At 61.1% G+C, this 51,161-nt stretch carries 59 protein-coding genes and 3 pseudogenes; 25 read left to right on the top strand and 37 right to left on the bottom strand.

Annotated elements, in window-relative coordinates:
* Positions 1-167: 167 nt before the first annotated feature.
* Positions 168-395 (bottom strand): hypothetical protein, encoded by a 228-nt coding sequence (locus AC5ZGW_RS34100; protein WP_080664150.1) that lies wholly within the window; start codon positions 393-395, stop codon positions 168-170.
* A 509-nt stretch (positions 396-904) separates the two neighbouring features.
* On the opposite strand from AC5ZGW_RS34100, the gene AC5ZGW_RS34095 reads away from it, so the two are divergent.
* The 4 genes and pseudogenes from AC5ZGW_RS34095 (at position 905) to AC5ZGW_RS34080 (ending at position 3,145) form a co-directional block, all read left to right on the top strand.
* Entirely contained in the window at positions 905-1,318 is a 414-nt protein-coding gene (locus AC5ZGW_RS34095) for a hypothetical protein (RefSeq protein WP_130226157.1), read from the top strand.
* A 328-nt stretch (positions 1,319-1,646) separates the two neighbouring features.
* A pseudogene (locus AC5ZGW_RS34090) lies at positions 1,647-2,307 on the top strand (SOS response-associated peptidase).
* A complete protein-coding gene (locus AC5ZGW_RS34085) occupies positions 2,304-2,564 on the top strand; it encodes a DUF768 domain-containing protein (RefSeq protein WP_028168930.1) in 261 nt (86 codons plus the stop codon). The pseudogene AC5ZGW_RS34090 and the gene AC5ZGW_RS34085 overlap by 4 nt, the downstream one beginning before the upstream one ends.
* Positions 2,565-2,764: 200 nt before the next feature.
* On the top strand, positions 2,765-3,145 hold the full coding sequence (locus tag AC5ZGW_RS34080; protein ID WP_130226156.1) for an NUDIX hydrolase: 381 nt from the start codon (positions 2,765-2,767) through the stop codon (positions 3,143-3,145).
* A 322-nt stretch (positions 3,146-3,467) separates the two neighbouring features.
* On the opposite strand, the gene AC5ZGW_RS34075 is transcribed toward AC5ZGW_RS34080, so the two are convergent.
* The 4 genes from AC5ZGW_RS34075 to AC5ZGW_RS34060 form a co-directional block, all read right to left on the bottom strand.
* Complete coding sequence (locus AC5ZGW_RS34075) at positions 3,468-3,692, bottom strand: hypothetical protein (RefSeq protein WP_130226155.1); 225 nt, start codon at positions 3,690-3,692, stop codon at positions 3,468-3,470.
* 533 nt (positions 3,693-4,225) lie between these two features.
* Positions 4,226-4,405, bottom strand: coding sequence for a hypothetical protein (locus AC5ZGW_RS34070; protein WP_130226154.1), 180 nt, complete (start codon positions 4,403-4,405; stop codon positions 4,226-4,228).
* A 99-nt stretch (positions 4,406-4,504) separates the two neighbouring features.
* A complete protein-coding gene (locus AC5ZGW_RS34065) occupies positions 4,505-4,828 on the bottom strand; it encodes a DUF2934 domain-containing protein (protein WP_245474735.1) in 324 nt (107 codons plus the stop codon).
* Between the two features lie 711 nt (positions 4,829-5,539).
* Positions 5,540-5,842, bottom strand: coding sequence for a hypothetical protein (locus tag AC5ZGW_RS34060; protein WP_130226151.1), 303 nt, complete (start codon positions 5,840-5,842; stop codon positions 5,540-5,542).
* A gap of 398 nt (positions 5,843-6,240) precedes the next feature.
* Between AC5ZGW_RS34060 and AC5ZGW_RS34055 the strand changes: the two genes are divergently transcribed.
* The 3 genes from AC5ZGW_RS34055 to AC5ZGW_RS34045 all read left to right on the top strand — a co-directional run bounded on the left by AC5ZGW_RS34055 (position 6,241) and on the right by AC5ZGW_RS34045 (position 7,637).
* Complete coding sequence (locus tag AC5ZGW_RS34055) at positions 6,241-6,453, top strand: DUF6894 family protein (protein WP_130226150.1); 213 nt, start codon at positions 6,241-6,243, stop codon at positions 6,451-6,453.
* Between the two features lie 531 nt (positions 6,454-6,984).
* Positions 6,985-7,311 (top strand): hypothetical protein, encoded by a 327-nt coding sequence (locus AC5ZGW_RS34050; protein ID WP_130226149.1) that lies wholly within the window; start codon positions 6,985-6,987, stop codon positions 7,309-7,311.
* Between the two features lie 101 nt (positions 7,312-7,412).
* The gene (locus AC5ZGW_RS34045) at positions 7,413-7,637 is read left to right on the top strand and encodes a hypothetical protein (RefSeq protein ID WP_165435237.1); all 225 of its coding nucleotides are present in this window, start codon (positions 7,413-7,415) and stop codon (positions 7,635-7,637) included.
* Positions 7,638-8,046: 409 nt separating this feature from the next.
* On the opposite strand, the gene AC5ZGW_RS34040 is transcribed toward AC5ZGW_RS34045, so the two are convergent.
* Entirely contained in the window at positions 8,047-8,238 is a 192-nt protein-coding gene (locus tag AC5ZGW_RS34040) for a DUF3606 domain-containing protein (protein WP_028168922.1), read from the bottom strand.
* A gap of 124 nt (positions 8,239-8,362) precedes the next feature.
* On the opposite strand from AC5ZGW_RS34040, the gene ligD reads away from it, so the two are divergent.
* The 3 genes from ligD (at position 8,363) to AC5ZGW_RS34025 (ending at position 10,198) form a co-directional block, all read left to right on the top strand.
* On the top strand, positions 8,363-9,283 hold the full coding sequence (gene ligD, locus AC5ZGW_RS34035; protein ID WP_130226148.1) for a non-homologous end-joining DNA ligase: 921 nt from the start codon (positions 8,363-8,365) through the stop codon (positions 9,281-9,283).
* Between the two features lie 199 nt (positions 9,284-9,482).
* Positions 9,483-9,698, top strand: coding sequence for a hypothetical protein (locus AC5ZGW_RS34030; protein WP_130226147.1), 216 nt, complete (start codon positions 9,483-9,485; stop codon positions 9,696-9,698).
* 314 nt (positions 9,699-10,012) lie between these two features.
* The gene (locus AC5ZGW_RS34025) at positions 10,013-10,198 is read left to right on the top strand and encodes a hypothetical protein (RefSeq protein ID WP_028168919.1); all 186 of its coding nucleotides are present in this window, start codon (positions 10,013-10,015) and stop codon (positions 10,196-10,198) included.
* Positions 10,199-10,529: 331 nt separating this feature from the next.
* Here AC5ZGW_RS34025 and AC5ZGW_RS34020 read toward each other — a convergent pair whose 3' ends face one another.
* Positions 10,530-11,345 carry a hypothetical protein gene (locus AC5ZGW_RS34020; protein WP_165435236.1) on the bottom strand — a complete coding sequence of 272 codons (816 nt, stop codon included), beginning with the start codon at positions 11,343-11,345 and terminating at the stop codon, positions 10,530-10,532.
* A 473-nt stretch (positions 11,346-11,818) separates the two neighbouring features.
* Here AC5ZGW_RS34020 and AC5ZGW_RS34015 point away from each other — a divergent pair, with 473 nt between their 5' ends.
* The 3 genes and pseudogenes from AC5ZGW_RS34015 to AC5ZGW_RS34005 all read left to right on the top strand — a co-directional run.
* Positions 11,819-12,139 (top strand): PepSY domain-containing protein, encoded by a 321-nt coding sequence (locus AC5ZGW_RS34015; protein WP_028168917.1) that lies wholly within the window; start codon positions 11,819-11,821, stop codon positions 12,137-12,139.
* A gap of 14 nt (positions 12,140-12,153) precedes the next feature.
* Complete coding sequence (locus AC5ZGW_RS34010; RefSeq protein WP_028168916.1) at positions 12,154-12,774, top strand: general stress protein; 621 nt, start codon at positions 12,154-12,156, stop codon at positions 12,772-12,774.
* 835 nt (positions 12,775-13,609) lie between these two features.
* Positions 13,610-13,933 (top strand): annotated as a pseudogene (locus AC5ZGW_RS34005) (integrase core domain-containing protein); the annotation flags it as partial.
* A 363-nt stretch (positions 13,934-14,296) separates the two neighbouring features.
* Here the strand turns inward: AC5ZGW_RS34005 and AC5ZGW_RS34000 are convergent.
* The 10 genes from AC5ZGW_RS34000 to AC5ZGW_RS33955 form a co-directional block, all read right to left on the bottom strand.
* On the bottom strand, positions 14,297-15,001 hold the full coding sequence (locus AC5ZGW_RS34000; protein ID WP_028167117.1) for an ABC transporter ATP-binding protein: 705 nt from the start codon (positions 14,999-15,001) through the stop codon (positions 14,297-14,299).
* Positions 14,994-15,767, bottom strand: a complete 774-nt coding sequence (locus AC5ZGW_RS33995; RefSeq protein WP_130226144.1) for an ABC transporter ATP-binding protein — start codon at positions 15,765-15,767, stop codon at positions 14,994-14,996. Before AC5ZGW_RS33995 ends, AC5ZGW_RS34000 begins: the two co-directional genes overlap by 8 nt.
* Positions 15,764-16,660: a branched-chain amino acid ABC transporter permease gene (locus tag AC5ZGW_RS33990; protein WP_130226143.1), complete on the bottom strand. Its 897-nt coding sequence runs from the start codon at positions 16,658-16,660 to the stop codon at positions 15,764-15,766. The genes AC5ZGW_RS33995 and AC5ZGW_RS33990 overlap by 4 nt, the downstream gene beginning before the upstream one ends.
* Positions 16,657-17,541, bottom strand: coding sequence for a branched-chain amino acid ABC transporter permease (locus AC5ZGW_RS33985; RefSeq protein WP_130226142.1), 885 nt, complete (start codon positions 17,539-17,541; stop codon positions 16,657-16,659). The genes AC5ZGW_RS33990 and AC5ZGW_RS33985 overlap by 4 nt, the downstream gene beginning before the upstream one ends.
* A 16-nt stretch (positions 17,542-17,557) precedes the next feature.
* Positions 17,558-18,691, bottom strand: coding sequence for an ABC transporter substrate-binding protein (locus AC5ZGW_RS33980; RefSeq protein ID WP_130226141.1), 1,134 nt, complete (start codon positions 18,689-18,691; stop codon positions 17,558-17,560).
* A 148-nt stretch (positions 18,692-18,839) separates the two neighbouring features.
* The gene (locus AC5ZGW_RS33975) at positions 18,840-19,538 is read right to left on the bottom strand and encodes a pyrimidine 5'-nucleotidase (protein ID WP_165435235.1); all 699 of its coding nucleotides are present in this window, start codon (positions 19,536-19,538) and stop codon (positions 18,840-18,842) included.
* 91 nt (positions 19,539-19,629) lie between these two features.
* On the bottom strand, positions 19,630-20,520 hold the full coding sequence (gene nadC, locus AC5ZGW_RS33970) for a carboxylating nicotinate-nucleotide diphosphorylase (protein ID WP_130226139.1): 891 nt from the start codon (positions 20,518-20,520) through the stop codon (positions 19,630-19,632).
* Positions 20,521-20,536: 16 nt separating this feature from the next.
* A complete protein-coding gene (locus AC5ZGW_RS33965) occupies positions 20,537-21,793 on the bottom strand; it encodes a metal-dependent hydrolase family protein (protein WP_130226138.1) in 1,257 nt (418 codons plus the stop codon).
* A gap of 116 nt (positions 21,794-21,909) precedes the next feature.
* Positions 21,910-23,370 carry an aldehyde dehydrogenase family protein gene (locus tag AC5ZGW_RS33960; RefSeq protein WP_130226137.1) on the bottom strand — a complete coding sequence of 487 codons (1,461 nt, stop codon included), beginning with the start codon at positions 23,368-23,370 and terminating at the stop codon, positions 21,910-21,912.
* 2 nt (positions 23,371-23,372) lie between these two features.
* Complete coding sequence (locus AC5ZGW_RS33955) at positions 23,373-24,104, bottom strand: orotidine 5'-phosphate decarboxylase / HUMPS family protein (protein WP_130226136.1); 732 nt, start codon at positions 24,102-24,104, stop codon at positions 23,373-23,375.
* 183 nt (positions 24,105-24,287) lie between these two features.
* On the opposite strand from AC5ZGW_RS33955, the gene AC5ZGW_RS33950 reads away from it, so the two are divergent.
* Entirely contained in the window at positions 24,288-25,214 is a 927-nt protein-coding gene (locus tag AC5ZGW_RS33950; protein ID WP_130226135.1) for a ribose-phosphate pyrophosphokinase, read from the top strand.
* On the opposite strand, the gene AC5ZGW_RS33945 is transcribed toward AC5ZGW_RS33950, so the two are convergent.
* Positions 25,177-26,175: a CobW family GTP-binding protein gene (locus tag AC5ZGW_RS33945; protein ID WP_130226134.1), complete on the bottom strand. Its 999-nt coding sequence runs from the start codon at positions 26,173-26,175 to the stop codon at positions 25,177-25,179. The genes AC5ZGW_RS33950 and AC5ZGW_RS33945 overlap by 38 nt on opposite strands.
* Complete coding sequence (locus AC5ZGW_RS33940; RefSeq protein ID WP_474418823.1) at positions 26,172-26,792, bottom strand: CinA family protein; 621 nt, start codon at positions 26,790-26,792, stop codon at positions 26,172-26,174. The genes AC5ZGW_RS33945 and AC5ZGW_RS33940 overlap by 4 nt, the downstream gene beginning before the upstream one ends.
* Positions 26,793-26,869: 77 nt before the next feature.
* On the opposite strand from AC5ZGW_RS33940, the gene pdxR reads away from it, so the two are divergent.
* Entirely contained in the window at positions 26,870-28,384 is a 1,515-nt protein-coding gene (gene pdxR / locus AC5ZGW_RS33935) for a MocR-like pyridoxine biosynthesis transcription factor PdxR (protein ID WP_130226133.1), read from the top strand.
* Positions 28,385-29,071: 687 nt separating this feature from the next.
* A complete protein-coding gene (locus AC5ZGW_RS33930) occupies positions 29,072-29,218 on the top strand; it encodes a hypothetical protein (protein ID WP_165435234.1) in 147 nt (48 codons plus the stop codon).
* Positions 29,219-29,282: 64 nt separating this feature from the next.
* Here AC5ZGW_RS33930 and AC5ZGW_RS33925 read toward each other — a convergent pair whose 3' ends face one another.
* Entirely contained in the window at positions 29,283-30,923 is a 1,641-nt protein-coding gene (locus AC5ZGW_RS33925) for an acetolactate synthase large subunit (protein WP_028167106.1), read from the bottom strand.
* Positions 30,920-31,465 (bottom strand): peptide-methionine (S)-S-oxide reductase MsrA, encoded by a 546-nt coding sequence (gene msrA / locus AC5ZGW_RS33920; RefSeq protein ID WP_130226132.1) that lies wholly within the window; start codon positions 31,463-31,465, stop codon positions 30,920-30,922. The genes AC5ZGW_RS33925 and msrA overlap by 4 nt, the downstream gene beginning before the upstream one ends.
* A gap of 1,311 nt (positions 31,466-32,776) precedes the next feature.
* On the opposite strand from msrA, the gene AC5ZGW_RS33915 reads away from it, so the two are divergent.
* The 3 genes from AC5ZGW_RS33915 (at position 32,777) to AC5ZGW_RS33905 (ending at position 35,584) form a co-directional block, all read left to right on the top strand.
* A complete protein-coding gene (locus AC5ZGW_RS33915) occupies positions 32,777-33,055 on the top strand; it encodes a hypothetical protein (RefSeq protein WP_130226131.1) in 279 nt (92 codons plus the stop codon).
* A 120-nt stretch (positions 33,056-33,175) separates the two neighbouring features.
* Positions 33,176-33,766: a QcrA and Rieske domain-containing protein gene (locus tag AC5ZGW_RS33910; RefSeq protein WP_130226159.1), complete on the top strand. Its 591-nt coding sequence runs from the start codon at positions 33,176-33,178 to the stop codon at positions 33,764-33,766.
* Between the two features lie 90 nt (positions 33,767-33,856).
* Complete coding sequence (locus tag AC5ZGW_RS33905; protein ID WP_130226130.1) at positions 33,857-35,584, top strand: methanol/ethanol family PQQ-dependent dehydrogenase; 1,728 nt, start codon at positions 33,857-33,859, stop codon at positions 35,582-35,584.
* Positions 35,585-35,771: 187 nt separating this feature from the next.
* Here AC5ZGW_RS33905 and AC5ZGW_RS33900 read toward each other — a convergent pair whose 3' ends face one another.
* From AC5ZGW_RS33900 to AC5ZGW_RS33890, 3 genes are read right to left on the bottom strand one after another with little or no spacing between them, the layout of a single operon-like run.
* The gene (locus AC5ZGW_RS33900; protein ID WP_130226129.1) at positions 35,772-36,032 is read right to left on the bottom strand and encodes a hypothetical protein; all 261 of its coding nucleotides are present in this window, start codon (positions 36,030-36,032) and stop codon (positions 35,772-35,774) included.
* Between the two features lie 55 nt (positions 36,033-36,087).
* Entirely contained in the window at positions 36,088-38,406 is a 2,319-nt protein-coding gene (locus tag AC5ZGW_RS33895; RefSeq protein WP_130226128.1) for a xanthine dehydrogenase family protein molybdopterin-binding subunit, read from the bottom strand.
* 1 nt (position 38,407) lies between these two features.
* Complete coding sequence (locus tag AC5ZGW_RS33890; RefSeq protein ID WP_130226127.1) at positions 38,408-38,860, bottom strand: (2Fe-2S)-binding protein; 453 nt, start codon at positions 38,858-38,860, stop codon at positions 38,408-38,410.
* 472 nt (positions 38,861-39,332) lie between these two features.
* On the opposite strand from AC5ZGW_RS33890, the gene AC5ZGW_RS33885 reads away from it, so the two are divergent.
* The gene (locus tag AC5ZGW_RS33885) at positions 39,333-39,689 is read left to right on the top strand and encodes an Mth938-like domain-containing protein (RefSeq protein WP_130226126.1); all 357 of its coding nucleotides are present in this window, start codon (positions 39,333-39,335) and stop codon (positions 39,687-39,689) included.
* A gap of 21 nt (positions 39,690-39,710) precedes the next feature.
* The gene (locus AC5ZGW_RS33880) at positions 39,711-40,454 is read left to right on the top strand and encodes a C13 family peptidase (RefSeq protein WP_245474734.1); all 744 of its coding nucleotides are present in this window, start codon (positions 39,711-39,713) and stop codon (positions 40,452-40,454) included.
* A 156-nt stretch (positions 40,455-40,610) separates the two neighbouring features.
* Here AC5ZGW_RS33880 and AC5ZGW_RS33875 read toward each other — a convergent pair whose 3' ends face one another.
* The 3 genes from AC5ZGW_RS33875 to AC5ZGW_RS33865 form a co-directional block, all read right to left on the bottom strand.
* Positions 40,611-40,913, bottom strand: a complete 303-nt coding sequence (locus AC5ZGW_RS33875; RefSeq protein ID WP_130226125.1) for a hypothetical protein — start codon at positions 40,911-40,913, stop codon at positions 40,611-40,613.
* Between the two features lie 148 nt (positions 40,914-41,061).
* On the bottom strand, positions 41,062-41,238 hold the full coding sequence (locus AC5ZGW_RS33870; RefSeq protein WP_165435233.1) for a hypothetical protein: 177 nt from the start codon (positions 41,236-41,238) through the stop codon (positions 41,062-41,064).
* A 121-nt stretch (positions 41,239-41,359) separates the two neighbouring features.
* Positions 41,360-42,181 (bottom strand): YihY/virulence factor BrkB family protein, encoded by an 822-nt coding sequence (locus AC5ZGW_RS33865; RefSeq protein ID WP_245287502.1) that lies wholly within the window; start codon positions 42,179-42,181, stop codon positions 41,360-41,362.
* A 638-nt stretch (positions 42,182-42,819) separates the two neighbouring features.
* Between AC5ZGW_RS33865 and AC5ZGW_RS33860 the strand changes: the two genes are divergently transcribed.
* Both AC5ZGW_RS33860 and AC5ZGW_RS33855 read left to right on the top strand, forming a co-directional pair.
* Entirely contained in the window at positions 42,820-43,077 is a 258-nt protein-coding gene (locus AC5ZGW_RS33860; protein ID WP_035691600.1) for a hypothetical protein, read from the top strand.
* A gap of 80 nt (positions 43,078-43,157) precedes the next feature.
* Positions 43,158-44,450: an NAD(P)/FAD-dependent oxidoreductase gene (locus AC5ZGW_RS33855; protein WP_207231033.1), complete on the top strand. Its 1,293-nt coding sequence runs from the start codon at positions 43,158-43,160 to the stop codon at positions 44,448-44,450.
* Positions 44,451-44,568: 118 nt separating this feature from the next.
* Here AC5ZGW_RS33855 and AC5ZGW_RS33850 read toward each other — a convergent pair whose 3' ends face one another.
* The 10 genes and pseudogenes from AC5ZGW_RS33850 to AC5ZGW_RS33805 all read right to left on the bottom strand — a co-directional run bounded on the left by AC5ZGW_RS33850 (position 44,569) and on the right by AC5ZGW_RS33805 (position 49,234).
* A complete protein-coding gene (locus AC5ZGW_RS33850; protein WP_130226124.1) occupies positions 44,569-44,955 on the bottom strand; it encodes a response regulator in 387 nt (128 codons plus the stop codon).
* Positions 44,956-45,033: 78 nt separating this feature from the next.
* The gene (locus tag AC5ZGW_RS33845) at positions 45,034-45,396 is read right to left on the bottom strand and encodes a PRC-barrel domain-containing protein (protein WP_028167097.1); all 363 of its coding nucleotides are present in this window, start codon (positions 45,394-45,396) and stop codon (positions 45,034-45,036) included.
* Positions 45,397-45,811: 415 nt separating this feature from the next.
* The gene (locus AC5ZGW_RS33840; RefSeq protein WP_028167096.1) at positions 45,812-45,991 is read right to left on the bottom strand and encodes a hypothetical protein; all 180 of its coding nucleotides are present in this window, start codon (positions 45,989-45,991) and stop codon (positions 45,812-45,814) included.
* An 86-nt stretch (positions 45,992-46,077) separates the two neighbouring features.
* Positions 46,078-46,401 (bottom strand): hypothetical protein, encoded by a 324-nt coding sequence (locus tag AC5ZGW_RS33835; protein ID WP_028167095.1) that lies wholly within the window; start codon positions 46,399-46,401, stop codon positions 46,078-46,080.
* An 83-nt stretch (positions 46,402-46,484) separates the two neighbouring features.
* Positions 46,485-46,936, bottom strand: a pseudogene (locus tag AC5ZGW_RS33830) (Hsp20 family protein).
* A gap of 188 nt (positions 46,937-47,124) precedes the next feature.
* Positions 47,125-47,256, bottom strand: a complete 132-nt coding sequence (locus tag AC5ZGW_RS33825; RefSeq protein ID WP_283813262.1) for a hypothetical protein — start codon at positions 47,254-47,256, stop codon at positions 47,125-47,127.
* Positions 47,253-47,603: a hypothetical protein gene (locus AC5ZGW_RS33820; RefSeq protein ID WP_130226123.1), complete on the bottom strand. Its 351-nt coding sequence runs from the start codon at positions 47,601-47,603 to the stop codon at positions 47,253-47,255. Before AC5ZGW_RS33820 ends, AC5ZGW_RS33825 begins: the two co-directional genes overlap by 4 nt.
* Positions 47,604-47,664: 61 nt before the next feature.
* Positions 47,665-48,018 (bottom strand): hypothetical protein, encoded by a 354-nt coding sequence (locus tag AC5ZGW_RS33815; RefSeq protein WP_130226122.1) that lies wholly within the window; start codon positions 48,016-48,018, stop codon positions 47,665-47,667.
* Positions 48,019-48,219: 201 nt separating this feature from the next.
* On the bottom strand, positions 48,220-48,504 hold the full coding sequence (locus AC5ZGW_RS33810) for an integrase core domain-containing protein (protein WP_130226121.1): 285 nt from the start codon (positions 48,502-48,504) through the stop codon (positions 48,220-48,222).
* Entirely contained in the window at positions 48,419-49,234 is an 816-nt protein-coding gene (locus tag AC5ZGW_RS33805) for a hypothetical protein (RefSeq protein ID WP_207231032.1), read from the bottom strand. The genes AC5ZGW_RS33810 and AC5ZGW_RS33805 overlap by 86 nt, the downstream gene beginning before the upstream one ends.
* A gap of 100 nt (positions 49,235-49,334) precedes the next feature.
* Between AC5ZGW_RS33805 and AC5ZGW_RS33800 the strand changes: the two genes are divergently transcribed.
* Positions 49,335-49,904, top strand: a complete 570-nt coding sequence (locus AC5ZGW_RS33800) for a hypothetical protein (RefSeq protein WP_130226120.1) — start codon at positions 49,335-49,337, stop codon at positions 49,902-49,904.
* 368 nt (positions 49,905-50,272) lie between these two features.
* A complete protein-coding gene (locus tag AC5ZGW_RS33795) occupies positions 50,273-50,524 on the top strand; it encodes a hypothetical protein (RefSeq protein ID WP_165435232.1) in 252 nt (83 codons plus the stop codon).
* Positions 50,525-51,161: the final 637 nt, after the last annotated feature.

The following is a 51,161-nucleotide window of genomic DNA, read 5'->3' as shown; positions in this document are numbered from 1 at the left end:
TTCCTCCTAAAAGAAAGCCTTGAATCACGTTCCGTCTGATTTGAGAATCCCAAGAGTCCACACAGCCTAAGGCTCGACGCGTCGATGGCATCTCCAGAGTCGGCGCCCGGTCGTTCTTCGCGACGCAGCGAGCTGCATCATCGCGCGACCAGCCGAGCAAGAAGATATCACATCCCGTGGCTGGCAAATACCTTTTGGCAGCTTTTGCTCAGCCTGGTCCTGTTCTGCTGCAAGCATTGTTGTACCGCAAAATCATTGTCCAATTGCTTTCTGCAAAAGCGCTGCGCATCTCGCCGGCAGGCCTGTTGTTCTTGTGGGGTGCCCATGTGGCCCTGTGCAAAAGATAGTGCAGTCTCGGCCAGCAAAATGGCCAGAACCAGGACAGCCGAACGCATAACGTTCTCCCTATGTTGATGGGGACGAAACGTAGCTCGGCGTCCGCGGTTCCTGGACGGACATGCCGATACTCAGCGCAATCTGCCGAGAGGCTGACGCCCGACGAGGCGATGAGGCAGAGGATCAGCACCTGTCCGGGAAGAACCCTGGGAAGTTTAGGCTCGGCCGGGCCTTGAAGCGCTTGCACTCCACCTCATTGCGGGGCGCTCATTGCCCGCTCTAGCGCCAAATCCGTCGCGCCTAGAGTCTTCTTGTTAAACTCCTCGCTGATCATCGCTTCTTCCCAAATCGACGCTAGCGCCAAACCTAGTAGCGACTTGTCGTCGCGATCTGCTGGTACAATCACACATGTTAAGGGTGCCAAGCTTTGTTGCGTCACTTGTCTGGGTGGCCTCTACCCCCGGGGGCCGAGCTGCTTCTTTGGGAGTTCGGGCCCGTAGCCCATTTCCGCGTCAATCCACAGGCCCTAGCGGCTTGCTCTGGCGCCGCGCGGGCGCAATGCTGAGGCATGGGTACGAAGTCCCGAGAGAGCATCTACGGCGCCTCTGTACGCGCCTCAGCGGAGCGCGCGGCAGAAGCCCGCAGGCAGGCCGACAAGCTCGCCTGTGAGGCCTGGAATAAGCGCATGCTCGCCTTCCAGGGCCCTGCCCAGCCCTCCCCGACGCTCGGGGACGCGATCAATGCCGGCTACCTGTACCTCGAGGTCAAATGCCTGGGCTGCAACACGCACCAGACGGTGGCGCTGGATATCGTCCGGCGGCGAAAGACCACTCCCATCCACGAACTCGAACGCTACATGCGCTGCAAGCTGTGCTCGGAGGAGCGCGGCTATCCCTACAAGCGAAGCCACCTGGTCGCGTTGCGGCCGAGGAAGATATCTGCAAGTGATCCGCCCTCGACGTGGTGGCCGGGCGAACGCTGAAGGTTTTGGTTTCTAGCTGCGGGGCGGAGCAAGCGCGTGACGAAGGAAATGTTCCGGACCATTGGTCTGTTGATATTTTGCGCGGCTCTTATCTGTGTAGGAGGCTACGAACTGTATGGCTGGCATCAGACGGGCCAACTCGCGATGCATGCGGGCTTACATCGTCCATTGTCTTACACTGCTGAACCGGGGCGATTTGTATGGGAATTTGGGACGTATCTCGGGATGCTTTTCCTTGGCCTGCTTGGGATAGTGGGATGCTTCTATTTTCGGGTATGGCGCTGATGGCATTACCGCCTATCACCATGATCAGCGCAGCAAGTTCGTAATGTGCAACCTCTACAGCATCACCACCAACCAGGAAGCGATCCGCGCGCTTTTTCGCGTGATCAACCGCTACGTCGGCAACCTGCCGCCGATGCCGGGCGTGTTTCCTGATTATCCGGCCCCCGTGGTGCGCAACGCCGGCGACGGCCGCGAGCTGGTGCTGATGCGCTGGGGCATGCCGCCGCCACCGCAAAAACCCGGAGGACCAGTAACGAACATCCGCAATACCCCTTCGAAATACTGGCGCGCCTGGCTCAATCCGGAAAACCGTTGCCTGGTCCCTTTCAACAGCTTCGCCGAATACGCACCAGAGCCGAACCCGGCCACGAAGAAAAAGGACGTGGTCTGGTTCGCGCTCGGTGATGACCGGCCGCTCACGGCCTTTGCCGGGATCTGGACGGAGTTCAAGGGCGACCGCGGCACCAAGTCGAAGCCGATCCCCGGACCTCACCTGGTCTACGGCTTCCTGACCACCGAAGCGAACGCGGTCGTAGAACCGATCCATGACAAGGCGATGCCGGTGATCCTGACGACGGACGAGGAGCGCGACGTGTGGCTGCGCGCGCCGTGGGATGAAGCCAAGGCGCTCCAGCGGCCGCTCCGACGACGCCCTGAAGATCGTGCTGCGCGGCCCCGATAAAGAGGATAGACAAGCCGCATGACTAAGGCGCGGGAGTTTATCGAATTCTGGATCGAGAACAGCGTTCACGCCGGCGATGGTGCGCACGGCGCTTCGCAAGACGTCACGGAACTCACGCGGCGCTGTCTCGAGATGGCAGAAGACCAGGGCATCTCGGAACAGGACATCAATGCCGAGATCGGCAACCTGGCGGAGTTTATCGGTCGCAAGCTTGAAGCCGCCAACAAGGTCGAAGCCGAATGGCAGCAGCGCGAGAAAGGCCCCAGCTCAAGCGGATAGTGCTGGGGCCCCTGCGGCGCTCTCGCAGTGCCGGGCCCCGGGAACAGGCCCGACGAGCGAAGATGGCCTATGATGCGACGCTGCGCACCATTTTTGTTGAGCGACAGAATGTCCGACCAGCGCCCTCATTGTCGCTATAGCGGCCAAACGGTATTCTTGCGCGATTCTAGCGCTTACTTCATGCGCGGAGATTTTTCTACTTGTCGAAATCTGCCAAGCTCGTTGCCGCTAGGCGCGGCAAAGTACTCTTGGTGCGTCGCCGGCGCGATGGCTTATGGATGTTTCCTGGCGGACGTAAGCGGCCGCGAGAAACGGAAACGGAATGCCTTCGGCGGGAGATCGAGGAAGAACTTCCCCGGCTCAGGTTGGGCAGGGTGCGACTCTGGAAGGAGATCAAAGCAAAGAACAAGCGCTCGGGCCGTAAGGTGAGCGGCGCCATCTTCATCGCGGAGAAAGCGAAGGGTCCCTTGGTCATCGGAGACAAGAATGAAATCGACCGCGCCGTCTGGCGCAAGCCCCGGGGCATTCGGTTGACGCCCACCTCCCGCTACATTCGAGACAAGCTCTTCCCCGGAAAGTAACGCGCATGAAATACGCCGCTCGCCGGCTACTGGAACTCGCTCGCGCCGTCGAACCCCTTGCAGGACGGCCGCATCCACATCGACAAGATCAACTACCCATTCATGGATCACGAGAAGGCCAAGCCGTCCGAATATGGCGCCAGCTCAAGCTCGCAATCGGGCGCGGCTGGCTCAAGGCGTTTCGCTTTGAGCGCGGTACGGCGCCCCTTGAACGAACCCGGACCAGGAAAGCTATGCAATTAATGCCCCAATCAGGCGAGCTACGCCGCGCCTAGGGCAGCTTCTCCGGAGAGGTGCCGGGCGTTTTCTTTTCCATCAAACTCTACGCTGCCTCGCGTCTCGAACGCTCAACGAGCTTGCTGACGGCTTCGAAGCTCTTTTCATAGTTGCTCGCCGCCTGATCAACATTCTCGGCAAACAGCCGCATCATCGACGCTTGGAACTCAACGAGTGGCTTTACAGCGTTGAAGCCGAGGGAGGCACTGGCAGCCGCGCGACTCTCTTGTTCTTTGACTATGCCGCGGACGTCTAAGTTCTGATCGGCCATTTGATTTCCTCCTCTTGTTATTGCCCCAGCCACCTGACCCCAAACGCTAAAGCGAGATACGAGTTTCAAAGGACGGAATTAATGCGCTGACTAGGTCAGACAGTCAGGCTGACAACTTGTCTTCTTCGCGCCGACCAAGGATAATCTGAAATAGAGAACATCGCGGTCCATGTTTGAGCCTGGGGCGATCTGGTCGCCGACCATTGATCTAGCTCAAGTGTCCCGCCGGAACATGTTCACGGCCGGAGAACTGCGGGCTACGCTATTTCTGACTTGAGCATTTAATCTCGCTAGCTCCAGCGTCCGTTTCCGCAGCCGCTGGCGCATCTGTTCATATTCGAAGCGGCGTCGCTGAAGCTCCAATCGCAGAAGTCGCGATTCGACGATGGTGACATTTGCTCGCTCAAATAGCGTGTACCATCCAGATTCCATACGCGATGCCGACGGCATTCGCATGTAACTAGGACACTGCCAAATTCAACTTAGGACACCAAGTGGTTAAATACGGACACCACCCCCATGTCCATCGACGATCAGGCCCACTTATCTTCTTCGCGGCGGGCTTCGTCCTCATTGAGGCGCTCCGCCACGTCATCGGCGATCGGTAAATCTTCAGTGGTCGCGATCGGCGTGCCGTCCTGTTTCTTGATCTTTTTGCCTTCGGCATGCACTGGAAAATCATCGGGTTTTAGCGGTTTCTTTGAAGCTGACATCGCGACTCCCTCCTGTGAGGCGCCATGATAGCACGCTCTAAGTACCGGGGCCGCCCCGAACTCTCGCTTGGCTGGGTGCGTCCCCTTCGGGACGCGTGCTCACTCGTTTTCATCCTCGCTAAGTTCCCGCTCTGCCAGGAACCAGAACTCGAGGTCTCGGCCCGTAGGCCGCCCGTGCTGTTCCCAGAGTTCGTGGGCGCGAGCCCTGATTGCTTGCTTGGACCGCCGCGCGGCTAGGCGCCGTTGCAGGCTCTCCCTCAGATCCTCGACGAACGCCTTGAGCTGCTGATAGGTCGTTTGGTCGGTTATCTCAGAAGCCAGCCGCTTCGCCTGTTCGAGTTGGCGCTCTAACTCTTGGCGATCGATGCTATGGCTCATGGTCACCTCCGCCAGAAATAAATCGGCGGGGGCAAAATTGTTCATCTTCGGCTTGTTCGTCCGGGAAGCCGGGCCACGAGGCGCGCCCCGCTCCAAAGCTCGATGCCATGGCCCTCGACCAGCCGCCGAGCCCTTTCGATCGCTTCTTCGTCATCAGCGCAGATCATGGGTTCTGAGCTGATGATATGGCCGTCCAGCCCGACGGTATAGGCTCGGTACTCCGGCATGGTCTATTGCGGTGCCCGCAGGCCGGGCGAACTAAGCCACTCATCGATGTGGGAGGCTGTCTCACTTTGCCGCGCCCTTCGCAGTAGGTTTTCGCGCTCTTTGCCGGGCGGCAGTTTGTTGGCTTGCTGGCGGGCCAGCTTAGCGTGCTCGATCAAGCGATCACGGAGGGACAAAACTTGTTTGAAACGGCGTCTCTTCATGACGCGCTCCATCCTTAATGCAGGCGGGAGCACAACACTCTCAGTCACCGCTAAATAGCCTTGGGACGGTACGGCGATGAAGCCAGCCTACGCCCAATCAGTGCTGGCTTCGGTCTAAAAGTGCACACAGCCTCGGTACGCAGTTTCTGAAGCAGAAGGATCTATGAGGTCGGCCAAGAGTCGAATCCCCGCCTCCGGCATTAAAAGCCCGAGCCAGGCACCCCTCCGGCAACCTCCGGCCGGTTGCGCGAAAGGGGGAGAAAGTGACCTACATCCCCGAACGGAAGGTGCCCACCGCGGCCTAGACGAAGCAAAGCTCTTTGGCGTGTCAGCAATCCGGCATTCCCGCCGAACGTGCTGACGCATTTCCAGCGGAGCCGGTTGAGCCAGAAGCGCCAGAACCGGTTGCGCCCGGCGCGGTTGAGCCCACAGTCGTTTCAGGTGCCTTTTCCGACGATGCAGCGGAGGTCGGGTTCTTTTCGCGAATGATGTTATTGCTGACGTCCCAGCATTGCTTGGGCGTGACGCCCTGATCGCGGTTTGCACTAACGCCCGTTCCTTGTGCATTTGCGAAGCTGGTGACTGCCAAAAGGATGGCGCCACAAACCGAAGCGAAATAGATCGTCTTCATGGTTCTTTCCTTCTCACTCATCTGACTGCGGGCGCTCAGTGAACCGGTGGATGCCTGAGAGCGGGGCCGATAGCCTGACTGCCGTCGGCAGCCCACTCGTCCCCGAATGAGGGTCGCTGTGCGAGCCTCAGCCATTCTTCGGAAAGCCGCAGCAGTTGCTGCTTGTCTATCGAAGAGGCGGCCTTCGCGGCTTGTTGCCGGCAGTGCTCGGCTCGCGTGCGGCAAATATCTCCGTGCTCAGCCATGACCGGTACACTGGTCCGCGCTCGCTTCCCGGGCGCCGATTGGCCCCGCATCAACTTCAATTCACCCGACCGGTTTAACGTTCCTAGCCCAGCCGTCTAGGAACGGTTTGCGGAAGGTCGCGTTTGCGAACGGAAAGTCGTGATTTGCCGTCAATGCCCCGTTACTCCTTTCACATCAGCGGAAAGTTCCCATTTCGGGACGAAGTCGGAACGGAGCTTCGAGACGATCGCGCCGCCTGGAAGGAAGCTCTGTTGCTGACCCGCGACATCGAAACATCCTTTCAGCCGGGGCAGAGTTGGAGCCTCGATGTCAAGGCTGGTGATCGTTTGCTTTACCGAATCGGCATCACTAGCGAAGAAGGATGAACAGCGCGCCCGCTACGGAGCCACGATAAAGCCAGCCCGTTGACGAGCACCAAGTGCTCTCCGAGTTAGGACACCTGCCCCAAAAATTTGCCTGCTCTTAGCAAAGCGCGTCTGTTGGGACGCCGGGAAATAGCGGGAGTGGACCTCGCTCCGTCTCCACGAAGCGGGGTCGCTTCCGTTCTTTAAACTGGAGCCCTCCGAAACGGCCCCTCGGCCCCCTACTAGAGCCGTCTCGTTTTCGGCACCTGCAAATACGGGCATTTGGCCGACGGCGAACAGAACGTAAACCGGTCGCGGGCGCAGACTTTAAGCTCGCGACCGGTGACCCCTGGCGAAATAAAACGTGGCCAGTTTGTGTGACGTCACCACTGACTTGACGAGTCGTGGAAGGCCAGCCCACGTCAGACGTGTGACGCGATCCCCTCTCTCTCCTTAGCAGATGCTCTCAATCTTCTGCTTCGCGCTCCCCTTCCGTTTGCAACGATCTTTCGAAGCGAAATGAGATCCGACATTTTTTCTCTGAGCATGAACATGAAAGCGCGTTCGTGCGCGCATTGTGATGACGTTGGAAAACTTGATTGCATTGCGCGATCTATTGAACAGTTCGATACGGCAAACGCCCGCTCCTTCCGCCAGCAGCAGGGCCATCAAGGCCCATTAGCGGCGCGCTCGGTATGCTACCATGCGAAGCGGCGACGATTTCAGCGTCAGCAACGAATTTTCGAAGCGAAAGCAAATCCGACATCTTTTGTGCGAGCACATCGGTATCTGACGCGAGTTGCTCGCAAAGTTCTTTGGCACTGCGTGCTGAAGCGCGCATACCAGCCGCCCTCCTTCTTTGGAAAGGAAGTAACCTGATATGATCGGGAAAGTTCGGTAATTAATTTATTGCAGCTTTAACTTTTTAATATGTCAGTTAATTTCACATTAAATGTCGGTCGGCAACAAAGGAGAAGGCAATGAAGGTCGGTTTTGGCATAGCCGCCGCGATTTTGGCCCTCGCTCTGACGACGATGCCCCCGCCTGCGCAAGCCTGCAATGACAGGGGAAATTGCGAGAACGCGCCCGGTCAGAACAAAAACGTCAGCGCAGCCCCCGGGCCGATCGCTGGTGCAAGTCTTCCGATCCTTGCCGTTGGCTACGGCGTCTATTGGCTGATCAGGCGCCGCAGGAAGCAGAGCTGACATTTTCCCTTGATACCAAGGCGTGCTCAAATAGGAGGGAACGCCGGTCTCTCCGCACGCAAAATCACTGCAGCAGCAGGCACGTCGGCGTTTCTTGACGATCGATAATGCGTAAACGCTTGGCTAGTCGCCATCAACACCGCAGCAAAGACAACAACCAAGACAAGTTGAAGCAAATCTTCCATCGCCATCGCACCGGAATCGCCCGACTGTAGAACGAAATCAGCAACGCCTCCGTTCCGCAGGTTGGGAAAAAGATGCAATCGGGTTGGACCTTGGGGCGCTCGTGCCTCATGTAAGAAGGGCTTCGGCAAAGTGGATGCTGAGGTCCCGAGGTCGGCGGCTGGCTGGGCCGCTCGCGTTGGCACGGCTTGGCCGCGCTAGTAATGCACTCTGGGCCGAGCCGTTTCTATCTCTTGCGCGCGAGCCGCTTCTCCACCCGCTTGCGGCTATTGCCAACCTTCTTCACTGCCTTCTTCACGGCGGATGCCGATCGGCCTGTCTTTTTCGACTCGTAGCTGACCTCGTGCCGCTGTCCGCCGGCGACCCGCGCTCGGTCCTGCTTGCGGCCTCGCGTCGTCTGCTTCTTCGCTTTTGCCATTCTGGCCTCCCTTGTCGTCATGACGCAACGCAGGATAGGGTTTCGCGGTTCCGGTCTGCCGCGATCGTCGGAACGATTTGACCTATACCAGTTTGAATCCGCCTTCTTTGCGTGGAGGTTTCGAGTGGCGTTTCAGCGCAGAAGGCCGGCAGCGCTCGGTACCAAGGCGCCATACCCGGGCTTCATCGAGCCGGCGCTGGCGACGGAGATTGAGCGGGTGCCGACCGGCGCCAGATGGATTCACGGGATCAAGTTCGACGGCTACCGCGTCCAAACTCACATCGCCAATGAGGCCGTCAAGATCTTCACTCGGCGCGGCCATGACTGGACACGTCGCTTCCGCAAAATCGCCGACGACGCCTGGCACATCTCCGCCGGCAGCGACGTCATCGACGGCGAGGTGGTCGCGCCGGCCAAAGACGGCACGACGGATTTCTCGGTGCTGCAGAACGAGCTCAAGGGCCGATCGAAAAAAATCGTCGTTGTCGCCTTCGACCTGCTCTATCTCGATGGCCACGACTTGCGGAAGCTGCCGCTCTCCACGCGGAAGGCCGCATTGAAGAAACTTATCGCCAGCACCGACATCCAGTTCAGCGAGAGTTTCGAGATTGGCGGCCGTGAGATGTTCGAGCACGCCTGCAGGGTCGGCTACGAGGGCGTAGTCTCGAAGGTCGCCGACAGCCCCTATGTCTCAGGCCGCGGCCGCAACTGGGTGAAGACACCGTATGCGCAGCGGGAGACGCTGACGATCGCCGGCTTCGCCCTGGACGAAGGAAAATGGGACGGCGTCTATCTCGGCCGGCGCAAGGGCGCCGAGCTGATCTACGCTGGCAAGGTCGACCACGGCTTCGACAAGGTGTCGGCCGCCGATTTGCAGAAGCGCCTAACGCCGCTGATCCGCAAGACGCAGCCCTACACGAAGCGGATCGCGCACAAAGGCATCTGGGTTGAGCCGAAGCTGCTCGCCGAGGTCGAGTACCGCGCCAAATCGGCGGAGGGCAAGGTGCGGCATCCGTTCTTCAAAGGCCTGCGGGAGGACCTCTGAGGTGAAATGGTGCCCCCGTTGCGACAATTGCCGCTGGGTCTGCGAGAATCACCCGCTGAAGCCGTGGTTAGGCGCACGCCTGCACCTGCGGTGGAGCGGGCATCCCCTGCCCGTTCTGCAACCGCAGCGACGAGGAAACGCCGCCAGACCTGCCGGAGGGCTTTAAGGCTGACACGATCACAAAGGAAGACGGTACCGATTGAGCTTATTCGCGCGCACCGATTACGAGATCATTGTCGACGCCGTTCAAGCTGCCCGTCGTGTGCTCGGGGAGAACATAGAGCCGGGACAGCCGCGCAACGCCACCGTCACCGTTCATCGGCTGCTGGGACTGCTGGACAATCGAGACGTCCACGCGGTGCTGAAGCGCATCGACCTGCGTAACACGTTCGAGCTGGTCAGCGTCGAGACCTGATGAATTTTCCTCTTGGACGCGGGACGCATGCCGCCGCGCCTCATCAAGGCCTCGTGCGCAGGGCATTTACATAGTTTAATGTATCTGGGCAGACCGGCGATGAAAATTCTGCATGGGATGCAAACGAAAGCGAGAATCGATCCACGCCGATCGGCTCGCTGCGGGAGCGGCTCGTCACCTCAGCCCAGCCCAGCAGGCTCGCACGCGCGCCAGAAATCTTGCACCGGGCGCCGAGCAGGATAAGCTGCTCCGGCAAGCGAGGCAAGCCGAACGGGCAGCTGAGCTGGACGAAGCCCTAAGTTTGGTCAGGCGAAATGAAAGACATGCAAGCGCACTTGGAAAAGCTTCGGAATGAAGCCGACGAGTGCGATCTAATCAGCAAGCTCGCGACCAACGCGACGAAGAAAGCACTCTTTGCCAAGCTTGCCGAACACCACCGAGCGTTGGTCAGGGATGTAGAGCAAGCGATCGCGGCCTCCTCGGTAGATCCGAGCGATTGAATCCCGACCGCCGGCCATTGCGGGGATAAAACGCAGCCCGGCCGGGGGTAAGACCGAGCGGCGAGGGGGCAGCGCACACCCGGTTGGTGATCGTCTGTGCGCACCCATCCAACTTCGCGCGCGGACCCTTTGTTCCTTATCTGCCGGCGGTGCAAAAACGAAGAAGACTTATCGTTTTTCTGCAGCGACCAAGGCCTGTCGCAGTCGCGATGGTGCTGCTGGAGGTCGAGATTGGCTAGCCAGAGGACCTAATGACGGCCCGCGGGAACATCGACAACGATCAGCCGCGCGTCGTCGTTCCGGTAGTCAGCTGGAAAGCGAGTTCCTAAGCTCAGGCGATGAGGTGGCCGAGGCGTCCTTCCAGTTCTGCTCTCAAGCGCGCCACCTGCTGAAGGCGGGCTGACAGATCCTCGGCAGTACGACTCAAGCGTACCCCCTGCGTAAGACGGTCTGATAGATTCTTGGTAATACGAAGCAGCAGAATGTTGCGATCGCCTTCTCTCATAGCGTCACCAGGCAATGTACAGTGGCAGCAGCAGAGAGTAAGTGAGCAGCCGCGGATCTGTTCCGGCGATGTTTGCGCGCGGCTGGCCGGAGGCATGCAGGCTGAGAATCCGCGTGCCCGCAACCAGCGACCGAAATCGGCCGAATGCAAGGTGCGGCGCCTCAAAGGCACCTCTGAAATGAAGTGGTGCGCACGCTGCGACAATTGCCGCTGGGTCTGCGAGAACCATCCAGCCAAGCCGTGGCTGGGCGAGCACGCCTGCACCTGCGGCGGCGCCGGCATGCCCTGCCCGGCCTGCAATCCGAGCGATGAGAAGACACCGCCCGACCTGCCCGAGGGTTTCGAAGCGGTCTCGATGACCGGGAGCCACATGCGGCGGATTCCTGGCGAGGAGATCGAAAGCTCGATCGAACCACGCGAGTGGTCGGAGCCGGAGCCGGCGACTTTCGCACCATCGACGGCAAGCCGATCTATTGGCGCGATGGTCGCGGCGTTGTGCATGCCTGTGAGGGCGCCGACATACATCCCGGCGTCAGGGTGCTCTGGACGCTTTGCGGGAAGGATGTCCCGGCCGACACGGCTTACCAGGCCGAGGGGGAAGTCATCACCTGCCCGATTTGCCGAGAGCTCGTCGTAGAGCAAGGTGAACGCAGCCCGACCTAACCAGCTAAATGATCGCGCCACTCTGCACGGTCATTTTTTTTCTTAGCCATTTGGTCACAAGTGCACAGACGCGCGGCATCGAGTGTGCCTTGTTTCGGTAAGCGCTCTCTCCCGCTGATCACTAGGGTGCTCCGAAAGGGTCAGCCGAGAGCACGCGACGCCCCAGCGCAACCCCTCCTGATTCGTCGGGCGCCGGGGCGGTCGAACTCCGCCTTCCTTAATGCACGTGATTGAACTCCCGGTCGGCATGGCAGGTTGGCTCCGGCTGTTGGGGATAGATGTCCTTTGGCCTTCAGTTGCGACAATGCAGAAGCCCCCGACGGAACGGGGGCTCTCTTTTATGAGACATGACTCGGTGCGCGGATGCGACAGCGTCGACTGGGAAAAATAGGAACACATCATTCAGCGCTCAGTTGTTGGACCTCTGCATCTTCCAACGAGGATCATAACAAATGAAGCGTACCTTACTGGCAGTGTTGGCGACTGCGGTGCTCTCAGCGAGCCCGGCGATAGGGCAAAATCCCCCCGCCCAATCTGGCCCGAACAACAGTGCTGTTAACAGTTCGGGACAAAACAATTCGAGCGCCCCCGTGGCTGGCCGCAACAGCTTCACCGAGAGCCAGGCAAAGTCGAGGATCGAGCAGGCGGGCTACTCGAATGTCACGTCTCTGAAAAAGGACGACGACGGCGTGTGGCGCGCCAAGGCCAACAAAGGCGGCTCGCCGACCGATGTCAGCTTGGATTTTCAAGGCAACGTAAACTCGGCTAAGTAAGAGGGCACCTCGACATGACCGTTACAATTTCACGCCTTTATGACAACTACGCCGATGCGCAACGGGCCGTTACCGGCCTGGAGGCGGCAGGCGTGCCTCACTCTGACATCAGCATTGTCGCCAATAATTCGGACAACTGGTACAGCGCCGATAGAAAGGTGGATCGTGATGCCGACGGCGTGGATGATCGCGCCGAAGGTGCCGGTAAAGGCGCCGGGATCGGTGCCGGAGTTGGGGCTGCGGCTGGATTGTTAACGGGGCTCGGGTTGCTCGCCATTCCGGGTTTAGGACCTGTGGTGGCTGCCGGGTGGCTCGTCTCCACGGCGGCGGGCGCGGCTGCTGGTGCTGCCACTGGCGGTGTTGTTGGCGCCTTGACCCAAGCAGGGGTCTCGGAGGAAGAGGCTCCGCTATACGCCGAGGGCGTTCGTCGCGGTGGTACGCTGGTATCAGCGCGGGTTGCTGACGCCGATCGAGGACGGCTGGAATCAATCCTCGATCAGTCCGCTGTGAATCTCCACGACCGCAGCTCCGCTTGGCGAAAGTCGGGTTGGAAGAGTTTCGATCCGTCGGCCAAACCCTACGGAGCCGAAGACGTGCGCAGGGAGCGTGAGCTTTACACTGCACAAAGGCGATAGCGCCGGACGACCCGCTTCGGCGGGTCGTTCTTTCTTCCCGGAAAGAGCGTTGATTCATTAGCCGCCTTGAGCCCAATGATCGACCGCAGATGAAAGCGCAGCCCCGGCGCTCCCCCCACGAAAGTTAGCGCCCCTCTCCTGAGACAGGATGCGATGACGCCGCGTGAGAAACGTGACATGCCTTACATCATCGGGCTCGCCTGTTTGGCGGCGGCCCTTGATGGTCGCCGCGTGTACCGAAAACCTTGTCCGAGTTGATGATGTGACGGATTCGGCTAAGGTGGCGGGATGATCGGGCTTCTCTATTTCGTGCTGGCCGTCGTGACCTCGCCGTTCAGGTCGAGGTTGCAGCTTGAAGCTGAGAACGCGGCGCTTCGACATCAGTTGATGGTCTTGCGGCGGAGGCTGCAGGGTCGCGTCCGGCTCACGAACCATGATCGCTGGTTCTTTGTCCAGCTGTATCGTTGGTTTCCATCAATCTCGTCCGTCCTCACGATCGTCCGGCCCGAGACCCTCGTGCGTTGGCACAGGACTGGTTTTCGCTGCTACTGGCGTTGGAAGTCACGATCTTCGGGAGGCCGACCGCAGATCGACACCGAGCTGCGCGTGTTGATCCGGCGGATCAGCATCGAAAATCCGCTTTGGGGCGCGCCGCGCATCCACGGCGAACTGCTGAAGCTCGGGTTTGAGGTCGCGCAGTCGAGCGTCGCTAAGTACATGGTCAGGCGACGCGGGCCGCCCAGCCAGGGATGGCGGACGTTCTTGCGCAGCCACGCGCCGGACATTGCCGCCATGGACTTGTTCGTCGTTCCAACGATCGGTTTCGAACCGCTCTATGCTCTCGTCATCGTCCGGCTCGATCGCAGAGCCCTCGTTTGGATCAACGTCACAGCACATCCGACGGCCGAATGGGTTGCACGTCAACTCACGGAGGCATTTCCCTGGGACCAGGCTCCGCGCTACCTCATCCGGGATCTCGACCGGATCTATGGCAGCGTCGTCGCGCCGAATGCGCTCCATGGGCATCCGCGACAAGCCTACTGCACCGGCCTCGCCGTGGCAGAATGGAGTTGCCGAACGGTTGAGCGGATCGATCCGCCGCGAGTGCTTAGATCACATCCTCGTCTTTGGTGAGACGCATCTACGACGGATTTTGCGATCCTACGCACGCTATTACAACGACATCCGAACGCGCCGGTCGTTGGACAAAGACGCGCCGGTTGCTCGCCCGGTTCAGCGAACCGGAAGCATTAAATCACACGCCATCCTTGGCGGACTTCACCACCACTACGCCCGAGCTCAGGTTTTCGGTACAGACAGGAGGGATTGCCGGGATCGGTGCTCAACGGGTGATCACACGCGTTCCATCGCCCCCGCGCGATTTGGCACGGCTCGTATGCTTGCTTCGACCGCGGCAGCCCGATTGCTTCGAATTGCGGCAGCTCCGATCGAAAATGCAGCAGAACCTGGCCTTGGCAGTCAAATTGTCGCACGAGATGGTCGAGCAACTCATGGATCGGTCCTACGCACTGCCGAGATACGCGGCGACGATCTGTGGCGACTTCAGCAAGTCACCCGCCTGACCTTCCAATTTGATCCCGCCGGATTCGAGCACGTAGCCGTAGCTGGCGATCGAGAGCGCCTTGCGCGCATTCTGCTCCACCAGCAACACCGTCGTGCCGGCGGCGTTGATCTCGCGAATGGTGCGGAAGATGTCGTTGACGATCTGCGGCGCGAGGCCCATCGACGGCTCGTCCAGCAAGAGCAGCTTCGGCCGCGCCATCAACGCGCGGCCGATCGCCAACATCTGCTGCTCACCGCCGGACATCTGGCCGGCGAATTGCTTGCGCCGCTCACGCAGGCGGCCGAAACGACGATACACGCTCTCCAGATCGGCGCCGACTTGGTCGTCGCGTCGCGTATAGGCGCCAACCAGCAGATTGTCCTCGACGCTCATGTTCGATACCACCCGGCGGCCTTCCGGCACCAGACTCACGCCCCGTCGGACGATCACGTCGGCAGATGCGCGGCGGATCGACTGCCCTTCGAGCAGGATGTCACCCGATGATGCTGCGACCAGCCCACAGATAGCCGATAAGGTCGTGGTCTTGCCCGCGCCGTTCGCACCGATCAGGCAGACGCACGATCCCGTAGGGACGGAAAGCGAAATGCCTTCCAGCACATCGACCGGGCCATAGCCGGCACTGAGCTTGCGGATCTCAAGCAGCCTCGTCGCGCCCCAGATAAGCTTCGATGACAGCCGGGCTGTTCCGGATCTCCGCAGGCGTACCCTCAGCGATCTCACGGCCGAAGTTCAAGCAGACGATGTGGTCGGTTACCTTGGAGACGAGGTCGATATCGTGCTCGATCAGCAGAACCGTAATGCCGGACGCCTTGATCTGCCGGATCAGATCGGCGAGTTGCTCCTTCTCGGAATGATTCATTCCGGCCGCCGGCTCGTCGAGCAGCAGCAGCCGCGGTCGTGTTGCCAGGGCGCGAGCGATCTCGACACGACGCCGGTCGCCATAGGAAAGATTCCCGGCCAACACCTCGGCAAGATGTCCAATACGGAGTTCGTCGAGAAGCGAGCGGCAGCGCCCCTCCGCCTCCCTCTCCTCGCGAGCGACGCCCGGCAGACGCGCCAGCACCGCCAGAATGCTCCGACGATGACCGAGATGCGTTCCGAGCGTCACGTTGGCGAGCACCGACTGGTCGGCGAGCAGCCGGATGTTTTGGAACGTGCGCGCCACGCCGCGCGCGGCCACCTGATGCGGCGGCGAGCCGGTCAGCGGAACACCATCGAGCGTAATCCGGCCCGCATCGGCCGGATATAGCCCGGTGATCATGTTCATTGTGGTGGTCTTGCCGGAGCCGTTCGGTCCGATCAGGCCGGTGACCTGCCCGGCTGCGGCCACGAACGAAATGCTGTCGACCGCCACGATGCCCTGGAAGCGCTTGGCGATTTTCCATACTTCGAGTTGGACGCCGATCATGACTGCGCCTGCTCGGTAGCCGCCGCGAGCTTTGTCTCACCAGCCCGCACTCCGAACCAGCGCAGCTTGAAGACCGACATCGCACCGCCCGGCAGATAGAGCACGATCGCCACGACCAGCGCGCCCATCAGGATCTCGCGCAATTGATTCGAGAAGCGCAGCGCCTCCGGCAGCAGCGTCGTGAAGATCGCGCCGATCAGCGGACCGGCGAGTGCATTGACGCCACCCAGGATCGGATAGGTCAGCGCATCGACGCTGCGCACCAGTCCGAAATCGCCCGGCCCGATGAAATAGTTGAGATGCGCGGCCAGCGCGCCCGCTGCGCCGCAGATGAATCCGCTGGCAATGAACAGCGACAGGCGATGCATGAACACATTGACGCCCATTGACTGGGCGACCACGTCGTCCTGCTTGATGGCGGCGATCGCGCGGCCGAAATAGGAACGTCGCAGGGTGTAAGCGACGTAGATGACGACGGCGACGGCGAGCGCGAGGTGCCACGTCTCGGTGTGACGGGGAATGCTGAAGATGCCGATGGCGCCTCCGGTGACGCTATCCCAGTTCAATGCGATCACTCTAATCACTTCGGTGAACGCGAACGTCGCGAGCATGAAGTAGTCGCCCCGCAAACGGAGCACCGGCGCTCCAATCGCTGCAGCCCCAAGGGCCGCCAGCAGCGCGCCCGCGAAGACCGCCGGCGCGAACGGAAAGCCGAGCTCCATCGTGCAGTACACGCTGCAATAAGCCCCCAACGCCATAAAGCCACCGGTCGCCAGCGAGAACATGTTGGCGCTCAGCGCCAGGAAAAGGCCGTAGCCGACTAGCGAATTGAGCAGGCATAAATCGATGATGTTCGAATAGCTCGCGAAAAACTGGCTGATCCAGGCGCTCATGCGCGGCGCTCTTCAAAGCCGGAGAACAATCCGTTCGGCTTGACCAGCAGGATGACGAAGATCAACCCGAAACCGATCGCATCCCGAAAGGACGACGACACGTAGGCGACGCTGAAGACCTCGATCAATCCCAGCAGGAAGCCGCCGGCGACGGCACCCGGCACATTGCCGAGACCGCCGAGAATGATGACGGTGAGCCCCTTCACGAGCATCTGCTCGCCCATGAACGGCGAAACCACGTTGAACAGATTGCCGAGCAGCATGCCCGCCGCACCGGCCAGCGCACCCGCCAGGAAGAAGGTCGCCAGAATTGTTCGGCCCACTGGAACGCCGACGATGCGCGCGACATCCTCACTGAACGCCACGGTTCTGATCGCCCGGCCGATCGAGCTTCGCTGCAATACGAAGGCCAGCAACGCCATCAGCAGCAGCGAAACAACCAGAAGCACGACCTGCAACAACTGGATCCTGACGTCCGCGATTTCCCAGGAGATCTGCATGAGATCGCTTGCCGGATAGCGTTGAACCTGGGTGCCGAAAATCTCCTGCGCCAATCCGACCATCATGCGCGCCAGGGCGAGACTGGCCACCAATCCCATCCAGCGATGCCCGCCGCGTGCCCGCAACGTGCGGAAGATCACCAGTTCGCTCAGCATCCCGAGCAAACCACCACCGGCTAGCGCCACCGCGAGCGCCAGCGGCGCCGGCAACCCCAGCCGCGCAGCTTCGAGACCAAAATACGCCCCGCCCATGAAGAACGCACCTTGCGCCATATTGACGATGTTCAACACGCCGAAGATCAGCGTGCATCCCATCGCGAACACGGCATAGGTTGATCCGAGCGAGATGCCATTGACGAGCTGCTGCAAGAAGGTCGACATCGCAGATCCCTACGGATCAGTCGGCGGCCAAGATGAACTTGCCGCCTTTCATAACCAAGACCTTCGGCGTCACTGCCGGCTCGCGGTGCGCATCGAACGAGAAGCTGCCGTTGTTCGCTTCCAGGTCTTTGGTCGCCGCGATGGCGTCGCGCAGCTTCTTGAGGTCCGACACCCCGCCAGCGCGCTTGACCGCATCGGCAACGACGTAGACCGATGTATAGGCCTGAGCTGCGAAGTTGTCGGGCTCGGAGCTGTACCTCTTGCGATAGGCCTCGACGAACGCCTTGTTCTTGGGGCTGTCGTACTGAATGAACCAGCCTGAGCCGACGGTGAAACCGTCCGCCGCGGCACCGGCAAGCTCGGCGAGCTTGTTGGAGATCGCCGCGTTGGCACCGAGAATGACCGTTGACGGCGGAATACCGAGCTGTCGGGCCTGGCGGACGATGTTCGCGGTTTCCTCGGCGAGGCCGCCAATTACCAGAATGTCGGGGTTGGCTGCCTTGATCTTGGTGAGCTGAGCCGAATAGTCGACGTCGCCCTTCTGAAACGTCTCGGTCGCGACGATCTTAATGTCTTCGGACTCCAGCGCCTTCTTGTGGACCGCATAGGCCGACTTCATCAGGGTGTCGTCGATGCCGTAGATCTGCGCGGCTGTCTTCGGCGAGTATTTTTTCTTCACGTAAGCCAGCACGCCCGGGAACACCATCGATTCCGGCGGGCTGGTGCGGAAGATGTAGTCACCCATGTCCGTGATGCCAGGCGCGGTGTTCGAGCTCGCGATGACGGGAACGCCGGCCTTTTGCGCCAGCGGGTCGGCAGCGAATGCGGAGGTCGCCAGCGTCGGCCCCAGGATCACCGCGACCTTTTCCTGATTGATCAGGCGCTGAAAGATATTCACCGACTGACCACGGTCACCGGCGTCATCTTGATGAATCCCGACGAGCTTGTAGTCACCGAGCTTGCCCGACGTATTGATCTCGTCGATCGCAAGTTCCGCGCCGTTCTTCTGCATTAGACCGTACAGGGCGGCCGACCCACCCGATGTCGCCTGCACGATGCCGATATTGACCGGCGTTTCCGACAGAGCCGCGCTGGAAAATGCCATCGCACCGGCTGCAGAAAGCAACAACGCAAACACCGATCTCTTCATCGAGAAGTCCCTTCGAGTATTGTCTCTCGCGGTAACTACTCGCGCGATCGACCGAAAATAAAGCTACATCACTTTTGTTCACACGCGAGAGCAAAGATCAGACATTCTCTGCTTACTTATTAAACCAATTTTCTACGCCTCGTGCGCGCTACGCGCCGTTCTTTCCGCACTCACGCTTGAATTGCAGTTCATCGAGAAACACCGCGAGATTCGTCACGACGACGTCGACGTGATCAGGCTCTTGCACACCGTTTAACCGATCGACATGAAGGATCGGATCGACGACAAGCGCGGTCTTCATGCCGAGCTCGCGAGGGGCGACGAGATTCCCCGCGCGATCTTCGAACATCGCGGACGCCGTTGGATCGATCCCGTGCCTGACAAACAGATTTTCGAAGGCGCTCCGATGCGGCTTTCCGACGTAGCCGCTGTCCTCGATGCTGGCCACGACGTCAAAGACGTCGGATAGGCCGATCGCAGCGAGCGCAGCCAATGCGTGGCCGCGTGATGCGTTCGTGAAAACCACGCGTTTGCCCGGCAGTGCCGTGATGCTTGCGATCAAGCGCAGATTCGGACTCAGCGCCGACAGATCGATGTCGTGCACGAAATCGAGAAATTCGTCCGGCGCCACGCCGTGCAGTTCGACCATTCCCTGCAGCGTCGAGCCAAATCGCTCGTAATAGTCGAGATGCATCGCCTCCGCAGCAGCAAGATGTATTTTCATGTGGTCGGCGATGAACGCCACCACGCGCCGCCTGAGCTGTTCGTGCAGACCAATCGAGCGCGCATAGAGCGTGTCGTCGAGATCGAAAATCCAGTTCTCGACATGCGCAAAGGCTTCGCGCACGTCGCCGTCTCGTTGAACTTCCCCTGCACTTGCCGAGACGATCATGACGTCGCTCAATGGCTGGAAGTCGAGATGGGTCGTTTGCTCCTCCTCAGGCCACAGCCTCTTTCATCCGTTTAATCGCGCGATGGGCGCTCGGCTTGATGTCCTTGACGTCGAGGCTGATATCGAGCGCTCGAATCGAGTGGGTCAGATCGCCGACCGAGATGATATCGACGCCGGTCTCGGCGATGGGGACGATGGTCTGTTCGTTGATGCCGCCCGATGCTTCAGTCATGGCGCGGCCGTTGACGAGCTTCAGCCCGTCGCGCATTTCGCCGATGTCCATGTTGTCGAACATGATGATCTCGACGCCGCACGACAGTGCTTCCTCGACCATCTCCAGAGTTTCACATTCGACTTCGATCTTGAACGTGTGCTGAGCGGTCGCCCGCAGCGTCTCGATCGCATTGGTGATCGAGCCGGCGATCTTGATGTGATTGTCCTTGACCAGGATGCAGTTGGCCAGGCTGAAGATGTGGTTGTGAGCACCCCCGACGCGTACGGCGTACTTCATGATCATCCGAAGTCCCGGCCAGCCCTTGCGCGTATCGGTCAGCCGGACCTTGGTGTGCTTGACCAGATCGAAATAGCGGCGGGTCTTGGTCGCGATGCCCGACATCTGCTGCAGCCAGTCGAGAGAATTGCGCTCGATGATGAAGAACGTTGAGGCGCGTGCCTGGACGCGCATGAGCACGGTGCCTGGGCTCACGCTGTCACCGTCCTGGACGGCGTGTTCGACCCGCGCATCGGGATCGATCTGCTTGATCGTCTCGTCGGCCAGCAGCAGGCCGCAAACGATACCGTGGCCTTTGGCGTAGATCTGCGCGGCCTGGACCGGATCCTCCCCGACCAGGAAGCCGCCGGTAGTGTCGCCGGGCCCAAGTTCTTCGCGCAGAGCCTGCTCGACAAGCGGCCGGATCATAAAGCGATTCAGTTTCATCGGATTGATCCTTTGATCAGGAAGAAAGCTTGTTGGTAAAAGCCTTTCCGGCCTTCATGACGAGGTGCAGCCGCGAGCGATCTGCCATTACGCCAATGTCCGCGAGCGGATCGCCGTCGACCACCAGGACGTCGGCCACCTTGCCGGGCGCAAGCGCTCCAAGCTCGGGCCGTTCGATGCATTCCGCGGCCTTGCTGGTGGATGCGACGATCACTTCCATCGGCGTCATGCCGAGCCATTCCACCATGAACTTCAGCTCGACCATATTCTCGCCGACCAGAAGGCGATGCGACTGATCGGTGCCCATGGCCACCTTGACGCCGCGCCGGACCGCTTCCTTCCAGATCGGAATCTGATCCTGCATCAGGTTGTAGATCTGCTTGTCCTTGACGTCTTCCTGACCCATCTGGTGCCCGGCCCAGGACTTGTCGTCGGCCCGCTTCTTTACCGATAGCGGCACCAGCGCGAGGGTCGGCACCCACCAGGTGTTCATCTTGATCATCTCGTCGGCAGCTTCCTCGTCGAGAAACCAGCCGTGTTCGAGGGTATGGATGCCGGCCTTCACCGCGTTTCGGATGCCATCTATGCCTTCGGCATGCACCGCAACGCGTCGCCGCTTGGCGGCAGCCTCCTCGACGGCCGTGCGGATTTCGTCGATGGTGAACTGCGGCTCGTCCCAGCTATCGGTGACCGAGGTGATGCCTCCGGTCGCGCAGATCTTGATGAAGTCCGCGCCGCGCATCAGCAGTTCGCGAACCAGGCGGCGGATGTCCTCGACGCCGTCGGCAACCGTATCGGGTAGCCAGGCTCGCTTCTTGATGCGCATGTCCGCCGGCACCCAATAGTCGCCGTGACCACCGGTTTGCGAGATCATGCCGAGCGAGATCAGCAGCCGAGGACCATCGATCAGCCCTTCTTCAATCGCGGCGCGGAACCCGGCATCGGCTCCGCCCATGTCACGGGCCGTCGTGATTCCGCAGGCCAACGTCTCGCGAAGGATGTCGATCGAGCGCAGGACGTTGTAGGTCGGCGTGTTTAGCAGATGCTGGCGCATATCGCGTGCCCGATAAGTGCCGTGCACGTGACAGTCAATGAAGCCGGGAAGAATAGTGCGTCCTGATGCGTCCAGCCGCAGTGCGCCGGAAGGAATTGCTATATTTGCCTCGGAGCCCGCAGCGATTATTCTCCCGCTCTCGATCACCACGACGCTGGACTTGACCGGATCGCCTCCGAGTCCATCGATCAAGGTGCCCCCGACAATCGCAGACAGCATTCAGAAACGTCCTTTGTTTCAAGGGAAAGGCTAACAGGGCCGAAACCGGGGCGAAGTACCAAGTGCCGTTCAATCCATGGGTCCACCGGACTGGTCCTGTGCGACAGATTGTCCCGTCATGTCAGGTCCACGGTAACGGTCTTCGTCTCGGTGTAGAACGACAGCGCATTCATCCCCAGTTCGCGGCCGAGTCCGGAGCGCTTGTAGCCGCCGAACGGCGCGAATACGCTGGTGGAGCTGGCACTCGGCAATCCATTGACGGCAATCATTCCGGTCCGTACGGCCTTCGCGACGCGCAGGGCCTGACCGATGTCACGCGACCAGACCGAACCGTTCAGGCCATAGGCGGAAGCATTTGCCATGCCAATCGCGTCGGCTTCGGTGTCGAATGGTGTGATGCTGCAGACCGGACCGAAGACCTCGTCGCGATAGAGCCCGAGTTCCGGCGCGACGTCCGCGAAGATCGTGGGAAGGTAGAAATTGCCGTTCGGCAGACCAGCGGGCCGGTGACCACCGGTCACCAGCCGGGCACCATCCTGCTCCGCCTTGCGGACGCTCTGGTTGACACGGTCCCAATGAGCCGCGGAGATCAAAGGTCCCAGCGTGGTCGCGGCATCGAGCGGCGAACCGAGCTTCAGGCCTGCGACCTCCTCGACCAGCGCCTCTGTGAACGCTTCAACGGCCGACCGCTGGATGAGCAAACGGGAGCGGGCTGAACAGGACTGGCCGGCATTGCCAAACACGGCGCCGATCGCACTCTTGGCGGCCTTTCCGATATCCGCGTCGGCAAACACAATGCATGCGTTCTTGCCGCCGAGCTCCAGCGCAACGCTCTTGATGGTGCCGGCAGCTGCTCGCATCACGGCGGTGCCGACGGCCGTCGATCCGGTGAAGGAAATGCCGTCGATGGCGTCATATTCAGCGAGCAACTGCCCGATTTCTGCGCCGCCGGGGAGAATGTTGACGACGCCGGGCGGCACGCCGCAATCGGCGATGACCTCCGCCAGCAGCAGTGTCGATAGTGGCGTCAGCGGCGACGGCTTCAGCAGGCAGGCGCAGCCCGCGGCGAGAGCAGGCGCCAGCTTCCATGCCGCCGCCAGTAACGGAAAGTTCCATGGCGTGATCTGCGCGACGACACCGAGCGGTTCGCGCAGAGTGAAGTTCAGCAAATTGTCGGCGACTGGGATGGTGTCACCGAAGAACTTGTCCATCGCACCGGCGTAGTAACTGAACACGCGCGCCGCGCCGGCGACCTCGCGCCGGGCTCCGGAGATCGGCTTGCCGCCGTTCACGGCTTCCAGCAGTGCAAAATCCTGGGCTCTCGCCATGATGTGGTCGGCGATCGCGCGCAACATTTGCCCACGCTCGAACACCGGCATCCGCGGCCAGCCGCCTTCATCGAACGCGCGGCGGGCTGCAGCGATCGCCTCGACGACCTGCCCTGAACTTGCCGGGGCGACGCGGGCGACGAGTTCGCCTGTCGCTGGATCCAGGATCGCCTCTTCGCGCTCGCCGGGCTCCTGGAAAATGCCGCCGATGAATGGCGTCAGCCGAACTGGCGGGAGTGCAATCGTCATTTTCAGGCCAGCGCCTTCGTGGCCTGCATCTGCTCGAACATCCGTGCAGCTGCGTCGCCCGGCGCCTTGGCGCCGGTGATCAGACGGCCGACGATGGCGAAACGCCGCGGGCAAGCCGCCGCGGCTGCGAAAGAGGTCTCGATGCTGCCACCGAGCGCACCGAAGCCGGTCAGCAGCACGACGGGCGACTGGACGTTCGCAGCGATCCACTCCGACCAGCGCTTGATCTTGATGACGTCGTGCGCCGGCAACACAAAATGGTTCGCCTTGTTGGTCACAGCACGCGCCAGGATGCGATCGAGCGCGTCGTCCAGCATGTAGCCGCCGCCGGATACGCCATAGTCCGGCACCGGGATTTCACCGCCGACCACCGGCACGATGCCTGCGCGGATCGCTGCGCCGACGAAGCCATCGACCGCGGTCGGCCCGGCAACGGGAAACAGAATCAACCCGTCGACATCGGCGTCCTTGCACATCGCGGTGTACTTGGTCGCCATGTCCGGCATGTCCGGACCGGCCTTTTGATGGTCGTAGAGGATCGGCAGACCGGTGAGATCGCGCAGCCGGCGCATCGATTCCTTCAGTCCAAAACGCATCACGGAGGTCAGGCCGAGCTTGTAGCCGGCGACACCCTCGCGATTCGAGGTTTCGCGCACCACCTGCTCGAGTTGGTCGTGGGAATCGATGTCGAGCGCGGGCACGATGCCCATCTCGCCCTTCAACATTTTTGCCATGTGGTCCTCTCGATGACGTGTCGGAGGACGCTAGGCCGCCGCCTCGCCGACCCCAAGGTCCGCCGCATGACTTGTTTTTGGTACCAGGGCGCAGGCTGGCTCCATGAGTTGAGGAGCCACTGGCGCTGAGATCGCCGGTCTCGAACACATAGGGTGAAGGTGATCGGGAGACGACAACATCTCATGATGATCCTCGCCTGCAACGCCAACCGAACCCTTGCTACTAGGATCTGCGACTATCTCAAACTATCTCCCGTCAAGGCCGATGTGCGGCGCTTCGCCGATGCTGAGATCTATGTCGAGGTGCTTGAGAACGTTCGTGGCGCCGACGTTTTCGTCGTCCAGCCGACCGCGTCGCCGACGAACGATCACCTGATGGAACTGCTAATCTGCATCGACGCATTGCGCCGCGGATCGGCGCGGCGTATCACCGCGGTAATTCCGTATTTCGGATATGCCAGGCAGGATCGGAAGAGCGGCCCGCGGACCCCGATTTCGGCCAAACTCATCGCGAATCTGCTCACCATCGCTGGCGCCAATCGAATCCTGACGCTTGATCTTCATGCCGGCCAGATTCAGGGTTTCTTCGATATTCCGACCGACAATCTGTTCGGCGCACCTCTGTTTGCGCGAGATATCGCCGACCGTTTCGTCCCCGGCAATACCGTGGTGGTCTCACCCGACATCGGCGGCGTCGTGCGCGCCCGGCTGCTCGCGCAACGGATTGGCGCCCCCCTCGCCATCATCGACAAACGCCGGCCACAGGCCGGCGTTTCCGAAGTGATGAATGTGATCGGCGAGGTCGAAGGAAAGGCCTGCATCCTGATCGACGACATCGTCGATTCCGGCGGCACGCTGTGCAATGCGGCCGATGCGCTGCTCGATCGCGGCGCGACTAACGTCTGCGCCTATGCGTCTCACGGCGTGCTGTCTGGCGCCGCGCTGGATAGAATCGAGGCTTCGCGTCTCACGTCGTTGACGGTGACAGACAGCATCGAGGAAACGAATCGACACCGCCCGAAGCTTCGCCACGTCTCGGTCGCCCCGCTGATCGGCGAGGCGATACTCCGGATCAGTGAAGAACGCTCGGTATCCTCGCTGTTTGCCTGACCGTCACTTGTAGTCGCGCCAGGGCATCGACGAGAATCTGCTCCTCGACGTCACGTCCGATCAGCACGATCCTGTTGCGTTGCTCCAAGACCGGCCATTCCTCAAGATCGGTCGGCTGGTGCAGCAATCCCTGCACGACGTGCAGAACCGTCGGACCGGGCGCGCCTTCGATATCCAGCATCGCCTTCATGCGCAACAACATCGACCCCAACAGACCAATCGTGTGATCGAGCCAAGCCTCCAGCACGTCGGGCGCAATCGCGCCGTCGAACGCGAGCGAGGCAGTCGCGAGTGGCGCAGGCTCGGCCGAACACATCAGGCGCAACGGCTTCATCAGCGACCGCGGCAGATCCAGCGAATTCGGCCAGAACATGTCCATCGTTACTGTCTGCGGGTGTATCACCGACTGTCTTGCATGCGGATTGATTGAGGTCAGCGCCTGCAGGACGGCGGTCACATCGTCGGTATCCGCGATATCTGCCTTCGAAATCAATAGCCGGTCCGCCAGCGCCACCTGCATCCGCGCTTCGATGTGCTTGTCGACCGTAGGCAGAAACGCACGGCCGTCAACGACGGTGACGATTCCGGCCAGCGAGATACGATGGTTGAAGAAGGCATCCGAAATCAAACCCTCCAGCACGGCTGCTGGATCCGACAGCCCGCTGGTCTCGACGACGATGCGTTTGAACGGTGGGAGGCTCCCATCACGGCTGCGCCGTAGCAGGCCTTCCAGCGTCGGCGCCAGCCTGCCCTTGGCGCGACAGCACAGGCAGCCGCCCTCGAGCACCATGACCGTATCCGCGCCCTGCTCCACCAGCAGATGGTCGAGACCGACATCACCGACCTCGTTGATCACGACCGCAGTGTCGCGGAAGTCCTCGCTCGCGATCAGCGCATTCAGCATCGTCGTCTTGCCCGAGCCGAGAAAGCCCGTCAGCAGGACCAGCGGGATGCGGTTCACGCCTCGATTTGCTTTTGGAGCAGGCAAATGGCGGCGGCGACCGCCGACAGCCGCACGTTGTCACGGCTTCCTGAAAATACGTGGCGTTCCGCCATGATCGGCGCATCCTTGCGGGCCGCTGCGATGTAGATTGTACCCACCGGATTCCTCGCGTTGCCTCCGCCAGGGCCCGCGTAACCGGTGATGGCAACAGTGACGGCCGCGCCAGAGTTTGACAACAGGCCTTCGGCCAGTCCCTGCGTCACCTCGGCGCTTACAGCGCCGTGCTGAGCCGAAACCTCCTCCGCGACCCCAAGGCCGGTCGCCTTCGCAGTCTCGTGATACAGGACATAGCCCCGATCGAATATTTGCGACGCGCCCGAGACCGACGTCAGACAGGAGCTGACGAGACCCGCAGTGACCGTTTCAGCGGCGGCAAGGCGAACGCCCTTTCGTTTGGCGGCATCGAGTGCCGCAGCCGCTGCGTCGAGCAGCGCCGCAGGAAAAATCGTCTGACCCTCGTTCAAAAACTGCTGGTTCATCGGCATTGCAGGCTCACATGTAGTTGGTTTTTCCAACGATGAATGCCGGTGGCCTTTGAAGTCAACGACTGGCGGCGGGTGGTCCCAGAAGATCATCACGAACTGGACCTGCGCTGCCTAACTTGAACTTGCTGCAAGGCCGATTATGGTCTTTGCTGTGCCGGGCGCAATGAATGGGGACTAAGGTGCTGATCACGCTCGACCGCAACGGCGCGGAGAGCTTGCAGGAACAGATCTATCAGCGGATCCGCGAGCAGATCGTGGCTGGTACGCTCCGCGCTGGCGCATCCGTGCCGTCGTCGAGACTGCTCGCCACTCAGCTCAAGGTCTCGCGTAACTCCGTGATCTTCGGCTACGAGCGCCTGATCAACGAAGGTTACCTCGTCGCCAAGCCGATGGTCGGCACTTTCGTCACCGATGTCCTGCCGGATCGCTCGGTCTCGGCGGAGAAGACCAGCGATCTCTCCTCCGAAGGTTCCGACGCCCGCACCGCTCCCGTCTTCATCGGACGGCAGCACGCGATCCTCAACAATTCGAATATTCCGATCGATTTCTGGACCCAGCGAACGGACCCACGCGCCTTTCCCCTGAAGACCTGGCGGCGCCTGGTGATGCAGTCGCTCGCCGCGGCCGGACACAACCTGACCGAATACGGCGATCCATGCGGACTGATGCCTCTACGCATCGAGATCGCCGAGCACGTCGGAGCGACACGCGGGATTCGCGTGCGCCCCGAACAGGTCGTGATCGTCGCCGGCGCACAGCTCGCGCTCAATTTGGTGTTGCGCCTTTTGGCGTCTCCCGACGACGAGATCGCCGTCGAGAACCCGTGCAATCAGGGCGCGGCCTATCTGTTCGAAAGCTATCGCATGCGGCTGCTACCGATCGCGATCGATCACGCGGGCATAGATGCACAAAAGGTGGCTGCATCCAATGCAAAGCTCGCTTACCTGACGCCGTCACACCAGTTTCCAATGGGCGCGACTCTGTCGCTGGAGCGTCGACGCGCAATCGCTCGCTGGGCGCAGCAGACCGGTGCTCATGTGATCGAGGACGATTACGACAGCGAGTTCCGCTACGACGGCGCTCCGCTCCCGGCAACAAAGGCCCTCGCACCGGATCACGTGATCTATCTCGGTACGTTCTCGAAGTCGCTCGGCGCCGGGTTGCGCACGGGCTTTGCGATATTTCCGGAACATCTCGTCCACGCTGCCGCGACCGCCAAGGCGCTGCTCGACAACGGTCAGGTCTGGCTGGAACAGGCCGCCCTGGCGCGCTTCATGCAAGGCGGCGGGTTCGTGCGGCATCTGCGGCGTTGCCAGCAGCATTACTATGCGCGACGCAATGCGCTGATCGCGCGGATGCGCGAACGGTTCGGCGATGTCGATTTGATGGGCACGGATGCTGGCACACACGTGGCTTGGCGCCTACCGGCCTCACTGGTACCGGCTCACAGCATAAAGGCCGTCGCCCGTACCCGCAATATCGGGGTTTATACCGTGCAATCAGGCGGCGGCCACGAATACGACGGGGACCACTTCGAGACGAACTGGCTTCTGCTCGGCTACGCGTCACTCACTGAAGACCAGATCCGTGCCGGGATCGACCGCCTTGCGGAGGTTCTGGCGCTCAACGACATGCTGCAGCCTGGCGCGCGGAGCCACCGCACACCGCTTGTACCGATCTAGGCGCGCTTTCTGTCTGGATTGCGCGATATCTCCGCCAGAACTCGGCCGACAAACGGCAAAGTCGAATTCACGACCAAGTTCGCCAGTCACGACAGATGCGGGTGGCGCTCCGTAGGGGATCGAACCCCTATCTTGGCCTTGAGAGGGCTCGAAATCGCAATGCGCAGCTCGATTTCTGCCCTTAATGACCGATGCGTTCTGATGTCGATTGAGCGACCTCGAACCCGAGCTTGAGAAGTTCGCCATAGATGCGCGGCGCGCCCCAAAGTGGGTTCTCGACGCTCATCTGCCGGATCAACGCGCAGCCCCACCGCGATCTGCGGCCGGCCTCCCAAAGATCGTGACTTCCAACGCCAATAGTAACGAAAGCCAGACCGGTGCCAGCAGATGACCGTCTCGGGCCGGATGATGGTAAGAACCTGAAGGATAGCCGGGAACCAGCGATACAGCCGGATCAAGAACCGGCGATCGCTGTTCGCGAATTGGACACGGCCGGGTAGCCTGCGCCGCAAAACAATCAACTGATGTCGAAGCACCGCGTTCTCAGCCTCAAGCCTCACCTTCGACTTGATGGCGAGGCCAAGACGGCCAGGACGAAATACAGAAGCCCGATCATTCCGCCAGCTTAGGTGATTCGTCACCTCATCAACTCGCATGAGGTTTTCGGTACACACAGGCCAAGCATCAATGGCGCAACTGCTACCAACTATACGCGCCAACATTCAGGAAGAGACCGCCATCATGAGCGATGAGGCGGTCTGGTATCAGACGCTCGGGACCCAGGTCTGGCGGCTTGAAGATGTCGATGTCCTCGCGCTGTTTGAATGTGGCTAGGCGACCGGCATTTTCAACAAGCGCGCGAGTGAACTTTCGCGCACGAGACCGACGCGGGGGCTTTTCACTTGGCCTCGACTAGCGGGGGTAACTCGTTGACAAGTACGCGCATGTTCTCGGTGTAATCGACGGGCACTACGACGAGATGCACGCCGCCTTCGCTGAAAGCAGCTTCCAGCATCGTCGAGAGCTCCGAGACTTTGCTTACGCGGGAGCCCTTGGCGCCATATGACTTGGCATAGGCCACGAAATCGGGATTGCCGAAGTCGAGGCCGAAGTCGGAAAATCCGTCGGCTTCCTGTTTCCATCGGATCATACCGTAGGCACGATCCTCGAGCACGAGTACGACGAGATTCAACTTGAACCGCACGGCCGTCTCAAGCTCCTGCGAATTCATCATAAAGCCGCCATCGCCACAGACGGCGAGCACGCGCCGGTCCGGATAAATCAGTGACGCTGCGATCGCCGAAGGAAGACCCGCCCCCATGGTCGCAAGCGCGTTGTCGAGCAACAGCGTGTTGGCGACGCTGGTGCGATAGTTGCGGGCGAACCAGATCTTGTACATGCCGTTGTCGAGGGCCACGATGCCGTCCGGCGGGATGACCTGGCGGACGTCATGCACGATGCGCTGCGGCGTCAAAGGAAACCGATCCTCCGTCGCCCGCTCGGCGAGGCGGGTAAGGATCCCTTCCCGCAAACCCAGCAATGCCTGACCATTGGGGAGCTTGCCTTCGAGGCGATCGGCCAGGCTCGTGAGGCTCGCGCCGACGTCGCCGACGATCTCCGCCTGCGGGAAGTATACCTGTTCCACCGTCGGCGGCGTGGCGCCGACATGGATAACCTGCGGTCCGCCATGGCCCATCAGGAAGGGCGGCTTCTCGACGGTGTCGTGGCCGATCGAAATAATCAGGTCGGCCTGGTCGACGGCCTCGTGAACCCAATCCCGCTCCGACAGCGCGGCCGTGCCCATATAGAGATTGGAGCCGGCATTGACCGCGCCCTTCCCCATCTGGGTGTTGAAGAACGGAATTCCGCATCGTCGCACGAACGCCGACAGCGGCTCGGCGAGATGCGGGCGGCTCGCTGCGGCGCCGAGCATGACGAGCGGCCTGCTGGCGCCCATGATCATCGCTGCGGCGCGATCGATGGCGGCCGTAGGCGCGACCGGAAGCTCGATGACATGCGGGGGAATGATGTCGGGCGCGGCTTCGTCGGCCGCGATATCCTCGGGCAGTTCGAGATGCACGGGGCCCGGCCGCTCTTGCTGCGCGACCCGGAACGCGTCGCGAACCAGGGTCGGAATACTCTGCGCGGAGACGATCTGCGTCGCCATCTTGGTAAGCGGCCGCATGGTCGCGACGATGTCCACGATTTGGAAGCGCGCCTGGCGGCTGCTCCGGATCGCCTTCTGTCCTGTGATCATGACCATCGGCATCGCGCCCAAATGCGCGTAGGCCGCAGCCGTCGTCAAATTGAGCGCACCGGGACCCAGCGTCGTCAGGCAGACGCCCGCGCGCCCGGTGAGACGCCCGCAGGTGGCCGCCATGAAGCCGGCAGCTTGTTCGTGCCGCGTCAGCACCAGCTTGATCTTCGAGCGGCGCAGCGATTCCAGCACGTCGAGATTCTCCTCGCCAGGAATGGCGAAGATGTACCGAACGCCCTCGTTCTCAAGAGCGGCCACCAGCAAATCGGAGGCCTTTGTCATGCGGCCGAAACTCCGCTCGCGCCTGTTGCAGCCTTCTCCGCCCGATGCGGCAACGTCCATTCTGGCCGAATGAAGTGACAGGTGTAGCCGTCAGGATATTTCTCCAGATAATCTTGATGCTCGGGCTCGGCCTCCCAGAACGGTCCGGCAGGGGCCACCTCGGTGACAACCTTGCCCGGCCAAAGGCCGGAAGCATCGACATCGGCGATGGTGTCTTCCGCGATCTGCTTCTGCGCGTCGCTGGTATAGAAGATGGCCGACCGGTAGCTGGTGCCCAGGTCGTTGCCCTGGCGGTTCAGCGTCGAGGGATCATGGATCTGGAAAAAGAACTCCAGCACCCTGCGATAGCTGATGGTCTGCGGATCGAAGGTAACCTCAATGGCCTCAGCGTGATTGCCGTGGTTGCGATAGGTCGCGTTTGGCACCTCGCCGCCCGTGTAGCCGACCCTGGTTGAAATCACGCCGGGATAGCGGCGTAGCAGATCCTGCACACCCCAGAAGCAGCCGCCGGCCAGGACTGCGCGTTCCGTCGAAACTGTCATATCTGTCCTCACTGGATACGCTGCGGGCGTCATTCCCGAAACTCTATCAGGGGACGGATAATGACGCCGAACGATGTGGAAGCGCAATGATCCACGAATGTCCGCTTTGCGCCCAAGAGCGGCCGTTCGATACGCGCTCATTCCTCCGACTGGGAGTCGGATTAATCTCGTCCGCCTTGGAACATGATCAAACACTCTCGGAGGCATTCACAGCCCACGCCGACACTAATGAGCGTTTAGAACGCCTGCTCTCGTTGGCGGTCTTTAGATTTTCTTTTATGTCTCGGTGCACACATCGTGCACATACCGCCCTCTAACTAATTGAAAAAATTGAACTCTCGCTCCAATCCATCATGGGCAAGTTTGAGCTAGCTCCAACAACCGATATCCAATTAGAACCGATCAGAGACAGTGTCATCCCACCAACGACTAAACAGAAGACCGCCCTTTCCTCCCTGCCCCGCGACCGATGACATCGCCGCAGGTCCAATCGTGGAGGCGCAAGCACCGATACCGACATTCAGTGGAGGTGGCGATCTAACCGAGGTTTTCGTCTCTGTTTCGCGCCGACAACCAGCGACTCCGGGTTGCGCGCTAATTTTCTTCGTCAAAATACTTCCTTCCGCAAGTTCTGAAGCTACAATTTGCGGGCTGACTAGGGGTAGAACTAGCTGCAACAACCATTGTCGCACTGTTCATTGATTTACTGCCGCTTCGAACAGCCGAATACAAACAAGAAGTAGTGCTGCAAGAGAGGGTCAGTCAACTCCCATTGATGTACAAGCTGTCTTTCATTTAAGAACGTAGGAACCTACGATTCCGGCTACAGCAATTGGTGCACCCGTGCGCCCGCTGCGCCCAAGCCTCTGTGCCATCTTCGGTTGATCTGAACGCGGCCGCCGGGCCATCTCCGTCGGCGGCGGCGACGCTCGCAATGCGTTCCGTATTCGCAGAGCCTCCATGGCACCGATGATCCGGTTGCGCCATTGCTTGGCTCGAAGAGAGGACGCTGGCGTCCGCGATGGGTCGGCGCGCCGTGGCAACAGCTCAACGGTGAATTGGCGTCGCGCAGGACGTCAGGCGCTCCCGGCGAGAGGAACGAAACAGTGGCGCGGCCAAATGGCTTAAGGTCTCCGACGCGCTGGGATCACATTAAGCCGAGTCGGCGAGTTTGCTTCCATGTCCCGCATTTCACAGCTGCGCGGCTGCGCCGCATCCCTTGTCTTGAAAATATGAGGTTGAACTAGGAACCTTCGCGAACCGGCGCGTTCGTATTCGTACAAAGTGACGCTACGATGGGGAGGACCTTCCATGCGAACCACAATCGTTGCGATGCTTGTCGCGAGCGGAACCATGATCGCCCTGCCGGCGCTGGCGCAGCAGCAGACGGCACCCAACCCGCAGATGCAAGAGGAGGCCGACAAGGGTGCCAAGACCCGACAGTCCGGCGAGTCAGGCTATGTCGGCGAGCAGGAAAAGCCGGGCGCTTCCCCCCACGCTCCCGGGAAGACTGACACTGCTCCACCGACAACGGGCTCAGCCACCGGCACCTCGCCGGGAGCGGCTGGCAGCGGTGAAAGGCCGCGCTGAGCCTCGTAGAGGCTAGCAAGGCTGCATGTGACCGCGTCCACTCACGTGCTGGTTCAAGCGTTTTGCCGTTGGGCGCGGAGGTTGCGCGCGGCTGAAATTCAGGCGGAGCTGGAGAAGACAATGCGGTGTCCGAACCAAGCGCGACGCTCGCTTCTCTTGACGACGCTCGCCACCGGAGCGTGCTTGGCGGCGAATAGGTTCGCTGTGGCGCAGGAAGATCAGCCCGGCAGCAGCGACCGGCCGGAGAAAGGGGATCTCCTTGTTGTCTCCGAAGGCGAGCGTGCCGGCGATGTCATCAAGATCGATGATTTGAAGCTCGGTGACCCTCCGCTGCACGCCTGGCCAAAGGACCCCAAGACTTCGGTAATCCGCAACGGCTCGCGCCTGAACGAGATTCTCGTCATGAGGCTTGATCTCGCCGAAATGGATGAGGAGACCCGATCACGCTCTGCTGAAGGCATCGTTGCCTATTCGGCGATCTGTACTCACGCGGGATGTTCTGTCACGGGCTGGCTGAAGTCCGAGACGGGCGACAAAGACGTTCTTAAATGTTTTTGTCACAACTCAGAGTTCGATCCCCGGGAACGCGCCCAAGTCGTGTTCGGGCCTGCGCCCCGGCGTTTGCCCGCACTGCCGTTGGCGATAGCCGACGGCTCGCTCACCATAGCTGCAACCTTCGTTGGAAAGATAGGTGCTCAACAGCCAGGGTGATGGGGCGCGGTCGCATTCGATTCCGGTGCCCCAGATAATCGCACCACCCACTGTAGGGATGGAAGACAAGAGCACAGGGAGATCGCGTCCATGACCAGAAAGCAATGGCTATTGTGGGGTTGTGTTGCGTTCACAACCCTTATCTCAACCGCTGCTGTCGCCGGTCCGATCGAAAATTACAGTCCGGTGACGCAAGCCCGCCTTGAAAATCCCGAACCCGGCAACTGGATGCTGTATCGGCGGACTTATGATGGGCAGGGCTACAGCCCGCTCGAGCAGATCAACACGCAGAACGTGAAGAGCCTGACGCCGGTATGGACCTTCTCCACCGGCGTCATCGAAGGCCATGAGGCTCCGCCGATCGTCAACAACGGCGTGATGTTTGTCACGACGCCGATGGGCCAGGTGATCGCGCTTGATGCCAAGACCGGCGAAGAATATTGGCGCCATAAGCGGCAACTTCCGGAAGATTTGTTCCAGTTGCATCCGACCAACCGCGGCGTCGGCCTGTGGCAGGACAAGCTCTATCTCGCCACGACGGACGATCACCTGGTCGCGCTCGATGCGAAGACCGGCAAGGTGGTCTGGGACACCAAGGTCCAGGACTACAAGAAGGGGCAGTATTTGACCCTGATGCCGCTGGTTGTCGACGGCAAGGTCATCGTCGGCGGATCCGGCGGTGAATTCGGCGTCCGCGGCTATATCGCCGCTTACGACGCCAATAGCGGTAAGGAGCTGTGGCGGACCTTCACTATCCCTGGGCTCGGCGAACCCGGTCATGATACTTGGACGGGCGACGATTGGAAGACAGGCGGTGGATCTGCCTGGATGACCGGCAACTACGACAAGGACACCAAGACCATTTATTGGGGTGTTGGTAATGCTGCGCCGTGGCCCGGGGACGCTCATCCCGGTGACAATCTCTATACGACCTCCGTGCTCGGCCTCGATCCTGAGACTGGCAAGATCAAGGCACATTTCCAGTACCATCAGAACGACTCCTGGGACTGGGACGAGGTCGAGGCGCCGATGCTGGTCGACCTGCAAAGGGATGGCCGATCTATCAAGAGTCTGATCCATCCGGGACGCAACGCGATCTTCTGGATCCTGGAGCGCAAGCCGGACAAGATCAGCTACGTAGCCGGCTGGCCCTACGTTTACACGGATGTCTGGAAAGGCATTGAGCCCGAGAGCGGTAAGCCGATTGTCGACCCCGCGCACAAGCCGGTGGTTGGCAAGCGGGTCGAGTTCTGCCCGTCACTGTGGGGCGGCAAGGACTGGCCGTCGGCGGCCTACAGCCAGAAAACGAAATATGTCTATGTGCCGGCCCTCGAGAACACCTGCGGCGGCTTCTCTGGCGAGAAGATGGCGCTGGTTCCAGGCCAGCTCTGGCTTGGCACCAAGCCGGAGGACATCGGTCTGACGATCCGTCCCGGCGCCAAACACATAGGTGAATTGCAGGCCTGGGACCCCGCCACCGGCAAGAAGGTCTGGTCGCACACCTTCCCGAAATCGCAACTTTTCGGTTCGGTGCTGGCGACCGCTGGCGATCTCGTCTTTGTCGGCGGGACCAACGACCGCTACCTCCGCGCCTTCGACGCCAAGAGCGGCGAACTGTTGTGGGAGCAGAAGACCAATTCCGGCATCATGGGCATGCCGGTCTCCTATGAGGTTGACGGCACGCAGTACATTGCGATCCAGTCCGGCTGGGGCGTCGATGCGCAACGCATCCAGGATGCCTTGGCCACCCAGAATATCGGCGTGGAGAACAACGTTCCCCAGGGCGGCGTCGTCTGGGTGTTCGCGGTCAAGAAATAGCCGCGCGAGAACGGAGGGAAAAAAGCGGCGGACCGAAAGGTCCGCCGCTGCTGTTTCAGCGCGATGCCTTTTCTTCGAATCATCATCCGCTCTCATCGGCTCCCGCCTTTCCAGATCAAAGCGCTCAAGCGTTTCGAGCAAAGTGGAACCGAACTGCACTCGAAAAGGTCAAATGTCATGGGCCAAACTACTTGCCCATCCGTTCGACCTTGCCTTTCTCCTTCACGTTCATTTCCTTCACCGTCGGATCGCGGCTGCCTTCGCCGGTGGTTTGGGTTCGCGTGGCTTTCGGTGCATTGCTTGGTACAGAGGTCTGATCCTTCGGCGTCTTTGCCGGCCGTGTAGCAGTGGCCGGCGGCGGGTTCGTCTGAGCGCTCGCAGCTTGCGCGCTCAAAAGAAAAGCGCCCGACAGTAGCGATACCGCGAGCGCCGCTGAGATCTGTTTCATCGGTCCGTCTCCTGTTCAGACCGATGAAACGGCTGTTGCGAAGTTACGTTCCGCCTCACGCCTCCAATTGCTTACCGATCGGCAACGCCCGGATGCGCTTGCCGGTCGCGGCGAAGATCGCGTTGATCAGGGCCGGCGCGAAGGGCGGTACGCCGGGTTCGCCGACACCGCTCGGCGGCGTATCGGGGCTGGCCGGCGGAACGATATAGACATTGGTCACTGCAGGGGATTCGTCGATCCGGATCACCGGGAAGTCGTCGTAATTGCCCTGCTGCACCCTGCCATTCGTGAAGGTGATCTCGCCATGTTTGGCGAGGCTCATCCCCATGATCGCCGCGCCCTCGATCTGCGACTGGATGCGCTCGGGATTGACGTAGGTGCCGCAGTCAATGGCGGTGTCGACCCGTGGCACCGTCAACTTGCCCTTGTCGTCGATGGCAACCTCAACGATGGTCGCGATATAGCTGACGAAGCTGCGGTGCGCCGCAATACCAAGGCCGTGGCCCTTGGGCATCGAGCGTCCCCAGCCGCCCCTATCGGCGACCAGCTCGACCACCTTGCGCAGCCGTCCGGTGTCGATCGGATAGCTGTCATAGGGTTCGCCATAGTTCCATAAGTCTTTCACCGAGGTGAGGTTGAGGGTCCGCGGCGCACCGATCAGCTCCAGCAGCATATCCTTCGGGTCGCGGTTGGTGGCCTGCGCGATCTCGGCGACCATCGACTGAACCGCGAACGCGCGCGGGATGTTGGACACCGAACGGAACCAGCCGATGCGGGTGTGCGCGGCCGCTTCCGGGTTCTCGCACTGGATGTTGGCGATCTCGAAGGGCATGTCGACCAACCCCATGCCGAGCTCGAACGGCGCCTGGTGCACCGTGCCGGCTGCAAAGGTCGAGGCGATGCTTGGGGCGACGCTGCGATGCCGCCAGGCGATCACCTTACCACTCTTGTCGAGGGCCGCCTCGATGCGCTCGACCGAGGCGGTGTGCAGGAAACCGTTGCGGATATCGTCCTCCCGGGTCCACTGCACCTTGACCGGTGCGCCGAGCTCTTTCGAGAGCAGCACGGCTTCGAGCGCGAAGTCGCACTTCGACTTGCGCCCGAATCCCCCGCCGAGCAGCGTGACGTTGACGGTCACGTTCTCTTGGGGGATGTCGAGCGTCTTGGCGATGTCCTCGCGGGTGCCGCCCGGGCTTTGCACGGGAGCCCAGATCTCCGCCTTGTCGCCCTTGACGTCGGCGACCGCGACCGGCGTCTCCATGGCGACATGGGCAAGGTGGGGCAAATAGTATTCGCCCACGATCACCTTGTCGGCACCTTTCAGCGCGGCTTCGGCGTCACCTTCCTTGCGTACGACGAGGCCGGGCTTGCGCGCGGCGTCCTCGAGCTCGGCCCGATAGGCGACCGAATCGTATTTGGCGTTGGCGCCATCTTCCCAAGTGATCTTCAGGGCGTCGCGGCCTTTGATCGCGGCGCCCGTGTTGCGTGCGATTACGGCGACCCCGCCGAGCGGCTGGAATTTCGAGGGCCACGGCCAGCCTTTGACTTCCATCACCTTCTCGACGCCGGAAACCTTCATCGCCTCCGCGCCATCGAACGACGCCACCTTGCCGCCAGTCACCGGCGGGCGGGCGATCACGGCATATTTCATGCCGGGCAACCGCACGTCGGCGCCGTATTGAGCCTTACCCGTGGTGATGTCGTGGAGATCGACAATGCCGATCTCGCCCTTGCCCAGGTAACGAAAATCCTTGGGATTCTTGAGCTTCAGGCCTTCAACGCTCGGCACCGACTCCTTGGCCGCATCTGCGGCCAATTCGCCAAAGCCGAGCTTGCGTCCGCTCGCGCCGTGGACGACTTCGTGATTGACGGCCTTTACCTCGGCTGCCGGCACGCCCCAACGTTTTGCGGCGGCCTGCTCGAGCATGGTGCGGGCCGAAGCACCGATCTGGCGCATCGGGATCAGATGATGCCGCGTGCTACGCGAGCCGTCGGTATCCTGGTTGCCGAACTTGACCTCGTCGCCATGCGCCTGCTGGACGCGAACGCGCTTCCAGTCGGCCTCCAGTTCTTCGGCGACGATCAGGGGCAGGCTGGTGCGCACGCCGGTTCCCATCTCGGAGCGGTGCGCAACGATGGTGACCATTCCATCTGACGCGATCGAGACGAAGACGCGCGAATCGACCACAGTACCGTGCGGCATCAGGCTGGCGCCGGTCTCATATGCAAAGGCCGTACGCGTCATCACGGGTGCGGCGAGCACGAAGCCGCCGGCGAGGCCTAGGCCCTTGAGGATGCTGCGCCGCGAAACGTTCTCGACCTTGATGTGCTTCTCGAAGCCGCGACGCTTGGTGGGATTGATGAGGATATTCATGTCACACCCCCGTCGATGCGAGATGGACTGCATTTTCGATCCGCTGGTAGCAACCGCAGCGACAGATATTCCCGGATAGGGATTCGCGGATCTGGTCGTGCGACGGCTTTGGATTGTCCATCAACAGCGCCGCCGCCTGCATGATCTGGCCGGTCTGACAAAAGCCGCATTGCGGCACGTTGAGCTGTCGCCAGGCCTTCTGCACCGGGTGGTCGCCGGTCGGATGCAGGCCCTCTATGGTGGTGACCTCGCGGCCACCGACGTCGGACACGGAGGTGATGCAGGCGCGCACCGCCTGCTTGTCGACGATGACGGTGCATGAGCCGCACAGCGCCTGGCCACAGCCGAACTTGGTGCCGGTCAGGCCCACTTCATCACGGATAAACCAGAGTAGCGGAAGATCGGGATCGCCATCCCAATTTTGTTCCTGGCCATTAATCTTCACCTTGATCATGATCGTCTCTCCCTGTTCCTACAGGAGCCGTCATGAGCGTGTCTTCGAGGCGAGCAAGAAAACCTTTCTTAGGAGATCCCTTGCACGGTCTCAGGCAAAACTGACCTCGCTGAGAAACCGCAGACTGCACCGTAGGATCTGATGATTGTGTGTGTCGCGCCCATCCTCCTGTTTTAATAGTTTCGCTTTGTTCAAGGTATGGACACCTGGAAGCTTAACACAAAACGCGACCGAATATGATTCACAAGCGCCTTGTTTGCTTTTGTGTTTTGGCGAGGGCTGGCTGCTCGAACGGCGTGCTTTTGGTCAAGGCCCCTTACGCAGTAGCCCCTACGAGACGGGATTTTTTCGAGGCGCTGTATGCGGCTATAAGATCGACGTGTCGTATTGGAACGCTCTTGAGGGAGATGATGCCGAGGTCGAGGCGCCTCACTGCTGCATATTGGAGCTGAACTCTGATCAGGAGGTCACGATGAAGATTGACAGCACTACATTCGGCGCGATTACGATTGACGGGACGACGTATCAGCATGACGTGGTCATTCGTCTTTCCAGCGAAGTTGTGAAGCGGAAAAAGAAGCTATCAAAGAAGCTCTATGGTACCTCGCACGTGCTTTCAAAAGACGAGGCAAAGTTTCTCTTCGAGAAGGGGTGCGACCAGGTCGTCATTGGTTCTGGTCAAATGGGCAACGTGCACCTGTCACGGGAAGCTGAAGCCTATTTCGAAAGGAAGGGCTGCGAGGTGCTGTTGAGGCCGACACCCGAGGCGATCCGGATGTTCAACCGGTCGCATGCCAGGAGGATCGGGCTCTTTCACGTGACCTGTTGAACGAAATGGCCTGGTGAAGCTGTGCTTCCACGTTGGATCAGCTGGTTCGGCGCGCTGCTCATCTCCTTTGTTTTGACAATTGCGCTGTCGGTTTCGCCGGCGCACGCCTTTGAGGATGCTCGCAAGGTGAGCGTGGTGTCCTTCGGCCTTTTCGGGGATCAGACCGTATTTAGAAACGAGGCATTCGGCGCAGCACAGGTCATAGCGGGCCGTTTCGGGAGCGGCCCGATCAACGTGCAATACAATTCGAAGAAAGGCGGAGATGCAACGATTGAAGGCTTGGCTAGGTCCTTACAGGCGGCGGCCAAGGGGATGGACACCGGGAACGATGTTTTGTTCCTGATTCTCACCTCGCACGGCTCCCCCAACGGGCTCGCAATCAAAGCGGGACGGCTTACGCAAACGCTCACGCCGTCCAATCTCGCTGCCATGCTGGCGCGAAGTGGTATGCGATACAAGGTGGTGGTCATCTTGGCCTGTTATTCCGGGGTCTTTATCCCTCGTCTCGCGAACCCCGATACGATGGTCATCACCGCGGCCGATGCAGACCATCCATCGTTCGGCTGCCGGGACAAAGCCAAGTGGACGTATTTCGGCAACGCCTTTTTCAATGTCGCGCTTCGGCAAGCTAGACACCTGGAGGACGCCTTTGTTGTGGCGCGCTCGCTCGTCAAGAAGCGGGAACTGCGCGAGCACTTCGAGCCGTCGAATCCGCTCATGGCAGGCGGCCAACACGTCCAGCCGTTGCTCATTGCGCGTCCTTGAGCGACCGGCGGCCTTCGCAGCCGACACCGGGCTGCCGAAAACCTCGTCTGTATGTCGAATCACAGAGGCGAATGGCCCCCCATTCGATCGGCGCATCCGCCGTGCCCGCAGACGAGCCGCCCGCCGGGCGTTGGTCAATGGTCCTGTTTGTCTGTGCTAGACGCCTTGGCTGCCACGAAGAATGTTCATCAGCGCTACGGGATTGTCCGGCAGCCGGTCGCCACGCCACGCGACATGCTGATCTGGACGAGCCAGCAACAGAGAGTGCCGATAGACGTCGGGCGACTCCGCTGCGCCTGTGTCGAGAACTGTCAGAGGCACGCCGGCCGCCGCAGCAGGGCCGGCGCCGGCGGCAACGCCCTTGATGAACCTGGTCCGGGCGGTCGACAGGCCGAAACCAGCAGCATCAGAAACAGCGCGGTACCTGGCGGCGGTCCGGCTTCCTTCCGATCCCTGCATGACGGCGCGGCCATCGGTCGTGCACAGGTACCACCTGCAGGCCCGGCCGCGCTTTCTCAGTCGAATTTTCAAAAAGCGGGAGTTGCTCCGGCAACCGAATGGAGAAGTGGAATGGCCGGCAGACCCATCAAAATCCCGTCCGACGGCGTCATGCGGTCGCTGCGGCAGATTTTTGGCCCTCCGCCGCTTCGGCGGCGTCCAATTCGGTTCGCAGATCCGCCGCCATCTTCTCAAATCGTTCCCGGTCGGCGACGGTGTTCATGGCCTGCGCGAAGCGCTGCGCCCGGGCGATCTGCTCCAGCAGGAACTCCTTGCTTCTGGCCATGGCGTCATCTTGCTTCGATGCTCTGTCCCACGGGCCAATGCGCGGCGCGGTGGTTTGTTACGGAAGCGGCAATTTGAAGGGCTCCAAACCTTCAGGCCCGCCCGCTGTTAGGTTTCTCGTTTCAAGCCCGGCGATCGGCGGGCGCGCGCTCATCGGCGATGGCCTTGGTGAGCTCGGCGCCGAAGAGGAAGATCTGCGCCGAATAGTACGTCCAGAACATGAGGACGATCAGCGCGCCGGCCGCGCCATAGGGTGAACTGGGCGCGGCGCGGCCTAGGTAGATTCCGATCAGGGACTTGCCGATGGCGAAGAGCACGGCCGTGACAAATGCTCCCAGCATCAGGTCGCGCCAGGGTATCGGGGTGTCGGGAAGCACCTTGTAAATCGCGGCGAACAGCAGCGTGAAGATGGCCAGCGACACGACGGTGTTGAGGACGGCCAGCAGCACCTTGCCGGCGAGCAGCCCCGCAAAAACGTCGCCGAGGGCGGATAAAGCAGTGCTGGCAGCCAGCGACACCACCAGCATGAAGCCGAGCGCAGCGACCAGGCCCAGGCTGGCGGCGCGGGTCCGGATCAAGGCGGAGATCGGCTCCTCGCTCGGCTTGGCCTTGAACGTGTTGTTCAGCCCCGTGTGCATCTCGCCGAACACGCCCGAGGCGCTGATCAGAACGGTGACGACGCCGAGAACTGTCGCGATGGTCCCAGAGCCAGGATCGCTGGAGCGTTCAAGGATGGATTTGATGAACTCGCCGCCGGCCGGACCCAGAAGCTGGCCGAGCTCCTCGCTGATCGCCCCGCGAGCGGCATCCTGCCCGAAGACCAGGCCAGCGATTGCCACGACAATCAGAAGCACCGGCGCCAGCGAGGTCGCAGCGTAGAACGCGATGGACGCCCCGCGGCTCAGAGCATCGTTCGTCAGGAAGCCTGAGAACGCCGCCTTCAATATCTGCCACAGCCGTCCCATCAGTTTTCTGTCCGCGCCTGAGCCTGCACTCGCCAGCGAGCCACCGCTCTGAGCGCGGCCCCGCCTTTGGGGACTATGGGGGCTGGGGAGGCGAGGCCACGCAGGCCAGCATTTTCGCACGGCCCGCCGGACCAATTCGTCCGGGACACCTGCGTTCCGATCGCGATTGAAACCGCCCGCCGATCCTGGGTAGACTGTTAGAGCTCCATGGCTAGGCGTATGAGATCGCCGCACGATCGTGCCAGATCCGCCCTCGTTCAGTCTTTCGCGCCCGCGAAACGAGGGCTCCGTCACGAATTTCGACCGCCAACTCCATTGCAGCGAAACTTGCCCGCCTTAAATTTACCTAAGTAGATCCTGCTCTGAGACGTGCATTGCCATGTCCGTTACGCAGACATCCGCCACCGTCCTGCCGCCGCGCGCGACGCAGCACCGGCGCTGTCCCAGGTGCCAAGCCCATATGACCGTGCAGTATGTGGCCCCGGCCCGTGCGGCTTCGAGCATTGGACATTGCGGTGCGCCAAATGCGGCACCATCCAGGCAGCGCAGGTTGACGCCGATCCGATGCAGTCCGATGCGCTGCGCTGGATCGGCAGCAGAGAGCTCCTGCCACCACAATGACCTGTCAGGAGACGGCCCACCTCGAGTCGCTGATCCGCGAGGATTTCGAGCGATGCCATCCTGGCGAGACGCTGGCGGATCTCAAGCGGCGCGCGTCCTTTTCGAAAGAGGACCGAGGCCTGCTGCGGGACTGGATGGCGGTCGGCCGCTCGCGCCGCAGCAGCCTGTGCGGCAAAGGAATAGTCACCACATTAGGTGTAAACCCACAAACCTTCGGGGCGGACGGCTCGGCAGAGTCCGCTTACCCCGGATAGCGGCTGAATTCCGCAACTCAGCGAAATGATGCGATGGGCCACAAGCGGCCCTCGCTACGGCTATCGTCCAGAGAAGGGGAATGGTCATCGACCTCCACCAAGTGGTACGTTTGCTGCTGACGGATTTCTGGAGGCATTGCGTCATGATCAGCAAGGCCGATGTTATTGTCATTGGTTCCGGCGCCTTGGGCGCCGCAACCGCATACTACTTGAGCAAGCGCAAGGGCCTCAGCGTCGCCCTTCTCGACAAGCATGATCTCGGATCGCAAACCTCGCCCCGCGCTGCAGGCATGGTGAGCTGCGTTCGCAAAAGCGACTTGATGATTGGCCTCATCAAGGACGCATGTCGCAAGATTGAAGCGTTCACGGAAGAAACCGGGCAACCTCTGGATTGGGTGGATTCGGGCAGCCTGAAGATCGCGCGTCGGCCGCAAGACGCGGAGATTATCGAGGCGGACTTTGAACGCGGCCGCCGTATGGGCCTTGATGTCGAGCTGATCTCTCCGGCGCAGGCAAATCGTCTCAATCCATTTTTAAAGCCGACAGGCGTCGTAGCGGCGATGAGGATCGGTGACGACAGGTATTTCGATCCAGCGCAGGTTGCTATCGGCTTCGCCCGAGCAGCGGCGAACCGGGGCGCAACCGTGCTGCCGAAAACAGACGTGCTCACCGTGAACATCAGCGCTGGCAAGGTGACCGGCGTAACTACCGCGAAAGGCAGAATTGAAGGCCCGGTCGTTGTCGATGCAGCCGGTACATGGACGCGACAGGTCGCGGAGGCGAGTGGAATTCGCGTGCCGTTGGTACCGACCCGGCAGCAACTGATCGTCACGGAGCCTTTGGATGGCGCGCGTGCTGACCTGCCGATGGTTCGGATCATGGATGCCGCGGTGTACGCGCGGCCCTGCCAGGGCGGCTTTCTATGGGGTGTCTACGAGGAAACGCCGCGATTTTTCGATATGCAATCGCTCGGACCCAGTTTCGATATCAAGGACATGCCACTCGATATCGAGGTGCTTCGTTCAGCCGCTGCGGACGTCAAGGATCAGCTCCCAGTCCTGCAAACCGCCAAGGTGCGGGAATTTCGCGGTGGCATTCCGACAATGACCGCCGACGGCCACCATATTCTCGGCCCGGCCCCGGAGCGACCGGCTTCCATTTTGCCAGCGGGTGCAATGTCGCCGGACTTTCAATCTCGCCAGCGGTCGGAGAGGCGCTTGCGGCTTGGATTTTCGATGGCAAGCCGCCTGTCGATCTATCGCCAATGTCTGTCATGCGCCTCAAAAACCAATCGTGGTCTGAACCGCAATTGGAGAGGGAAGCCGCCTGGCAATATCGGCACTTCTACGGCGCGGTCTGACTTCTCTTGGTGAGAAGACGAGTAGGCGACTACCCGGAATGACGCCTTGGGGTCAAAAGCCGGGCTGCACTGATGGGAAGGGCCGCCGTGATGTCGAGTGCAATGTCCTGAGCCAGTAGCCGCATCCCGCCTCAACCCGGCGAGGCACCGGCGTCGAGTAGCTGCGAGACGGCGGTCGCCAATTGCGCCGGCGCAAAAGGTTTCTCGATCAGGACGCTGCCAACGACGCCCTGCGATTTCCAGTCTCCCGCGCTGGCGCCCGTCATGTAGACCACCGGAAACGCCGGCGTAATCTCCCTGATCTGCCGCGCCAACTCCCATCCGCTGATGCCATCGCCGAGGTTGACGTCGGTCAGCAGCGCGCGACACCGCTCACGGCCGTCGCGAAAGGTGGACAGGGCTGCCTCCCCCGAGTGGACCGAGCAGGCCTCGAAACCGCCGTCCGACAAGGCGTCCTCGATGAAGCTGCAGATCAGGGCTTCATCCTCCACGACCAGCACACGAACGGCATTACTCACTTTTCAAGTCTCCTCGACGACAGAGGCCGGTCGTCTCGCATGACGGCGGGTGCGTTGGCCCGCGAGTGCCGTGCCGCCTCAAGCCACCGGCACACCGTAGTAGGCGTTCACGGCGCGCGTTGTCGCCGGATCACTCCAATTCCAACTGCTCTCGTCGGCGTATTTGGGGGCGCCGCGGAGCTGGTCTTGGGTGATGCCGGTGACGTAGCCGCCGAGGTTGGTGTCGTATTTCAGCGCCTGCCAGGGCAGCGGATAGTGATCGTCGCCGATGCCGAGCAGGCCGCCGAAGCTGAGCACTGCGTAGGACACCTTGCCACTGACCTTGTCGATCATGACGCGCTCGATGTAGCCGACCTTTTCGCCGTCGGCCCCGTACACGTTCGTGCCCTCGACCTTATCGCGTCCGATGAGACTGAACGTCTCGCGATCTTCCATGGTCATGTTGACCTCCTGGATGTGTCTTCCGGAGTCAACCGGACGACCATGGCTCCGTTCCCGGCTGAAGGATCGCCCCAGGTCCAAGATTCCTGCGGGCAGCGGGCAAGAGATCGTTCAGAGGGTCCGCTCTGATATTCGGGATCGTGTCACCCCGGTCTGCACCGGAAGCCCGGCACGTGGACCACGCGCCTTGAGGTGGCTCAAAGCGAACCAGCTGCAGAAGCGAAGCATTACCGAGCGGCATGAGCGCGCTCCGGCCGCCGCTCATTCTTGCGAACGCGAACCCGGAGTTGGTTTCCACAGCGGCTCCGCCAGAACGATCGTCGGCGTTGCGGGTCGAACGGCTGCAGCCCTTGGATATAAAATCGGCCCGGCGAGCCCCTGCCAGCCGAGGCCGATTCCCGTCCGGAGTCTAGGATTAGCTTGGCGGTTTCAGCGGACTGTCGATCCACTTCTGGGCGGCGGGATCGTGCCAGGGGTCACCGTCGCAGTATGGACAGACATAGCGCTCGCCGCCCCTGCCCGGATCATCAGGCGCAAGCTTCATCGGCCGCCCGCACGCCGGGCACGCCTTCCGGATCGGATGGATCACCGCCATTGGATTTCCCTGCCGAGGCAGCCTACTGCCGCTCGCAATGCGGGTACAAGCGTTTCCCTTTGCCTTGAGCCCGATGCCGCCGCCCTTCATGCCGCCGCACAACGCTCGGCCGACCGAAGGCGCATCGGTTTGCCGCCTGGCGGATGGCGCGGGCCGCCATCGAGATCGCACAGCGCCTCGAGAATTTCGTCGATGGTGACGGGCGCCTTCAGCCCTTCGGGAGCGCGCAGCGACGGGCAAGATGCGATCGCCGATGCATCCGAGGCCCATGAGGCCAGTATCGCGCGCTTCTCGCCGAGGCTGAGGCCCGAGTGGAAGACTACATCCCGGGGGCGTTCGAATTTGGTGCCGGGATGAAGCAGGTAGTCGAAATCGAATACGTTGTCGTGGATTGCGGTCGTCGGCCGCATGGTCGCCTCCTGACTTGGACGAGTTGCCGGTGTCCGCCGCGCGGGTCCGCGCGGCGGCGCGGATCATGGACGTCGCAGGCTGATCAGGCCGCCTTTCCTTCGATCTGCTTGACGTTGCTCGGGCTCGCGCCGTTGATGTCGATGCGGCGCGGCTTCATCGCCTCGGGGATCTCCCGCTGCAGGTCGATGATGAGCAGGCCGTTCTCGAAGCGGGCGCCCTTGACCTCGACGTGGTCGGCGAGCGTGAACTGCCGCTTGAAATTGCGCGCCGAGATGCCGCGATGCAGGAAGGTCTTCTCCTCCTTCTCGGCCTTGTGGCCTTCCAAGGTCAGCACGTTCTGCTCGACCGTGAGCGCGACCTCGTCGGGCGAGAAGCCGGCGAGCGCCACCGAGATCTGGAAGTGGTTTTCGTCGAGCCGTTCGATGTTGTAGGGGGATAGGTCTCTTCGGCGGTCCGCTGGACCTCGTCGAGAACGTCAAAAAGGCGGTCGAAACCGATGGTCGACCTCCACAGGGGAGTCCAATCATACCTCATAGCCAAATCCTCCAAAGAGCAAGTTGGGTACGAGCCGGCACCGGACACCTGACCGGCGCCCGCCTTGCAGGGCCCCGAAGGCACCCTGACCGCATCTGCGGCGACAAACAAATTTGGAAGCCGCGAAAAAGTTTCAAGGGGTGACGGGAAATTTTCGCAAGGAGTTTGGTAAACGATTTGCCGACGGATCAGCGCGGCAGCTCAACCCCTTCCGGCAGATCGTCCGGATCAAGCTTCATCTCCAACCGGAAGCCGTCGAGCGTCGCCCGGAACTTCGTGCCGTGCATCGCGACGAACTTGAAGCGCGCCCCGATCATCATCTGCAGGATCGGAGGCAGCGCGTCCATGGGCAGCGGGAGCAACCCAGCGATGGATCGCCGTAGCCGTCGAGCGATCCGACGCCGAGCGGCCGCAGCGCTTTGCGCTCCTCCGGATCCAGATCCCTCGAAGGAAGGAACGTCAGCTCGATCCCGGTCCTCGGGCCCTTCGGATGCAGCAACCTGCCCCGGACCTGGAGGTGGCGGAATTCGTGGTAGGGATCGACCGGTTGCCGATCCGTGTTGAGGCTTAGCGAATAGCCCCAGCTCCAGTCCTCGACCGCCACAACGTAGTAGACGTCCGGCTTGCGCCTTCGCTTTTTCTTCGTTGGCTTCGGATCGGCAACCATCGGTTGGACCCGCCTCTCGGCACCAGCGGCGCCAGGCTATCCGAGTCGGGGCCCGCCGAAATCAGTCGAGTCCTTGGGTCGCGCCTGCGATCGCCCGCAGCGCCGCGAACGCGCCGCCCGGCTTGACCAGGGCCTCGACCTCGCCCTCGAAGTCGGTGCGCGGCATCCGCGCCAGGCTGCGCCAGCGCTCAGAAGCATGCGGCTCATAGAGCTCGTTGTCGAAGACCAGCGTGAACTGCGTCTGCACCACCTCATCCTCGCGAAGGCGGTCGCGCAACAGCGGCATGGCGCCGGCGGCCTCGCCGACCGCAGCGATCCTTGAGTTTTCGTCGGCAAGGGCTTCCCGCAGCTTTTCCTCCATGAAGTCGAGCAGATCGAGGACGAAGTTGGCGAACTCGGTACGTCTGGGTCTCATGGCAATCGCTCCGTCGATATAGGTACGGGGACGAAGTAGCCGGCGAAGGTTTCACATGGGTCTCATTCGGAGCCGCTGCGGCAACATTTGTTGACAGAAAACATCGCTAAGAAAAGTTAGCTTCCCACCCGCGCTAAAAATCTGCGTAGAGCGAAGCCCGCGGCGCTCTTGCGGGTTGAAACACCTCTGTGTACCGAAAACCTAACCCCTGCGGTAGTGGTGATGAAGTCCGCCCAGGATAGCAAGTGCCCTGACTTCACCGGTTCGCTGAACTGGGCGAGAAACGGGCGCATCCTTGCCCAAAGCCAAGTGTGTGCGCGTCGCATTATAGTAGCGAGCGTAGGATTTCAGAATCCGGTGCAGATGTGCCTCGCCCAGGACAATGATGTGGTCCACACATTCACGCCGGATCGATCCGATCAGCCGTTCGACAAAGCCATTCTGCCAGGGTGAGGCAGGTGCAATGGGCTTGTCCCGGATACCCATGGCACAGTCGGCGTGTGACGACGGCACCGTAGATGCAATCCCGGTCCCGGATCATGTAGCGCGGAGCCTCGTTCCAGGGGAATGCCTCCGTTAGTTGACGCGCGACCCATTCGGCGGTTGGATGTGCTGTGACGTTGATCCAGACAAGATCTCTGCGGTCCAGCCGAACGATGACGAAGGCATAGAGCAGTTTGAAGCCAATTGTTGGGACAACGAATAAGTCCATGGCAGCAATGTCTGGCGCGTGATTGTGCAAGAAGATCCGCCATCCATGGCTGGGCCGCCCTCGCCCTTTGACCATGTACCTGGCGACGCTCGACTCCGCGACCTGAAACCCGAGCTTGAGCAGTTCGCCGTGGATGCGAGGTGCGCCCCAAAGCGGATTTTCGACGCTCATCCGCCGGATCAAGACGCGCAGCTCCGTTTCGATCTGCGGTCGCCCTCCCCGTGGGCGCGACTTCCAACGCCAGTAGCAGCGGAATCCGGCTCTGTGCCAACGCACCAGCGTTTCGGGCCGGATGATCGTGAGAACCTGCAGGATTGCTGGAAACCAACGATACAGCTGGATAAAGAACCAGCGATCATGGTTCGTGAGGCGAACGCGACCACGCGGCCTGCGCCTCAAGACAATCAACTGATGTCGCAGCACCGCGTTCTCGGCTTCAAGCCGTAACTTCGACCTGAATGGCGAGGCCAGGACGGCGAGGGCGAAGCAGAACAGCCCGATCATCCCGCCAGCTTAGGTGATTCCAACGCGGCATCACACTCGGATGAGGTTTTCGGTACACACAGGGAAGAGACACGTCTTGCCGCTCCTTTTGGCGCTCGCGATGGTGTGGGTTGGCGCCACCATCCTTAGCCATTTCCTCTTTAACGCCGCCGATTCCATGGGGGCTTTCTGCAAGGGCACGTCCGAAGACAAGCTAACCCCTGTCAACAAGGGAATCGATCAGGACGGCAGGGACTTCGCAACATCAGCGCTTTGTGCACCCACGGGGTTGAAGGTCTTTGCAGGCCGTTCATACGAAATCAAGATTACGGTCGCCGAACCCTGGGAAGACGCCGGACGGCCGACAACGCCCGCAGGTTTCCGCACGTCGACCATCGACCTCTCAAATCGATGGAAGTTTCGTGGCGCCATCCTCCTGCGCCGCATTCTGTTCAGGCCTTGGTATCGTATCATCGCACGGGTTGGCGAAACCGGCGTCGACGAATATTTCCTCGATCCCATTCCGCTCCCGAACACGACGCCGCAAGCATACAAGGCAACATTCAAGGCGGCCCGAAGCGGCGAACTCTTCCTCTACGTGAACGACGCGGTTATCGGCCTACCGTGGGTCTACGACAGCTTCTATCCTAACAATGGAGGCAAGGCCAAGATAACGGTCCGACTTCTCTAAGTCATTCACATGCGCACTCCCGACCGCACCCGTGTGCAAGGCAAGCCCCGCTGCTTCATTGACGAAAGCTGTATTGGCGCCTGCAGCCGCTTCGAATTAAGACCTAATGCGACCCTTCGGTCTCCGAGCCGGCACGACGGCGATTTGGCACTTCGTTTAACAAACGGGCAAAGTCGCAAGCCTTCCAGGATTCCTTCCAGCCGCTGCTCACGGATCATCGCGGCAACCAGGCACATAAGAACGCCGAGCGCGCGGGTCTTCGCATCGAGCATTCGCGCGCGGATGTCGCCTCGATGCCACCAGCAGCGATCGGCAGGGCGGAGTTCCGGGCATTGCATGAGTACATGGTCCGCCGGCGCGGTGCACACATGGCAAGGGCCGTCATTGCGACGCTGTCTGCGGCGTGGACATGGGGCACGGAAAGCACCCACTGGCGGCTGTCACCGAATCCGCGGCTCGATATGGAGTTCGAAACACCGCCGGGACGCATTGTTCAGGTCACCATGCCAGAGTTCATGGCACTCGTCGCTGCCGCCGATACGATAGGGCGCCAGTTGATCGGCGACTGCTTCTACTCGGCCTATTCACAGGCCAACGTCAGACTGACCGTCTCCGGATGAAAGACGAGAGCGACGTTGAAGGCCGGCACGCATCTCGTCAAAGCAAGACCGGCCAGTCAGCTCCTTGCCCAGCAAAATCAATGGTTTAGGGATCGCAAATCCGACGAATTGAACCCAATTTCTGAGCCTATCCGGACAAGGGTCGCACGCCCCGGTGCGGCGGACTCACCCACAATACCGAGGAGGCCTCCGGCAGTCGCGATACGAATCCGCCCTCGCACAGTCTCGATGTAATGCCGCTCGATGCGCGGACCATCAGCGGACATACGGCCTCATGCGATCTCTGGTCCAGCCTGACCCAGAACTCAGCTTCGGTCATGCCCTCGGACCGCTCCGTATCCCGGGCCTCGGCGATCGCACTATGGAATCCAGGTTCGCCAGCCAGACTCGGCGACCTAATCAACCGCTTGATTCGAGCTGGCTTTTCGTCGCAGACGATGGACCATCAGACTAATTTTGGACCACGCTCGTGGACCATGCAAGTAGGCTGCTGTTTCGGCTCTCAGAAAAAGGCCCTTACGGCGCGGCCTGTCCGTCGGAGGGCGCCGCGCGGCCGTCTGCACTAGGCTGTGTGGACTCTTGGGATTCTCAAATCAGACGGAACGTGATTCAAGGCTTTCTTTTAGGAGGAAGCCTT

Source organism: Bradyrhizobium sp. Crot121, assembly GCF_059512385.1.
This window is presented reverse-complemented; position numbering and strand designations above follow the sequence as displayed.

Excerpts from the sequence above, each read along its gene's own strand:
- AC5ZGW_RS34100 (WP_080664150.1), bottom strand. The coding sequence starts at position 395 with ATGCGTTCGGCTGTCCTGGTTCTGGCCATTTTGCTGGCCGAGACTGCA.
- AC5ZGW_RS34095 (WP_130226157.1), top strand. The coding sequence starts at position 905 with ATGGGTACGAAGTCCCGAGAGAGCATCTACGGCGCCTCTGTACGCGCC.
- AC5ZGW_RS34085 (WP_028168930.1), top strand. The coding sequence starts at position 2,304 with ATGACTAAGGCGCGGGAGTTTATCGAATTCTGGATCGAGAACAGCGTT.
- AC5ZGW_RS34075 (WP_130226155.1), bottom strand. The coding sequence starts at position 3,692 with ATGGCCGATCAGAACTTAGACGTCCGCGGCATAGTCAAAGAACAAGAG.
- AC5ZGW_RS34070 (WP_130226154.1), bottom strand. The coding sequence starts at position 4,405 with ATGTCAGCTTCAAAGAAACCGCTAAAACCCGATGATTTTCCAGTGCAT.
- AC5ZGW_RS34065 (WP_245474735.1), bottom strand. The coding sequence starts at position 4,828 with ATGAACAATTTTGCCCCCGCCGATTTATTTCTGGCGGAGGTGACCATG.
- AC5ZGW_RS34060 (WP_130226151.1), bottom strand. The coding sequence starts at position 5,842 with ATGAAGACGATCTATTTCGCTTCGGTTTGTGGCGCCATCCTTTTGGCA.
- AC5ZGW_RS34055 (WP_130226150.1), top strand. The coding sequence starts at position 6,241 with ATGCCCCGTTACTCCTTTCACATCAGCGGAAAGTTCCCATTTCGGGAC.
- AC5ZGW_RS34050 (WP_130226149.1), top strand. The coding sequence starts at position 6,985 with ATGAAAGCGCGTTCGTGCGCGCATTGTGATGACGTTGGAAAACTTGAT.
- AC5ZGW_RS34045 (WP_165435237.1), top strand. The coding sequence starts at position 7,413 with ATGAAGGTCGGTTTTGGCATAGCCGCCGCGATTTTGGCCCTCGCTCTG.
- AC5ZGW_RS34040 (WP_028168922.1), bottom strand. The coding sequence starts at position 8,238 with ATGGCAAAAGCGAAGAAGCAGACGACGCGAGGCCGCAAGCAGGACCGA.
- AC5ZGW_RS34025 (WP_028168919.1), top strand. The coding sequence starts at position 10,013 with ATGAAAGACATGCAAGCGCACTTGGAAAAGCTTCGGAATGAAGCCGAC.
- AC5ZGW_RS34015 (WP_028168917.1), top strand. The coding sequence starts at position 11,819 with ATGAAGCGTACCTTACTGGCAGTGTTGGCGACTGCGGTGCTCTCAGCG.
- AC5ZGW_RS34010 (WP_028168916.1), top strand. The coding sequence starts at position 12,154 with ATGACCGTTACAATTTCACGCCTTTATGACAACTACGCCGATGCGCAA.
- AC5ZGW_RS33995 (WP_130226144.1), bottom strand. The coding sequence starts at position 15,767 with ATGATCGGCGTCCAACTCGAAGTATGGAAAATCGCCAAGCGCTTCCAG.
- AC5ZGW_RS33990 (WP_130226143.1), bottom strand. The coding sequence starts at position 16,660 with ATGAGCGCCTGGATCAGCCAGTTTTTCGCGAGCTATTCGAACATCATC.
- AC5ZGW_RS33985 (WP_130226142.1), bottom strand. The coding sequence starts at position 17,541 with ATGTCGACCTTCTTGCAGCAGCTCGTCAATGGCATCTCGCTCGGATCA.
- AC5ZGW_RS33980 (WP_130226141.1), bottom strand. The coding sequence starts at position 18,691 with ATGAAGAGATCGGTGTTTGCGTTGTTGCTTTCTGCAGCCGGTGCGATG.
- nadC (WP_130226139.1), bottom strand. The coding sequence starts at position 20,520 with ATGAAACTGAATCGCTTTATGATCCGGCCGCTTGTCGAGCAGGCTCTG.
- AC5ZGW_RS33965 (WP_130226138.1), bottom strand. The coding sequence starts at position 21,793 with ATGCTGTCTGCGATTGTCGGGGGCACCTTGATCGATGGACTCGGAGGC.
- AC5ZGW_RS33960 (WP_130226137.1), bottom strand. The coding sequence starts at position 23,370 with ATGACGATTGCACTCCCGCCAGTTCGGCTGACGCCATTCATCGGCGGC.
- AC5ZGW_RS33955 (WP_130226136.1), bottom strand. The coding sequence starts at position 24,104 with ATGGCAAAAATGTTGAAGGGCGAGATGGGCATCGTGCCCGCGCTCGAC.
- AC5ZGW_RS33950 (WP_130226135.1), top strand. The coding sequence starts at position 24,288 with ATGATGATCCTCGCCTGCAACGCCAACCGAACCCTTGCTACTAGGATC.
- AC5ZGW_RS33940 (WP_474418823.1), bottom strand. The coding sequence starts at position 26,792 with ATGATCTTCTGGGACCACCCGCCGCCAGTCGTTGACTTCAAAGGCCAC.
- pdxR (WP_130226133.1), top strand. The coding sequence starts at position 26,870 with ATGGGGACTAAGGTGCTGATCACGCTCGACCGCAACGGCGCGGAGAGC.
- AC5ZGW_RS33930 (WP_165435234.1), top strand. The coding sequence starts at position 29,072 with ATGGCGCAACTGCTACCAACTATACGCGCCAACATTCAGGAAGAGACC.
- AC5ZGW_RS33925 (WP_028167106.1), bottom strand. The coding sequence starts at position 30,923 with ATGACAAAGGCCTCCGATTTGCTGGTGGCCGCTCTTGAGAACGAGGGC.
- msrA (WP_130226132.1), bottom strand. The coding sequence starts at position 31,465 with ATGACAGTTTCGACGGAACGCGCAGTCCTGGCCGGCGGCTGCTTCTGG.
- AC5ZGW_RS33915 (WP_130226131.1), top strand. The coding sequence starts at position 32,777 with ATGCGAACCACAATCGTTGCGATGCTTGTCGCGAGCGGAACCATGATC.
- AC5ZGW_RS33910 (WP_130226159.1), top strand. The coding sequence starts at position 33,176 with ATGCGGTGTCCGAACCAAGCGCGACGCTCGCTTCTCTTGACGACGCTC.
- AC5ZGW_RS33905 (WP_130226130.1), top strand. The coding sequence starts at position 33,857 with ATGACCAGAAAGCAATGGCTATTGTGGGGTTGTGTTGCGTTCACAACC.
- AC5ZGW_RS33900 (WP_130226129.1), bottom strand. The coding sequence starts at position 36,032 with ATGAAACAGATCTCAGCGGCGCTCGCGGTATCGCTACTGTCGGGCGCT.
- AC5ZGW_RS33895 (WP_130226128.1), bottom strand. The coding sequence starts at position 38,406 with ATGAATATCCTCATCAATCCCACCAAGCGTCGCGGCTTCGAGAAGCAC.
- AC5ZGW_RS33890 (WP_130226127.1), bottom strand. The coding sequence starts at position 38,860 with ATGATCAAGGTGAAGATTAATGGCCAGGAACAAAATTGGGATGGCGAT.
- AC5ZGW_RS33885 (WP_130226126.1), top strand. The coding sequence starts at position 39,333 with ATGAAGATTGACAGCACTACATTCGGCGCGATTACGATTGACGGGACG.
- AC5ZGW_RS33875 (WP_130226125.1), bottom strand. The coding sequence starts at position 40,913 with ATGCAGGGATCGGAAGGAAGCCGGACCGCCGCCAGGTACCGCGCTGTT.
- AC5ZGW_RS33870 (WP_165435233.1), bottom strand. The coding sequence starts at position 41,238 with ATGGCCAGAAGCAAGGAGTTCCTGCTGGAGCAGATCGCCCGGGCGCAG.
- AC5ZGW_RS33860 (WP_035691600.1), top strand. The coding sequence starts at position 42,820 with ATGACCTGTCAGGAGACGGCCCACCTCGAGTCGCTGATCCGCGAGGAT.
- AC5ZGW_RS33855 (WP_207231033.1), top strand. The coding sequence starts at position 43,158 with ATGGTCATCGACCTCCACCAAGTGGTACGTTTGCTGCTGACGGATTTC.
- AC5ZGW_RS33845 (WP_028167097.1), bottom strand. The coding sequence starts at position 45,396 with ATGACCATGGAAGATCGCGAGACGTTCAGTCTCATCGGACGCGATAAG.
- AC5ZGW_RS33840 (WP_028167096.1), bottom strand. The coding sequence starts at position 45,991 with ATGGCGGTGATCCATCCGATCCGGAAGGCGTGCCCGGCGTGCGGGCGG.
- AC5ZGW_RS33835 (WP_028167095.1), bottom strand. The coding sequence starts at position 46,401 with ATGCGGCCGACGACCGCAATCCACGACAACGTATTCGATTTCGACTAC.
- AC5ZGW_RS33825 (WP_283813262.1), bottom strand. The coding sequence starts at position 47,256 with ATGATGATCGGGGCGCGCTTCAAGTTCGTCGCGATGCACGGCACGAAG.
- AC5ZGW_RS33820 (WP_130226123.1), bottom strand. The coding sequence starts at position 47,603 with ATGGTTGCCGATCCGAAGCCAACGAAGAAAAAGCGAAGGCGCAAGCCG.
- AC5ZGW_RS33815 (WP_130226122.1), bottom strand. The coding sequence starts at position 48,018 with ATGAGACCCAGACGTACCGAGTTCGCCAACTTCGTCCTCGATCTGCTC.
- AC5ZGW_RS33810 (WP_130226121.1), bottom strand. The coding sequence starts at position 48,504 with ATGGGTATCCGGGACAAGCCCATTGCACCTGCCTCACCCTGGCAGAAT.
- AC5ZGW_RS33805 (WP_207231032.1), bottom strand. The coding sequence starts at position 49,234 with ATGATCGGGCTGTTCTGCTTCGCCCTCGCCGTCCTGGCCTCGCCATTC.
- AC5ZGW_RS33800 (WP_130226120.1), top strand. The coding sequence starts at position 49,335 with ATGGTGTGGGTTGGCGCCACCATCCTTAGCCATTTCCTCTTTAACGCC.
- AC5ZGW_RS33795 (WP_165435232.1), top strand. The coding sequence starts at position 50,273 with ATGGCAAGGGCCGTCATTGCGACGCTGTCTGCGGCGTGGACATGGGGC.